Origin of the sequence: Collimonas humicola (genome assembly GCF_018304945.1) — a bacterium.
GTDB classification, from domain to species: Bacteria; Pseudomonadota; Gammaproteobacteria; order Burkholderiales; family Burkholderiaceae_D; genus Collimonas; species Collimonas humicola.
On sequence record NZ_JAGQEE010000013.1, the window covers coordinates 1 to 57,671 of the forward strand.

General features: G+C 52.5%; 44 protein-coding genes, 8 pseudogenes and 1 other annotated feature (1 of these 53 running past the window's edge). Of the genes and pseudogenes, 26 read left to right on the top strand and 26 right to left on the bottom strand.

Annotation, left to right across the window (positions count from 1 at the left end; translation table 11 throughout):
• Window positions 1–123: 123 nt before the first annotated feature.
• From KHU30_RS24475 to KHU30_RS24560, 18 genes and pseudogenes are all read left to right on the top strand, one after another.
• Window positions 124–537 (top strand): annotated as a pseudogene (locus KHU30_RS24475) (transposase); the annotation flags it as partial.
• A 523-nt stretch (window positions 538–1,060) separates the two neighbouring features.
• The gene (locus KHU30_RS24480) at window positions 1,061–1,810 is read left to right on the top strand and encodes a DUF7587 domain-containing protein (protein WP_211445209.1); all 750 of its coding nucleotides are present in this window, start codon (window positions 1,061–1,063) and stop codon (window positions 1,808–1,810) included.
• A gap of 98 nt (window positions 1,811–1,908) precedes the next feature.
• Window positions 1,909–3,141, top strand: a pseudogene (locus KHU30_RS24485) (IS3 family transposase).
• Window positions 2,193–2,311 (top strand) — a sequence feature (AL1L pseudoknot). It overlaps the preceding pseudogene by 119 nt.
• Before the next feature lie 178 nt (window positions 3,142–3,319).
• Window positions 3,320–3,748, top strand: coding sequence for a nuclear transport factor 2 family protein (locus tag KHU30_RS24490; protein WP_211445210.1), 429 nt, complete (start codon window positions 3,320–3,322; stop codon window positions 3,746–3,748).
• An 89-nt stretch (window positions 3,749–3,837) separates the two neighbouring features.
• Window positions 3,838–4,218 (top strand): annotated as a pseudogene (locus tag KHU30_RS25810) (COG4315 family predicted lipoprotein).
• Window positions 4,219–4,275: 57 nt separating this feature from the next.
• Window positions 4,276–4,782 (top strand): RNA polymerase sigma factor, encoded by a 507-nt coding sequence (locus tag KHU30_RS24500; RefSeq protein ID WP_211445211.1) that lies wholly within the window; start codon window positions 4,276–4,278, stop codon window positions 4,780–4,782.
• Window positions 4,779–5,573, top strand: coding sequence for an anti-sigma factor family protein (locus KHU30_RS24505; RefSeq protein ID WP_211445212.1), 795 nt, complete (start codon window positions 4,779–4,781; stop codon window positions 5,571–5,573). The genes KHU30_RS24500 and KHU30_RS24505 overlap by 4 nt, the downstream gene beginning before the upstream one ends.
• Window positions 5,574–5,686: 113 nt before the next feature.
• Window positions 5,687–6,034, top strand: coding sequence for a DUF305 domain-containing protein (locus tag KHU30_RS24510; RefSeq protein ID WP_230427566.1), 348 nt, complete (start codon window positions 5,687–5,689; stop codon window positions 6,032–6,034).
• Window positions 6,035–6,061: 27 nt separating this feature from the next.
• The gene (locus tag KHU30_RS24515; protein ID WP_211445214.1) at window positions 6,062–7,456 is read left to right on the top strand and encodes a YVTN family beta-propeller repeat protein; all 1,395 of its coding nucleotides are present in this window, start codon (window positions 6,062–6,064) and stop codon (window positions 7,454–7,456) included.
• A 17-nt stretch (window positions 7,457–7,473) separates the two neighbouring features.
• The gene (locus tag KHU30_RS24520) at window positions 7,474–7,731 is read left to right on the top strand and encodes a recombinase family protein (protein ID WP_211445215.1); all 258 of its coding nucleotides are present in this window, start codon (window positions 7,474–7,476) and stop codon (window positions 7,729–7,731) included.
• Window positions 7,732–8,124: 393 nt separating this feature from the next.
• Window positions 8,125–8,313 (top strand): hypothetical protein, encoded by a 189-nt coding sequence (locus KHU30_RS24525; RefSeq protein ID WP_211445216.1) that lies wholly within the window; start codon window positions 8,125–8,127, stop codon window positions 8,311–8,313.
• A gap of 166 nt (window positions 8,314–8,479) precedes the next feature.
• Window positions 8,480–9,793, top strand: a complete 1,314-nt coding sequence (locus KHU30_RS24530) for a YcaO-like family protein (RefSeq protein WP_211445217.1) — start codon at window positions 8,480–8,482, stop codon at window positions 9,791–9,793.
• A 121-nt stretch (window positions 9,794–9,914) separates the two neighbouring features.
• Window positions 9,915–10,901, top strand: coding sequence for a TauD/TfdA family dioxygenase (locus KHU30_RS24535; protein ID WP_211445218.1), 987 nt, complete (start codon window positions 9,915–9,917; stop codon window positions 10,899–10,901).
• 542 nt (window positions 10,902–11,443) lie between these two features.
• Window positions 11,444–12,139, top strand: a complete 696-nt coding sequence (locus KHU30_RS24540) for a fimbria/pilus chaperone family protein (protein WP_211445219.1) — start codon at window positions 11,444–11,446, stop codon at window positions 12,137–12,139.
• A gap of 86 nt (window positions 12,140–12,225) precedes the next feature.
• Window positions 12,226–12,918 carry a DUF1120 domain-containing protein gene (locus tag KHU30_RS24545; RefSeq protein WP_211445220.1) on the top strand — a complete coding sequence of 231 codons (693 nt, stop codon included), beginning with the start codon at window positions 12,226–12,228 and terminating at the stop codon, window positions 12,916–12,918.
• Window positions 12,919–12,961: 43 nt separating this feature from the next.
• The gene (locus KHU30_RS24550; protein WP_211445221.1) at window positions 12,962–13,678 is read left to right on the top strand and encodes a DUF1120 domain-containing protein; all 717 of its coding nucleotides are present in this window, start codon (window positions 12,962–12,964) and stop codon (window positions 13,676–13,678) included.
• 159 nt (window positions 13,679–13,837) lie between these two features.
• Window positions 13,838–16,261, top strand: a complete 2,424-nt coding sequence (locus KHU30_RS24555) for a fimbria/pilus outer membrane usher protein (RefSeq protein WP_211445222.1) — start codon at window positions 13,838–13,840, stop codon at window positions 16,259–16,261.
• Between the two features lie 50 nt (window positions 16,262–16,311).
• Window positions 16,312–16,896 carry a DUF1120 domain-containing protein gene (locus KHU30_RS24560; protein WP_211445223.1) on the top strand — a complete coding sequence of 195 codons (585 nt, stop codon included), beginning with the start codon at window positions 16,312–16,314 and terminating at the stop codon, window positions 16,894–16,896.
• A 226-nt stretch (window positions 16,897–17,122) separates the two neighbouring features.
• On the opposite strand, the gene KHU30_RS24565 is transcribed toward KHU30_RS24560, so the two are convergent.
• The gene (locus KHU30_RS24565) at window positions 17,123–18,280 is read right to left on the bottom strand and encodes an AAA family ATPase (protein WP_211445224.1); all 1,158 of its coding nucleotides are present in this window, start codon (window positions 18,278–18,280) and stop codon (window positions 17,123–17,125) included.
• Window positions 18,281–18,491: 211 nt separating this feature from the next.
• On the opposite strand from KHU30_RS24565, the pseudogene KHU30_RS24570 reads away from it, so the two are divergent.
• A pseudogene (locus tag KHU30_RS24570) lies at window positions 18,492–19,169 on the top strand (IS6 family transposase); the annotation flags it as partial.
• Between the two features lie 74 nt (window positions 19,170–19,243).
• On the opposite strand, the gene KHU30_RS24575 reads toward KHU30_RS24570, so the two are convergent.
• Entirely contained in the window at window positions 19,244–20,074 is an 831-nt protein-coding gene (locus KHU30_RS24575) for a hypothetical protein (RefSeq protein WP_211445225.1), read from the bottom strand.
• A 17-nt stretch (window positions 20,075–20,091) separates the two neighbouring features.
• Here KHU30_RS24575 and KHU30_RS24580 point away from each other — a divergent pair, with 17 nt between their 5' ends.
• Window positions 20,092–21,129 carry an IS110 family RNA-guided transposase gene (locus tag KHU30_RS24580; RefSeq protein WP_230427565.1) on the top strand — a complete coding sequence of 346 codons (1,038 nt, stop codon included), beginning with the start codon at window positions 20,092–20,094 and terminating at the stop codon, window positions 21,127–21,129.
• Window positions 21,130–21,222: 93 nt separating this feature from the next.
• Here the strand turns inward: KHU30_RS24580 and KHU30_RS24585 are convergent, their stop codons facing one another.
• The 19 genes from KHU30_RS24585 to KHU30_RS24675 form a co-directional block, all read right to left on the bottom strand.
• Window positions 21,223–23,025: a contractile injection system tape measure protein gene (locus KHU30_RS24585; RefSeq protein WP_211445226.1), complete on the bottom strand. Its 1,803-nt coding sequence runs from the start codon at window positions 23,023–23,025 to the stop codon at window positions 21,223–21,225.
• Between the two features lie 20 nt (window positions 23,026–23,045).
• Window positions 23,046–24,479: an autotransporter strand-loop-strand O-heptosyltransferase gene (locus KHU30_RS24590; protein WP_211445227.1), complete on the bottom strand. Its 1,434-nt coding sequence runs from the start codon at window positions 24,477–24,479 to the stop codon at window positions 23,046–23,048.
• 525 nt (window positions 24,480–25,004) lie between these two features.
• Entirely contained in the window at window positions 25,005–25,307 is a 303-nt protein-coding gene (locus KHU30_RS24595; RefSeq protein ID WP_211445228.1) for a hypothetical protein, read from the bottom strand.
• On the bottom strand, window positions 25,304–25,465 hold the full coding sequence (locus KHU30_RS24600; protein WP_211445229.1) for a hypothetical protein: 162 nt from the start codon (window positions 25,463–25,465) through the stop codon (window positions 25,304–25,306). Before KHU30_RS24600 ends, KHU30_RS24595 begins: the two co-directional genes overlap by 4 nt.
• A gap of 61 nt (window positions 25,466–25,526) precedes the next feature.
• On the bottom strand, window positions 25,527–25,862 hold the full coding sequence (locus tag KHU30_RS24605) for a tail fiber protein (RefSeq protein ID WP_211445230.1): 336 nt from the start codon (window positions 25,860–25,862) through the stop codon (window positions 25,527–25,529).
• A gap of 61 nt (window positions 25,863–25,923) precedes the next feature.
• The gene (locus KHU30_RS24610; protein WP_211445231.1) at window positions 25,924–26,634 is read right to left on the bottom strand and encodes a tail fiber protein; all 711 of its coding nucleotides are present in this window, start codon (window positions 26,632–26,634) and stop codon (window positions 25,924–25,926) included.
• 86 nt (window positions 26,635–26,720) lie between these two features.
• Window positions 26,721–29,531 (bottom strand): hypothetical protein, encoded by a 2,811-nt coding sequence (locus KHU30_RS24615; protein ID WP_211445232.1) that lies wholly within the window; start codon window positions 29,529–29,531, stop codon window positions 26,721–26,723.
• Window positions 29,528–34,678, bottom strand: coding sequence for a hypothetical protein (locus tag KHU30_RS24620; RefSeq protein WP_211445233.1), 5,151 nt, complete (start codon window positions 34,676–34,678; stop codon window positions 29,528–29,530). Before KHU30_RS24620 ends, KHU30_RS24615 begins: the two co-directional genes overlap by 4 nt.
• Window positions 34,679–34,680: 2 nt before the next feature.
• Entirely contained in the window at window positions 34,681–35,100 is a 420-nt protein-coding gene (locus KHU30_RS24625) for a hypothetical protein (protein ID WP_211445234.1), read from the bottom strand.
• Entirely contained in the window at window positions 35,097–35,513 is a 417-nt protein-coding gene (locus KHU30_RS24630) for a GPW/gp25 family protein (protein ID WP_211445235.1), read from the bottom strand. The genes KHU30_RS24625 and KHU30_RS24630 overlap by 4 nt, the downstream gene beginning before the upstream one ends.
• 9 nt (window positions 35,514–35,522) lie before the next feature.
• Window positions 35,523–38,153 (bottom strand): phage tail sheath family protein, encoded by a 2,631-nt coding sequence (locus tag KHU30_RS24635; protein ID WP_211445236.1) that lies wholly within the window; start codon window positions 38,151–38,153, stop codon window positions 35,523–35,525.
• Window positions 38,154–38,224: 71 nt separating this feature from the next.
• Window positions 38,225–39,856, bottom strand: coding sequence for a phage baseplate assembly protein V (locus KHU30_RS24640; RefSeq protein WP_211445237.1), 1,632 nt, complete (start codon window positions 39,854–39,856; stop codon window positions 38,225–38,227).
• A complete protein-coding gene (locus KHU30_RS24645) occupies window positions 39,853–40,602 on the bottom strand; it encodes a CIS tube protein (RefSeq protein WP_211445238.1) in 750 nt (249 codons plus the stop codon). The genes KHU30_RS24640 and KHU30_RS24645 overlap by 4 nt, the downstream gene beginning before the upstream one ends.
• Window positions 40,603–40,604: 2 nt before the next feature.
• Complete coding sequence (locus KHU30_RS24650) at window positions 40,605–40,778, bottom strand: DUF5908 family protein (protein ID WP_211445239.1); 174 nt, start codon at window positions 40,776–40,778, stop codon at window positions 40,605–40,607.
• Window positions 40,775–41,248: a phage tail protein gene (locus KHU30_RS24655; RefSeq protein ID WP_211445240.1), complete on the bottom strand. Its 474-nt coding sequence runs from the start codon at window positions 41,246–41,248 to the stop codon at window positions 40,775–40,777. Before KHU30_RS24655 ends, KHU30_RS24650 begins: the two co-directional genes overlap by 4 nt.
• Window positions 41,245–42,540, bottom strand: a complete 1,296-nt coding sequence (locus KHU30_RS24660) for a phage tail sheath family protein (protein WP_211445241.1) — start codon at window positions 42,538–42,540, stop codon at window positions 41,245–41,247. Before KHU30_RS24660 ends, KHU30_RS24655 begins: the two co-directional genes overlap by 4 nt.
• 127 nt (window positions 42,541–42,667) lie before the next feature.
• Window positions 42,668–44,041 carry a phage tail sheath family protein gene (locus tag KHU30_RS24665; protein ID WP_211445242.1) on the bottom strand — a complete coding sequence of 458 codons (1,374 nt, stop codon included), beginning with the start codon at window positions 44,039–44,041 and terminating at the stop codon, window positions 42,668–42,670.
• An 87-nt stretch (window positions 44,042–44,128) separates the two neighbouring features.
• On the bottom strand, window positions 44,129–45,211 hold the full coding sequence (locus KHU30_RS24670) for a phage tail sheath family protein (RefSeq protein WP_211445243.1): 1,083 nt from the start codon (window positions 45,209–45,211) through the stop codon (window positions 44,129–44,131).
• A gap of 88 nt (window positions 45,212–45,299) precedes the next feature.
• Window positions 45,300–45,749 (bottom strand): phage tail protein, encoded by a 450-nt coding sequence (locus KHU30_RS24675; protein ID WP_211445244.1) that lies wholly within the window; start codon window positions 45,747–45,749, stop codon window positions 45,300–45,302.
• A gap of 556 nt (window positions 45,750–46,305) precedes the next feature.
• Here KHU30_RS24675 and KHU30_RS24680 point away from each other — a divergent pair.
• Together KHU30_RS24680 and KHU30_RS24685 are read left to right on the top strand one after the other, a co-directional pair.
• Window positions 46,306–46,943 (top strand): annotated as a pseudogene (locus tag KHU30_RS24680) (transposase); the annotation flags it as partial.
• 6 nt (window positions 46,944–46,949) lie between these two features.
• A pseudogene (locus KHU30_RS24685) lies at window positions 46,950–47,284 on the top strand (Tn3 family transposase); the annotation flags it as partial.
• Window positions 47,285–47,585: 301 nt separating this feature from the next.
• On the opposite strand, the gene KHU30_RS24690 reads toward KHU30_RS24685, so the two are convergent.
• Window positions 47,586–48,047, bottom strand: a complete 462-nt coding sequence (locus KHU30_RS24690) for a hypothetical protein (protein WP_211445245.1) — start codon at window positions 48,045–48,047, stop codon at window positions 47,586–47,588.
• A 1,276-nt stretch (window positions 48,048–49,323) separates the two neighbouring features.
• Here KHU30_RS24690 and KHU30_RS24695 point away from each other — a divergent pair.
• Window positions 49,324–50,979 carry a glucan 1,4-alpha-maltotetraohydrolase domain-containing protein gene (locus KHU30_RS24695; protein WP_211445246.1) on the top strand — a complete coding sequence of 552 codons (1,656 nt, stop codon included), beginning with the start codon at window positions 49,324–49,326 and terminating at the stop codon, window positions 50,977–50,979.
• 335 nt (window positions 50,980–51,314) lie between these two features.
• On the opposite strand, the gene KHU30_RS24700 is transcribed toward KHU30_RS24695, so the two are convergent.
• Window positions 51,315–52,673 carry an anthrax toxin-like adenylyl cyclase domain-containing protein gene (locus tag KHU30_RS24700; RefSeq protein ID WP_211445247.1) on the bottom strand — a complete coding sequence of 453 codons (1,359 nt, stop codon included), beginning with the start codon at window positions 52,671–52,673 and terminating at the stop codon, window positions 51,315–51,317.
• An 877-nt stretch (window positions 52,674–53,550) separates the two neighbouring features.
• Here KHU30_RS24700 and KHU30_RS24705 point away from each other — a divergent pair.
• The gene (locus KHU30_RS24705; RefSeq protein WP_211445248.1) at window positions 53,551–53,841 is read left to right on the top strand and encodes a transposase; all 291 of its coding nucleotides are present in this window, start codon (window positions 53,551–53,553) and stop codon (window positions 53,839–53,841) included.
• Between the two features lie 62 nt (window positions 53,842–53,903).
• On the opposite strand, the gene KHU30_RS24710 is transcribed toward KHU30_RS24705, so the two are convergent.
• From KHU30_RS24710 to KHU30_RS24720, 3 genes and pseudogenes are all read right to left on the bottom strand, one after another.
• The gene (locus tag KHU30_RS24710; protein WP_211445249.1) at window positions 53,904–54,410 is read right to left on the bottom strand and encodes a GNAT family N-acetyltransferase; all 507 of its coding nucleotides are present in this window, start codon (window positions 54,408–54,410) and stop codon (window positions 53,904–53,906) included.
• Between the two features lie 37 nt (window positions 54,411–54,447).
• A pseudogene (locus KHU30_RS24715) lies at window positions 54,448–54,898 on the bottom strand (transposase); the annotation flags it as partial.
• A gap of 227 nt (window positions 54,899–55,125) precedes the next feature.
• Window positions 55,126–55,236 (bottom strand): annotated as a pseudogene (locus tag KHU30_RS24720) (IS3 family transposase); the annotation flags it as partial.
• Between the two features lie 558 nt (window positions 55,237–55,794).
• Between KHU30_RS24720 and KHU30_RS24725 the strand changes: the two are divergent.
• Window positions 55,795–57,063, top strand: a complete 1,269-nt coding sequence (locus KHU30_RS24725) for a YcaO-like family protein (protein WP_211445250.1) — start codon at window positions 55,795–55,797, stop codon at window positions 57,061–57,063.
• Window positions 57,064–57,271: 208 nt separating this feature from the next.
• On the top strand, window positions 57,272–57,671 hold the start of the coding sequence (locus KHU30_RS24730; RefSeq protein ID WP_211445251.1) for a trans-sulfuration enzyme family protein. Its footprint extends 821 nt past the window's final position; only the first 400 of its 1,221 coding nucleotides appear in the window; it begins with the start codon at window positions 57,272–57,274; its stop codon lies off the right edge, out of view.

Consider the following 57,671-nt stretch of genomic DNA (forward strand, 5'->3'; position numbering starts at 1 on the left):
AAACCCAGATGCATCGAATATAAGGGCGATTTCGAAAAAAATTAAAGAGTGTTTAGTTATGTTTTTATGAAATGAAATGATTTATCGAGTGTTCTTTATAAGTGCTTGTTGAAAATTTCATAAAACAGCTTGGTTATCAGTTGGTCCATCGGCACGCGTCCAGATGCCGATCTGGTGAACACGATGTTGGATGCAACCATCGAGACGGTCGCCAACGGCGGAGACCGGCCTGTCGTTCACTCTGATCGGGGCGCCCACTATCGCTGGCCTGGGTGGCTCTCAAGAATGCATAACGCAAAGCTGATTCGTTCGATGTCCCGCAAAGGATGCTCGCTCGACAATGCCGCGTGTGAGGGCTTCTTCGGGCGGCTGAAGACGGAGTTGTTCTACCCTCGTGACTGGCAGGCTACAACCATTGAGCAATTCATTCAGGTAGTTGATTCTTACATTTGCTGGTATAACGAAAAGCGCATCAAGATATCCCTTGGCTCACTCAGTCCCCTCGAATACCGAAAAAGCCTTGGATTTACGGCATAAACCAGTCCAAGTTTTACGCCGCCCCCCAAGCTGCCAATTGACAACCTTTCTTTCCATTGCTGCGAATTGACGGATTTGTTTTCTTTTTCGTGACGGTAAATTTGTCAACTCAAGCAAACACCCAGGGTCAAAGCCCGCTTTTTGCGGTGACAACTTTGCTTTCCACTACGAAAGTCAACGGTGCCTGGAAATACCTCTATCGTGCCATGGACAAGGAAAGTAAATCAGTCGACTTTCTGTTGACGGTAAAGGGGGCCCCAAGTATCGTTATTTTACGGTACCGATGGAAGACTAAATTTCAGGGGAAGGTCACTTTGCACATTCGCCTTGCCCCGCGTTCTGATGCATTACTATTTGCGATAGATGTTCTTTTAATTTGGTAAAAATTCAATACTGTCAAGTAAGTAATATTATGGAGACTATCATGTTTAAATATTAACCTGCAAATGATTTAATTAACCGTCGTCACAGGCCATCAGACGAGGATGACGATATATTGGAGACGAATAGACTCGCCCCAACAATGATGGCGACACCCGCTTTCAAAAACAGTACGAGTTTGGGTAAAATTGAGCGAGAAGCTGGCGAACATTCCACGCGACAGCAGACCGTGTTTGATCAAGAAAGGCCAATCGTGGGAGAAGCATCTCATGAGCCCCGCGAGCGCTCGCCCGGCAGTGCCAATGCCCCCAATACAAAAAGAGCGCGGACCAGGAAGCTCCATTACCTGTCCGAGGGTGACTCCGAAAGTGAAGATTCACAAGTTCTCTACCGCTCGGTACGTAAAAATGAGGACCCATATCGTGACGGTTTGCAGCCTCCGCCAGACTACAATCCTGATCTGAGTGCAGCAGCACATATTCGTGCTGGATCGAGCGCAAAAATTAAGTCGCCTTGGATATCAGCTACACGCAGTTTGAAAACCGCCGCTGCATGGGCCACTACCACCCCAGGTGGCGGCCGGGTAGTGCAGTTCCGCAACCCAAATCAGACGCGAGAAACGTATGACCTTACGAATTCGGATGACAGAAGGAAAGTATTTGGAGAAAGTGGCGGCGGTACCGCAGAAGGGTTCGCAAAGGGATCCCAAGAGGTGGTTATAAAAGGCGATGTTCCCGCTGATCATATAGTTAAGATGTACGATGCGAAGAAGGTGACGGTAAAAGACTACAAGAATGCCAAAATCAATCCTCCTGAAGGTATGAATAAACAAGTTAGGGGCCGAGTAAAAGTGACAGCATCGCCAGTTCCAGTCCAGCTTTATGAGATTTGACGGCCTCCAAAATTGACTGCTGCAAGTTTTCGGTTCTGATAATCATATTGAATCGCCCCGGGTTTTGAGGAGGCTCCATTATTTGAGAGAATGGGGCTATGGACAAACAGAAACCGATTAAATTTTCACCGGAAGTACGGGATCGCGCAGTGCGGATGGTCTTCCAATCCAAAGATGAGTACGAATCGCAATGGGCGGCGATCCTCTCCATTTCCGCCAAGATGGGCTGCGCCCCAGAAACTCTCCGGCGCTGGATCTGCCAGCACGAGCGTAACACTGGCCAACGCAAGGGTCTGAGCACGGCTGAGCAAGAACATGTCAAAGCACTTGAACGCGAAGTGCGTGAGTTGCGCAAGGCGAACGAGATTTTACGCCTGGCGAGTGCTTTTTTTGCCCAGGCGGAGCTCGACCGCCGCTTCAAGCCATGAGAGATTTCACCGATCAACATCGCGAGAGGTTCGGGGTTGAGTCGATCTGCAAGGTGTATTGCGGGTCGCCCCGTCTGGGTACTGGCGCCATGCTGCCAGACAGCGCAATCCGGCCTTGTGCAGTCAGCGCGCGCAGCGCGACACCGCCTTGATGCCACACATTGAGCGGGTGTGGCACGCCAACCTGCAAGTCTACGGCGCCGATAAGGTCTGGCGACAGCTGCGCCGGGAAGGCATGGTTGTGGCCCGTTGTACGATCGAACGCCTCATGCGGCGCCACGGCTTGCGCGGCGTACGCAGGGGCAAGGTGGTGCGCACGACGATAGGCAATCCGGCAGCCCCTTGTCCACTGGATCGGGTCCGTCGGCAATTCAGTGTCGAGCGGCCGAACCAGCTCTGGGTGAGCGATTTTACGTATGTTTCCACTTGGCAGGGATTCGTCTATGTCGCTTTCGTCATCGACGTGTTTGCCCGACGCATTGTCGGCTGGCGTGTCAGCAGCACGATGCACACGGACTTCGTGCTCGACGCCCTGGAGCAGGCACTGTATGCCCGGCGGCCGGAACGCAACGAAATCTTGATTCACTATAGCGACAGAGGGTCTCAATATGTGTCGATTCGGTACAGCGAACGTCAGGCCGAAGCCGGCATTGCCCTTCCGTGGGAAGCATCGGCGACAGCTATGATAATGCCCTGGCCGAGACCATCAACGGCTTGTACAAAGCGGAACTGCTACATCGTCGTGCTCCCTGGAAGACCCGCGAAGCCGTTGAATTGGCGACGCTGGAATGGGTAGCCTGGTTCAACCATCACCGGCTGCTCGAACCCCTCGGTTATATACCGCCGGCTGAAGCTGAGACAAAATACTATCAACAACTTTCCGAACAGGCCATGTCGGCCTGACTCACACCAAAGTCGGCCTGACTCACACCAAAGGGCCTCCACGATACCCGGGGCGATTCACTTGCGCAGGCGCGTTAAGTTGACAGTACCATAAAATTATTTTTAGAAACATGGAATACATCACCACGCAACGCGTTTACCTTCATGTAAGCACACTCCCCCCTTCGGAGCCAAGATCATGAAACAATTATTTATCGCTGCATCCCTTTTCGCACTTCCTATCGGCAGCGCCCTGGCCGGTCCAGCGGTTGACGCGGCGCAGACGCATTTCGCTGCAATCGGTGCCGGCAACATACCAATCATCATGCGCGGTTATGCTGATAGCGCCCAGCTCAACTGGGTCGGCGGCCCTCTCGATGGCACCTACGTTAGTCAGGACAACATTCGCGGCACCTGGGAGAAATTTGGCAAGGCAGTCGGCCCGCTGAAAGTGACGATCAACAATCTGGAAGAATCGGTCAATCCGAAAGGCGCAACGGTACTCGCGAATGTCCAGTTCGAAGGGAAAATGCCAATCAAGGTACGGTATGTGTTGACCTACCGCGACGGCAAGCTGGTTAGCGAAACATGGCAGATCGATCCCAAGCTGGCATTTGCTGCGTATTAACAACTCGTGATGGATGCGATGCCAATTGCTCGCATCCCGTCAAAGCCAACTGATGTTCAGCCCGTGTTTATATTGAACCGGCACCTCCGATGAAAATCTGTTACATACCGTTGCCAACCATTGCCGCATTTATGCCTTATGCGGATGCTGCATCCAGTCAAACCGCACCCGCCATGAAAGCGGATGGGATTCTGGTCAGCACCGCCGGCATGACGCTGTATATATTTGACCAGGATGTGCAAGACAGCGGATAAAGCGCCTGCATCGGACCTTGCGCAGCCATTTGGCCGCCTGTCCCTGTGGCTGCAGGATCGCAGGTAGCTTCACCGTATTCTGTCGTCACGCGTGACGACGACGCAAAACAGCTTGCTTACAACGGCAAACCGCTCTATCGGTATGTGGCCGACACCAAGCCAGGTGAGCGCGCCGGAGACAATTTCAAGAATGTATGGCATGTTGTCAAGGACTAAGGTCTAAACTTTCTTGGGATCGACATCGGTTTGTTTGATCAACGTGACGGAACATTCATGCAAGACGCAAGTACTCAGTTGGTAGCCTGTATTCCTCGCCTGCGCCGTTATGCACGGGCGCTGATTGGCAATCACACTGGCGCCGATGACCTGGTGCAGGATACGCTGGAACGTGGATGGCACAAGCTGGCCACGTTCCAGCACGATAGCAACATGCGCGCATGGCTCTTTGGGATCATGCACAACATGCATGTCGACCGGATCCGTAAGCCGTCTCTATTGACCGAGGAATTGGACGATCACACCCCGATGCCCCACGTCAAAGCGACGCAGACACACGGATTGGAAATACGCGATATGGAATATGCCTTGCGCCAGCTGCGGACCGAACAGCGTGAAATCCTGCTTCTGGTCGCGTTGGAAGAAATGACCTATGACGAAGTCGCAGCAAGCCTGGGGATCCCTGTGGGCACTGTCATGTCGCGCTTGTCCCGCGCCCGCGAAAAACTGCGCGCGGTGATGGAAGGTCGCACCGTCGCGTCGCTATTGAAAGTCGTGAAATGACTATTTTTCCTGTGACCGAAGCCGATTTGCACGCCTATGTCGATGGTTTGCTGCCTGCTGTGCGGCACGCAGAAATTGAAGCCTACCTCGCCTCACGTCCCGATGAGCTGGCGCGGGTACGGGTGTTTCGGGCGCAAAATGCGAGCTTGCGCGCGCTGTTCGATCCGGTACTGGACGAACCAGTTCCTGCGCGCCTGTCGGCACCGCCGCGCAACTATGGCTGGATGCTGCAGTGCCTGGCAGCCGGTCTGGTGATCGCCGTTGCCAGCGGCGGCGCCGGTTGGACGCTGCATGGGCAGCATGACGCCCAGCTTGCGCGCACTACTGTCGCGACGCCAGCTACGACGCAGCAGTTCGCCAGCTTTGCGCGTCAGGCTGCCATTGCGCATGTCGTTTTCAGTCCCGATGTAAAGCGTCCGGTTGAAATCGGCGCGAACCAGGAAGACCAGCTCGTGGCGTGGCTCTCGAAGCGTATCGGCACCCAGATTCGGCCACCCAAGCTCGGCAAGCTTGGCTATGAACTGATCGGCGGGCGCCTGTTGCCGGGCCAGAGCGGACCAGTGGCACAGTTCATGTATCACGATGCGACCGGTCAGCGCCTGACCTTGTATGTCTCGACCGAGCAGGCGCTAAACAAGAATAGCGGATTCAAGTTTGCGCAGGAAGGTCCGGTCAACGTGTTTTACTGGATCGATGGAAAATTCGGCTATGCACTGTCCGCAGGCATCAATAAAGGCGAGCTCGCGCGCATTGCCACGAACGTCTACGAACAACTGGAAAAACCATCATGAAATCACCCGAATTCAAATCAGCATCCCTGCTCTGGACCCGCCGGAGTCGATTGCTGGTTGTCAGCATTGCCTGCTCGCTAAGCCTTTCGTGGCTGCCGGCCGCTGCACAAGATATGCATCAGCATCCGGTACCAACACAAAAATCACCGCCACCGTTCGTGGCCAGTACTGCCAAGCCGTTTTCCACGCTGATGAACGATGCCATGGCGGTCATGGACGACGGCATGCGTCGCGCGCCGATGAGCGGCGTGGCCGAACATGATTTCGTCACGATGATGATTCCCCACCATCAGGGCGCGGTCGACATGGCCAAGGCGCTGCTGCTCTACAACAAGGACCCAGAGTTGCAAAATCTTGCGCAAGGCATCCTGACCGAACAACAGAACGAAATCAAGCTGATGCAGGCATGGCTGACACGCTACCAGTCGCTGCAACCGCGCGTGCCGGCCCCATCCAAATAATCTAATCAACTCTGGAAAAATTCACAAATGAAAAACTCGTCCCTTCTCTGCGCATTGACGGTCAGTGTCGCGCTCGCCCATTCTGCCAGCGCCGCCCCCGATGGTCGGGACCGCGTCTACACCGCGGACCAGAACAGCAATACGGTGTCGGTCATCAATCCTGTCACCAACACCTTGCTGGGTCAGATCAAACTCGGCAATCAGCGGCCCGACGTCTTGTCGCCACTTTACAAGGGCGAAATCAACGTCCACGGACTTGGCTTTTCACCGGATCACAAGACCTTGATCGCGATTGCCAATGGCTCCAATTCGGTCACCTTCATCGACACCGCGACCAACAAGGTCAAAGGCGTGACCTACATCGGCCGCTCGCCGCATGAAGGGTTCTTTACCGCCGACGGCAGGGAAGTCTGGGCGGTGGTGCGTGGCGAAAATTATATTTCGGTCATCGATCCGACAACCTTTAAAGAGAGGCAACGCATCGATACCACCGCCGGCCCCGGCATGGTGTTGTTCCACCCGAACGGCAAACTTGCATTCGTCGTATCGAGTTTCAATCCGGTGGTCGATATCATCGATGTCAAGTCGCACAAGATCATCAAGCAGATCAAGGTGGTCAGCCCGTTTTCGCCATTCCTGCAGTTTTCGCCGGACTTCAAGGAAGTGTGGATGACGCACAAGGACGTCGGCAAGGTCACGCGCATCGACACCGACAAGCTGGAGGTCAAGGGGGTATTGGACACCGGCATGATTACCAACCATCTGGCGTTCGCCAAGGTCGGCGGCAGCACGTATGCGTATATCACCATTGGTGGAGAAAACGCCGTGAAGGTCTACACCACTGACGACACGCCCAAGCTGATGGCGACGATCCCCACAGGCGCGCTACCACATGGCGTCTGGTCCTCGGATGATAATAGCCGGATCTATGTCGGACTGGAAAACGGCGATGCCGTTGACGTGATCGACACCGCCAGCAACAAGGTCATCGCCCGCGCGCCCGTAGGACAGGCGCCGCAGGCGTTGGTCTACGTATCGAAAGCCGTGCCCGAAGGTGATGGCATGGTCAACCTGACGGCGCGCGGCAACAGCGAACCGATCAATATCGCGCTCAAGGCTGTCGCCGGCGACGCCAAGGGATTTGTCGTGTCGCGTAACCTGGGCGTGGTCGACGCCCTGGAAGTGTCGCTCTTTAAGCTCAAGCCGCAAACGGTGTACAACGTCTATGTGACGGGTCAGAAAGCGGCAGTGGCCAGCTTCAAGACCAACCCGATGGGCGGCGCCAACGGCACGGCCATCGGACCACTGCGCGAAGTCACCACGACGTTGTCCGACAAGCAGGCCACACCGAGCAAGATCGTCGTGATGGAGGGCGACGCACCAGCCGATGCCGCCAAGGCCGTATTGGTAAGCGCAATGTAAGCTTGCTCGGGTAATGCATGATGGTGCAGATCGTGGGATCGTTTGCCGAGTTCGAGCGTGCCATGCTGCGCGAGCGAACCCGCGGCGGCTTGTTAGCCGCCCGCGGAGAAGGCCGAATCGGCGGTCGTCGCCCTAAGCTCACGTCACGGCAACAAAAGGAAATTGTCCAGCTAGTCGATTCCGGTCAGAAAACAGCCACCGATTCCGCGCGCCTATTCAATATTCATCCGTTCACGGTGGCGCGCCTGCTGGCTCGCAGCAAGCTCACAAAATAGCTGGGATTCCGGAGAAATCCCTAACGTACGCTTTTTCTCCTTCTACCCTGATTTAACTTAGCGCCCGATTTTTTCCGAATTCTGTGTGCTCCCCAGCTTGGCTTCGCGTTCCTGGGCGGCAAACAGACTAGTTTTTATCATGAGCAATACGTCAGAATCGGGGTGTCGACATCATGCCATGCTGAGGGAAGTTTTTCGAGGTGCCCCCCCTGATTTGCCAGCCATAAATTTGGGATATTTCCCATGCAGGCATCTCAATATTAATGCGAGCATAACTAGTCCAGCGAGAGGCTTGGGGCGTTGAATGACGTTGTTCAATTATCCAAGAACTGGATAAAGCAAAGCCATGTTCTATAAACGTGGTTCATTTACTCATATTACAAGGAATTTCAAATGGGATGTCCAAGCGATATTTATGTAATTGCAGTACTGTCCGCTAAAAGGGCTAAAACTGTTTTTTCAAAAAGTGAGGAATATTTTTTGAGTCAGATAAAGTTCGCGGAAAGCAATGAATTGCAGGCAGGTCAAGAAATTGGCAATTCCAATATTTCCGGTGATAAGCGGGCGGTTGAAAAAGCATAATACCTTCGTATTTTATCGACGGTAATCGGAATCCATTGCTTCGAATTCAACATGGCCTGGAACTTGGTTTCTGGGTCATGTTGATCACCCGCCCCCAATGGCCTGACCCCATCCAAAAATCTTTTCAGCCAACGTGCGCTTTTCAATAATTCTTTAGGTAAATTCTATGCAATACGAAAATATCTTATATGAAAGATCCGTTCCCTTAGATGTGGCTTTTAGAAAAGCAAATGATTTTTTGTTGGAAAATGAAATAACTTGTTCCTTGGAATCTTATGGGGACACGAAAAAATCATTTCTATGCAAATTATTCAAAAATGGTGTTGAAATCAGTAGCGGTGGTGGAAAAGGGGTTAGTACGCTCGAGGCGAAAGTTTCGGCGATCTATGAAGCGATTGAGCATTATAGTTTTCATGCGTGCTCTAAGAATGATTCCCTTAGTATAAAATCATCCCATGAAATATTGGGCGGCAGCTCCTGGTATCAGGATATTCCTTTTTCTATTTTGGGTGAACAAGAGAAAAAAATTCTATGCATCCCATATACAAAAATATATAGCGATGAGCAGGTATATTTGCCGCTTGGTTTAATTAATCCTGCCTATATAGAAGCCGAAGATGGTTTCCCAGCAGCGGGAAATTTCCCAAGTGAAAAAAGGAAAGACGATGATTTTTGTTACGATCAATTTATTAAATATTGTAATGGAAACGGCATCGCCAGTGGTTCCAGCGTGGAAGAATGCCTGATACATGGCACATCTGAAATTATTGAGCGTTATTCTGTAGGAGAATTTTTGACTAAGGTTATTGTATGCAAAAAATTGCAATATTGCAATATCGTTAATCATGAAAGCTTGCCGCCTGATTTAAAAGAGTTATATGAGATTGCCTCTTCCGAATTATTCGGGGGAAAAATATATATTCTTGATATTACATCAACCAGGTGGAAAATTCCTACCTTTCTTATTTACTTGGAGCATCCGAATCCGGCATTCAGAACATTCTCTGCGGGAACATCTATAAATAAGAGATACGCCATGCAAAGAGCGTTGACTGAAATGCTGCAGCGAAGAGTGCATCCTCACTCTCTTCTGAATGCAGATGATGTAACCATCAGAAAGTTGATGGAAGACTGGCACAATAGAACATATGGAGAAATGAACAATCACCCCGTATACAACAGATTTACTTTCCAAAATTTAAGTAAAGTAATAGAGAATATCGAAGTTGTCGCTTACCTGAATAATGATTCCGAAAAAATAAACTCAGTGCCACTTGAGAGTTATCTGAACACTTTGATTGAAAAAATCTCCGAGGCGGAAGGAAAGATATATTTCACAAAAATGATTGACCATGAACATGTCAAAGTGGTTGGTAGTTTTATATATCCATATAACCCTAATTACATCATGATGAGCGGAGGGCTGGTAGGCATTACGAGAGAAACAGCGGAATTCATCAACGCCTCGGAAAATCAATAAGAAAAAACGTGTTCATCAAACATCAGCTTATGTTCAGGTACTTGTCTGCTTGCAGTCCGGAACTGAACTAAGCGTAGAGATAAGAGCATTATTTTGGGTGATTTTTTTGAGGATTTTAGTGATGCTGACGGTAGATTTCGCTCATTTCAATTTGGAGAAATTGACAGACGGAATTGTTTATGAGGATTTTATTGGTTTTTATAAAAACGTGTGTTTGTCAGATCAATTGATCGGAGAGTGCATGAAAATCAATCAGGAATTGGAGGAGGGGCTAGGTTATGTTTTGTTGCGAAATTGCTATAACGGGGATGATCTGAAGAAAGCCAGGAAGATTTTAATCTATATTTGCAAATATTTTGGATGGCCTGTTTCGCAAACAAGAAATTTGAAATTTATGGAAGAAGTAACGCATGAAGAAAACAACAATAATATCACCGCAAAAATAGGCTATAAATCAAGATCAAGCATGCCCTTTCACACTGATCGATGCGATCGGAATATTTTATTTTGTTTCAACAAATCGTTAACGGGAGGAGTAACGCATGTCGTTAATTCGGTTCAGTTGTACAACAAATTATTAAATGCTTTGGATGGAAGATTAATACAGATATTGGGCGAAAAATTTCCTTTTGACCGACATGGCGAAATTTATCACAATGAATTGCCCTGGTATGATGCAAAAATATTTTATCCAACGGATACTGCGGCGACGTTTGTTGCTCATTTCATAAGATATTTTATCGATAGCATATTGGATAGCCGAGAATATAAAAATGATGAGTTAATTATGGAAAAAATTAAATTATTGGATGCGATAGATTCGGCGTTTATGGATAAAGATATCGGTGCGGATGTTCAGCTTGAAAAAGGGGATATGTTAATTATGAACAGCCATCTGAGCCATCACGCTCGACAACACTATGCAGATGATTCGATTGACTCTAAAAGGCTTTTGCTGAGAGTCTGGCTGGCGCATAAAGAGAGTAGAAAACTCCCGGAGGATTTTTCTCATATTTTCCATGATGTCAACGCCGGAGCTTATAGAGGTGGAATATGGCCGGATTCTTCTTCCAGGAATTTTCATATGAAGGAGTTTGCGGGTAAGTAGGTGTTGGCGCATGCATGACGCCATTGGTTTGATTTCTGCCGCCCTCACTCCTCATTCCCCACTCCCATGCGCGGCGACTCTTGAAAGAGATCCTTATTGTGGCCAAACCTTCATCTTCCAGGGACGCCGGGGAGCTGCATGCGCAGAGTCAATTATCCAGACGATACATTCGAGCGATGCGTCTCCTATTACCCAAACTTCATTCTTTCGTTTGAGCTGACAGGTTTTGGTCAACGTCATGGCCAGTGGCATTGATGCCGACACGCCAACTTCCTAACCGTGATGTGCATCTCGTCATCATGAACAAGTATGTTTGATTTAACACTCAATAACCAAAAATAATAATCAGACACTTCATCGGTATTTTACGAATTTTTCCTACATACGCTAAAGGCGGATATTACTAGAATATTGCTTGTTGTAACCCGCATTTTCCCAGCGGTTTTCACGAGAGGGCTACATCAAGAATATAAGAAATGGCCAAGTTTCAGGGTGCCATATCGAAAGTATGTTATCCAATTTAATCATATGAAAGAGAAACTATGAAACGGTCATTTTCCCATTTTAAGAAATGCTTTGCTTTGCTGATGGTCTTCTCGGCGCCGATTGTCCATGCTTCCTTGCAACTGGAGTCTTCAGTTGTGATTATTCAACAAAGCGATGGCGAGGGCGTGCTTTCTTTGCGAAATAACTCGAGTGGACCAGTGCTGTTGCATTCCGAAATACTCGATATTGAAGAGGATAAAAGCGATCTGTTGCTGGTGACCCCGCCTATTACAAGGGTCGAACCTGGGGACAAGCAGACCGTGCGTTTTATTCTTAAAGAGTCGCAACAATTTACGACCGAGCGTCTCAAACGGGCGACGTTTGAAGGAATTCCTCAGACCGCCCCAAACAAAGTGAGGGTTACTGTGCGGCAGAATATCCCCGTGATTATCCGGCCGGTAGGATTGGCGCCGAATAAAGAACCTTGGAAGTTGCTGCAATGGCAGCACACTGCGACCGGTATTGCAGTAAAAAATCCCAGTCCCTATGTAATTCGCATGTCACCAGACTTGTTAGCGCAGCCCGCGGGCCGCAACATAACTCTGCCAAAAAATTACATATTACCTGGCGAAACACTGAGGGTGGCAGATGGGCCAGTTGCTGCCGAAAAAATTCGTTATACACCGGCATCGGTGAACGGATATCTACTGGATGCCCTTGAGGCACCGGTGGAGGAAATGGCCAAATTGTAAATGGCTAATTGTTGATGTAGGAAATTTGTCCGTTGTGCATCGCATTGAGACGTGACGGATTTTTTGAAAACTAAATGAGGAATTGTATGAAATTATCTAAACAAGCATTTGTGGCGTCGGTCATGAGCGTTGCCGCTGGTTCTTCCTGGTCGCAGACAACGGATCAATTGCAGGTGGTTGGCACCATCATGTCTCCTGCCTGCGATGTTGTATTGAGCAATGGCGGGATCGTCGACTTTGGCGATATAGCGCGCTCCACCTTAAGCCCGACAGCAACCACCGGCATTGGCTCAAAGCAATTGGACATCGACGTTCAATGTAATGGCAAAACCAATATTGCCATCAAGACTACCGACACGCTGACAGCGGCCGATAAGCCAGCTGGCCAGATGAGTTTTAGGTTTGAACAAATCACACCAGGCACGGTGAATTTGGCGACCGATAATATTTTCGGTCTGGGAACATCGAGCAACGGTATGCCTATCGGCGGTTATGCCATGCGCTTAGGCAACGTCAAAGTCGATACGGCAACGGTTACTGTCCTGGGATACAACGCCGCAGGCCCGGGTACTGCTTTTACGACGGGCGGTGCAACCTTCAATCTGTCGCAGACTAACAAATACTTTACGGCGCTGACGCCAGCTGCAGCGTTTTTCAGCGGCGAGAACTTCAAGTTTCCACTGGATATTGCTGTGTCTCTCGATATGTCAAGCAAGATCCCGGGCCAGGACGATGTCAGGTTCAATGGCAAATCAACAATAGAAGTGGTCTACCTGTAAGTCAGGACATTTGTCTACCAACCTTTTAAAGAAAACTCATCTCATGAAACTGAAAAAACAAGGCATCGCAGCAATCTTCACGCTAAGTGCAATTGCTGCCGCACATGCCCACACCTCAGAGGATTTAAATGTCACCGGCACGATCAAGGCGCCTGGATGCAAAGTTGAGTTGTCAGACGGCGGCATAGCGAATTTTGGCGATATAGGAAGAAATATTCTCAGTGCCACTACTTCGACGGCGATCGGTAACAAGCAGATTGACGTGATAGTTGCGTGCACTGAAACGACCTACGTAGCAATCAAGATTTCAGATAACAAGTCTGCTGAAAAGCCTGCAACGGCCATGACAGTTGATTTTTCTGGCAGCGTTGCTTCGGCTTTGGCGACGTCGTATAGCGGTAATAATTTGCTGGGACTGGGTAATTCATCAGAGGGCAAGCCGGTTGGTGCGTATGCTCTTGGCCTGGCTATGCCTACGGTTGACGGCACTCCGGCAACGCGTGTTGCCGTCAATCTGAGGCCGGACGCGAGCACTGGCTGGACGAACTATGTCACGCCATCGGCGAAAGCGCTGGCCTATAGCAGCCTGTATCCATATGTCGGCGCAACGCAAGGCGCTTCCGCTTCGCTCAACTTGCCTGGGAAAATACATGTTTTTCCGCTGGTGATCGCGGCGTCCATCAGCAAGAGCGCGGATATCCCAAGCTCTGAAAATGTCTCCCTCCAAGGCAGCGCTACGGTGGAAGTCATGTTTTTGTAAATCGTTTGTCAAATCTGCTGATGCGGCAAAGCCGGATCAGCCTTCCCTTTATTTCCCGCGAATTTCTATAGCCGCCAGCTCACGACGTGTGTTGGTGCGGGACCTGCTGTCTTAAACGTCGAGCGACAAACCCTTCATTCAACCGATCTGGTATCTGCCATGCGACTCAAACTGATGACCGGCCTGATTTCTGCCTTGTTGCACCAAGGCGTCTATGCTGATGCGACGGCCGGGTCGCAAGGCTTCGATCTGGACACGTTGAGGGCGCGTGGTCTTGCCGTAGAGGTTGCAGAACTTTTCAGTGAAGGGAAACGGTTTTTGCCAGGACCGCAGCAAATAAAGCTGATGGTGAATGGCGTCAGGCTTGGACGTGCCCAGGCAGAATTTAGTCGGTCCGGCGCCTTATGCATGGATCGGCAATTTCTGGCGCGTGCGCATATCGCGATTCCGGAGAAGGTTGATGCCAACGCCTGCATCGATTTAGAAGCTGCATTTCCACAAACGATTATCCATCTCCGGCCCAGTCAGGAAGAAGTAGAATTGATTGTGCCGCAGGAAGCGTTGCGTCCCGCCGCAGCGGCGGACAGCGCTGGCACCCATACTAGCGGCGGTAAAGCTGCTTTGTTGAATTATGATCTGCTGTATATGACCAACCGTTATGGCGGCAGTAGCAACAATACGCTGCAAGTCAGTACTGAAGCTGGCGTCAATGTCAATGATTGGATTTTGCGCAGTAGGCAGAACTACTCGTATTCGAATGGTGTTGCGGAGTTCAATCACCTGGATGCCTACGTGCAAAAGACGCTGATTGAAAGAAAATCCGTGTTTCAGATAGGGCAGATCAATGTCAATGGCAGCTTGTTCGCCACCCCGAACTTATTGGGGGTTCAGCTATTTCCAGAGGGAGCGTTGTTACGTCAAGCTGCTACCCGTGTCAAGGTTGAAGGCATTGCACAAACCCAGGCACGGGTTGAAGTGAAGCAACATAATGTCCTGCTGTATTCGACCATTGTTCCTCCTGGCCCGTTTTCGCTATCCGATATCGCGCTCAATAATGCGAATATAGATTTGCAGGTGACGGTATTTGAGGCAAACGGCGGCGAGCATGGCTTTACCGTGCCGGCTAGTTCATTTGCGATAGGCTTTACTCCAAAAGAAAAAGGTTATTCGCTTGCCTTTGGCAAGCCTTGGAACTACGGCGACGACAGCGAGCAAGGCAGCAACAACTGGCTGTTGACGGCGATGGCGGATTTTCCCATGGGTAGCAGACTCAACGTCAGCGGTGCTGGCCTGTTGGCGAACGGTTTCTACGCGGCTGGAACTCAATTGACGGGAATGCCGGTGCGCGGTCTTGAACTGGGTATTAGCACCTTGTTTTCACATTCCGCCGAGGAGAATACAAACGGGATGCAGATGATGCTCAGTACCGGCACCCAAATGACCGAGGTACTGACGCTGAATGCTTCGTATGCTATACAAACGCAAGGATTTCGTAATTTTTCAGATATCGGGAAGCGCTATGCAACGACCACATATCCACAGGACGAAGCTATTTTGCCTGCTCGTGCTCAGCAGCAAGCGTCTTTTAATCTAAGTTACAACCATCGCCTGTTTGGCGGCATCAGCATGGGCTACAGTCAGTTTCAGGGCTTTGCTGGCGACAACTCGCGCCGCGTCAATTTGCGCTGGGCCAAAGCAATAAAAAATGCCCATGTCTCGTTAAACGTGGAGCGCGCTGGCGGGAGTTCTCGCGATACTGCTGTATACGCCGCGCTCAGCATGCCTTTTGGTTCAAAATCAGTAAGCGCTTCAGTGAGCAGCAATAATCGGCGTCAACGCGCGGGCATGACAATGAATGAACGTGTTAGCGATTTCCTGGGATATAGCTTAGCCACCGAAACGGATGATCAGAGTCGTCAAGTCGCGACCAGCGCTAATCTCAGCCTTTTACCGAAGTATCTGCAGAGCAGCGTTGGATGGTCACGTTACGGTGCTAACAGCACTTCCATGTCTGCCCGCGTCACCGGTGGTGCGGTGCTTCATGATAAGGGGTTCACTTTGTCGCCTTATCCAGTACGCGACACTTTCACAGTTCTTTCCGTGGCTAATATCGGCGACGTAAAAATTCAAACTCCGCAAGGCCCGGTCTGGACCGATGCTGCAGGATATGCCATCGCGCCGGCGATGCCTGCCTATGCCGACGGGCGCCTGGAGCTGATATCGAAGAGTTTGCCGAAGAATGCAGACATTAAAAACGGTTTGTACGTGTTGGGAATGGGGCGTGGTGCGGTCGGGAAAGTGGATTTTGATGTGATCCAGACGCGGCGAGTGTTATTGAAGTTGCGTGACCAACAGGGACAGCCTTTGACCAAATCGAATGCTGTCTTTAACCAGCAAGACCAATGGATTAGTTCAGTCGGTAACCATGGCGACGTCTTTTTGTCGTGGCAGCAAGTGCAAGGGCCGCTAAAAGTAACGAATGGCCAGGGGCAGAGTTGCATAGTGAATGTAATCTTGCCCGAGCAGGTGCCTAAAAACGCATTTTATGAGAATGCTGAGGCAGTTTGTCGCAACGATATATAGCCCAATTGTTTTATATTGTTCAATCAGATAAGGAAGGTATGGATACAAGAATGAATACCGGGGAATTGAAAAAAAATATAGGCCGACGCAAATTGCTATGCCTGCTGGTCATCTTCATATTGAACCTGACGGTAGCGTTGCCGTCGTTTGCCGCAGCACAGCCTTGCACAATTAGCCTGAGTCAAACACAAATTGATTATGGGCGTGTCAGCCCGGCCGATGTCAGCAGACAGCGTCATACCCATGACGGATTTTCGCTGGGAAAACAAATGATCGTATTGAATGTGGTTTGTGCTGAGCCTACTCGCTTTGGAATTGTTTTCAGAGGGACCGTAGAAAACAAAGGTTTTGCTACAGAAAATGGACAAGGTACTTTCTCCCTGGTATTAACTCAGGCGCAGGCAGACGGCCAGGCAGTGAGCTGGAATCGGACGGATGATATAGGCAGGAATAACCAGCGCATCCTTCTTGCTCCAGATGTTGAAGCCCGGCCATTGCTTGCCGGCCAGAGCGTGCCAATCTCGCGTCTAACCGTATTAGTTGAAATTGAAACAAAATTTCCTGCCGCGCAGGCCAGAGTCGTTTCAGATCTGACGTTCAGCGGACGCGGACAATTTCAGATCGTGCCGCTATAAATATGACTGCTTGATGATCTTCCGCTCCGTCATGACGTTCATTTCACTCTCCTTCATTCCTAGTGTCTAAATTTAACCAGAAATGTCAGATTAAGTCATGATTAGGTCACGTTAATCCAGACCATTTGGGTAACTTGCAGCGAACCTAGATGGAAATTGTCTGTTTTGCGCATCAATTTATTCAAGTTATCCAGTCTACTGGATACATCGCAGTTGATCAGAAATGTCACCCTTTGAACTTAATTTTCTCGCGCCAGATTTCTTGTACGAACGGATCTGTGATTCCGTATAGTCCATGACCGCGCCGCATGATAATGTTTGCTGCCATTAACTCATTTACAACCGGTTGTATTTCCTCGACGCGGACTTCTCGACCAACAGCCTTAGAATAATCAGCCGCGGCATCTGCTGAAAATATACCTTTGGCATCGCCGTCGGAAGCAGCGATGCGTTCAAAAATGGTTACCGCCAGGCCGCCAAGTTGTTCGACTTTCGACAGTTCAATATCCGCAGCAGTCGATCGTAGCGTTGCCGCGATCACCGGCAGATAGTCATCTGGGTTGCTCCCATTTGGCAAATGCAACTGCAGCTGTCGGATCGCTTTTATTATCTCTTCTGGGCGACTTCCGAGCGATCTGAACGCCTCGATGGCCACCTCCGGCGACGGCAATATTGCTACGCCGTCATTATCTAATCTATTGATCAGTTGCCGTACATATCCTTCGTCTAGTACGGGAAATGGAATAGAGGTAGCGCCGGCAAACGCCTGGCTTCGCCTGGCGGTAAGCTCGCTCACTAATGCCCGATGTGATCCCGTCCCGATAAAAATAAAGTGACCTGGTGTCAATGGACGCGGATTGATTGCATCGCGTGCTGCTTTGAGCCCGAGTAACATCTGATTACCGTCGTCTGTAGTAATCGCGTGTTGAACTTCATCGACTATCAGCACAACATCTGTTTTGGCCTGGTCGACTAAATCGGTAAACGCCTGTGCGAGCGTAGTTCCGCCTGGCTTTCCAACGCTTTCAAGCTTAAAGCCAAATTTGAAACTAAGAATGCCTATATCTACGCCGGACACCCGTGTGAGCTTCGATAGCAAGATGGAACCAGGAGCTTGCAATTCCTCCATCGTTTTGCGGATTGCAGCAAGGACCAAATCAGCAGGGCTCGCCTGTGTGTCGCTCCAAAGGTCAACATAGATCACCAATGCCCCTTCCCTTTCCAAGGCTGGGATGAGATCGTTTAACAAGAACGTTGTCTTGCCGGTTCTACGGAGGCCGGATAAGAACAAACCTGAGCGAAGACCTTCATCCAGGACTCCCGGATGAATTAGTTGCTTCGCCATCTGGGTGGCCAGCTCGGTACGCGGATATATGTTGCTCATATGGATTATTTTTAATTATTTTGTACAGATAATTATTTTGTACAAATAATTATTTTACGCAGATAATTATATTGTATCAATAATTCTAAATAAAACAGGGTGATTTCTAGGATATTGACAAGTTAAGTTGCTGAAATCGCATTGACAACTTAACTGTGCAAGCGTGGTCTGATAGGATGTAGGCATGGATTCCGACCTTTAATTTCGCCACCGCTTCCCAGCCGAAATCATCAGCCACGCCGTTTGGCTCTACTACCGTTTTGGCCTCAGCTTTCGTGACATCGAGGAGTTGCTGGCCGCACGTGGTGCGATCGTCAGTAACGAAACCATCCGGCAATGGTGCCTGAAATTTGGCCAGAAATTCGCCAATACCCTGCGACGTAGCTGCCCCAAGCGAGGCGATAAGTGGCATCTCGATGAAGTCTATCTCACCATGAACGGCAAGCTTCACTACTTGTGGCGCGCCGTCGATCAGAACGGCGACGTTCTGGACATCCTGGCGCAAAGCCGCCGAAACAGGAACGCCGCCAAACGGTTCTTTCGCAAGCTGCTCAAAGGTTTGCTTTACGTTCCTCGCGTGATCGTCACCGATAAACTCAAGAGCTACGCCGCGGCGAAAAAGGACATCATGCCCGGCGTCGAACACCGGCAACATAAGGGGCTGAACAACCGGGCGGAAGTTTCGCATCAGCCTACCCGGCAAAAGGAGAGGCAGATGCGGCGCTTCAAATCCGCCGGTCTGGCGCAACGCTTCTTATCTGTTCATGGTCCCATCAACAATCTGTTCCATTGCCATCGTCATTTGCTCACCCTCATCGACTACCGCGCTGCGCGCGAAAAGACTTTGCTCGCTTGGCAAAGCGTCACCCAAGCCCAAGTTGCGTCCTGAGCCTGGGAGGCGCCTTTATTTCGACCAATCTTCAACCTCAACGTACAACAAAAATATTTCAACAACTTAACTTGTCAATACCTTGGCCGCCTAGCGCGCTCTAAAAAATCATCAAACGATATCGTCTCGACTGGCGTGTTTTGTCCATTAGGAGAATATCTTAACGCCTGTGTAATCGGTGATTTTTCCTTGCCGTTATTTTGCTGCCAATTATAGTCAACAGAGGGGAAAGTCATTTCCCCCAGCTTTTGAGGAGCACTCAGTTGATGCTCACTTAGAGCCCAGACATCGCTCATGGTTGCTTTGGACAAGTCCTGAGCAAAATATTTTGGTGTCGATTGTGTTCCATAATTAGCCCCTGCGTAACAGCTAAGTATCACAATAGGTCGGGTTTCAGATTTGAGATCGAGCCCCAGCTCTCCGCGTAAATTAGGTAACAGAGCACTCGCGGTCGCAGAGATTGACTTGGCGGCTGGGGTATGCGTTTCCAAGCCCGTCTTAGCAGCGTTGAGCATTAATTTTTTTTCACCAAACTCAAGTTTTACTTTTCCCCCGCCACTCCCATGAAGTTTCAGCGCACGCATATGTCCGCCAAGAAAATTATGAACATAGCCGAGTTCTTTATAGGCTAGCGCTTTGAGAGTGGTCCGATCAATGGCAGTTTCACTCGAAAAAAGAATCGTTGGCGGTTGAGATGAGGCAGATGTTGCTCCCGCAGTTATTCCTTTACCATTGGAGCTGGCGATAGTACTAACTGGCGAACGAGGGGCATATTCGATATCATCTTCATCGAAGTTTTCTACATCTCCGTGCCCGTTTGTCGCTTGGTTGGTTTCTTTTGCCCAACTATACCTGTCACACCCCCTTATTTTTCTCTGGAGTCGCCATAGTTGGTAAGGGTGCAACCGGTAGCTTACCAACTATGACGACTTCAGAGCTGCGATGGTTCCTAAAATACGAGAGTCAATTTTCGTGGTGCTTTATCGCGAAACTTGACTCTCGTATTGGACTGAACCCCTCGGGCTGGACCAAGGCCAAGGTGGTGGATAATTCTGCCGAGGGATACAAATTACTCCTGGAGTGGCTAAGCAAGTCGAAGGTGACGAAAGAAATGTTGCATGTCTGTATGGAGGCCACCGGAATTTACTATGAACCGGTGGCATTGGCGCTGCATGACGCAGGAGTGGTTGTGAGCGTGATCAATCCGGCCTGCATCAAAGGCTTCGGTCATAGTGAAAATATCCGCAACAAGAACGATACCGCCGATGCCGGCCTCATTGCGCGCTATTGCGCCGCCATGAAGCCTGCACCTTGGGCGCCGCCACCGCTGGAACAGCGCCAGTTGCGGGCTTGGTCGATGCGAGTACAAGCATTAAAGGATATTCGCCAACAGGAAGAAAATCGGCTTGAAGCCAATACCTTCACCGGCATGACCGACGTCGCCGAACATGTGAAGCAGCACATCGCCTGGCTCAGCGCTGAAATCAAAAAGTTGGAGGGTGACATCGATGATCACATCGATCGACACCCCGGCCTCAAGCGTGATGCCGAACTCATCACCAGCATCCCAGGTATCGGCACCACCACGGTGGCGAGAATCTTAGGCCAGTTGGGCGACATCCGGCGATTTGACAGCGCCAAGGCATTTGCCGCATTTCTCGGCGTAACCCCGAAACAACGCAGCTCCGGCACCTCCATCAAAGGCCGAACCATGATTAGCCGAGTTGGAAGCATGTCTATGCGGGCAGCGCTTTATATGCCTAGCTTGGTAGCATGTCGACACAACCCGCTACTACGTCGTTTTGCTGAGCGACTATTGGCCACCGGCATGGCGAAAAAAGCTGTAATTGGAGCTGTGATGCACAAAATGACACATCTGATTTACGGAGTGCTTCGCACTGGCAAGCCCTTCGATCCAAATTATTTAACCAACGGGCTTGCTATTCAAGACGGTATCTGACCCCAGATGACTCTGCCCATTTTCTGCGACTATGTCGTGAATTCTGAAACTCCAAATAATAAGTACATTTGGCGATGTCTGAATGCTATGGAGTCAGAGGCCAATACCTAACCAGTCTAACGGCCAGTCGATCAGCAATACATTCTCCATCCAGGGCAGCAGCGCTTGGTCCATGGGCCAGGGAATGTCTTGCAACAGAACGTCACTGGCATCTTCGTCGACATGCAACAGCCAACCGGAAGACTTTTTTTCCAGCTGTCCCGGGCGATGGAAAAACCAGTTACGCAGATCTTGCACGTCGCAGCGTTCCAGCCGACCGAGTTGGGACGGTAAATTCGCAAGCCAATCATCCATCATCGCGACTGCCTGCGCGTCTGGCTCAGCCCAGGGAAACAGAGCGACGTCAAGCGGCAGATTGCACAGCAGGTTGGTCAGTGAAGGGAGTTCCTGCAGCGGCGCATCGCCACCCCAGACCAGCCAGTTGAGACAGCAGGCAGCCCGCATTTGCGACTCGGCGGTCTCAAATTCCTGCTCCGCAATAAGGCCAAGACGAGCGAACAGTCCAGGCAGAAGCGGCCACAACAGGATGACGCCGGCATTACACACGACGACTGGAGCAAGAGCAGATGTCATGGCGGCGCGGCCGGCGCCCAATACGCCAGAGACTGCATTGCCAGCTTCCTGCGGCAAGCGCATCTCCCTCAATGGCGGTGACATTTCTGCTGTTTGCTTTGCTTCTGCTGTTTGCTTTGCTTCTGCTGTTTGCTTTGCTTCTGCTGTCTGCTTTGCTTCTGCCGTCTGCTTTGCTTCTGCCGTCTGCTTTGCTTCTGCCGTCTGCTTTGCTTCTGCTGTCTGCTTTGCTTCTGCTGTCTGCTTTGCTTCTGCTGTTTGCTTTGCTTCTGCTGTCTGCTTTGCTTCTGCCGTCTGCTTTGCTTCTGCCGTCTGCTTTGCTTCTGCCGTCTGCTTTGCTTCTGCTGTCTGCTTTGCTTCTGCTGTCTGCTTTGCTTCTGCTGTCTGCTTTGCTTCTGCTGTCTGCTTTGCTTCTGCTTGGCGCACATTGGTAATTTGCGATAGCACTGTTGCAATCATGTGCGTCAACCGATTCGCACTTGGCGCCGGCATGCCCTGGCGCGGATGGCGTTGAAAAAATAGTAGGCCACTGGCGTGCAGATAAAGCACCCAGTCCAATGTGCTGACGTTGTCCGGAGGACGCAACTGCTGTTCGTCCTGCAGCAACAGCGCCACCACGCGGCGCAGGATCTGGACGCCAACTGTGTCAGACAAGCGACGACGCGCCTCCTCAAACAAGACGCTACGGGCTAGCGCCACATGCCATCGTTCCGGGTTTTCCTGCATGCGTCTCGTGAGCCAGCTATCGGCGCTCCGCTTACCTGCCCACAAGCGGGGCGAGATCTCGCCGATGCGCAGAAATGTCAGGAAAGCTGCAATATCCTGCCCGCAGACATCCACTTCGGGCGCATTCCCGCTTGCGGGTAGCACCGCCTGCGCATCCTTGTGTTCAGTAGGTGCAGGCGACCAGGCAGGTTGGCTATCATGACCCGATGAAGTCGTTGCGGCAGTCGGCGCCTCCTCCGCCAACACTACGCGCGTTGAAGCAACATCGAGCAACAGCGCCAGCTGCTGCGCCAAACGCGGCAGCAGGCGTTCGTCCAACTGCTGCTCAAAATGCGCCATCGACATCTCCCCCAGGTCGAGCACCAGACGGTCGATGACGAGATCCGCCCTGCCGGCGCCGGCCAACTGGTCAAACAACGAAGCAATTTGCGCCGGCAAGCGTTCGTGATAATAGCGGCTGCAGCGATGCTGCACGCTGGTGGCGTGACGCCTGGCGACTGTCATGGAAAATTTCAGGCGCAAGATACGATGTGAATTCATCAAACCGGCCTCTCAGAAATTTATCCATCGCTAGTCGAGCAATCAACAGCAAGTGCACCGATCATCCCCTCCGCATCGATCTGTGTGGCAGCCAAGGCGGCCTTGTCGATCAGGATAGGTGGCAAGCTGATGTTGCCAGGCTCAGTACGGCGGCGCGGCCTCTGCTGCCGAGGCTTCTTTAGCGGCGGCGGAACGGTGCAATTCTCAGCAATCGCAGCAGCAACTTCGGACTGTTTCATGCCTTGCGGCGGCGACAATCTCGCGGCCAATGCCGGTATCCGATGCAAGGTCATGATCACCTGTTGCGGCGTGATGGATTGCGTACATTCAAACTGGCGTGGCGTATTCTGATGGCGAGGACACCACAAAAAATCGTTCAGGCCGGGCGGATGCCTGGCATCGTTCCAACAACTGTTGCAGCTATGAAAATTGATCACGCGATACGGTGTCGCAAACTCTGTCAGCGGATGGCTGAATCCGCTAATCATAACCACAGGCGTCCCCGCAGCCCATGCCAGCCATGACAAGCCACTGGCCAAACAAATAAAAAAATCGGCATGATGTAACCAACGCGCTCGCTCTTGCAAGGGGCGGTCACCGGTCAGATCTTCCGCGCCATGTGGCATGTGATTCCATACGATGCCAGCACCACCAATGGGAGAGCGGTCAATACAGATCACCCGATAGCCTTGCGCTTTCAGAAAACCGATCACTTCGTGCCAGCCCGCCGGATGGTTCCAATACATGCGTTGTGCAGTACTTTGTGTGGCGATGCACACATACAGCTCGGCGATAGGGCGGCTGGCATCGCCCAGACCCAGCAGCGGCGGACATTCTGCCCGATCGACGCCCAACATATAGCCGATTGTGCGATGAGTCCCCACCAAACGATAGTCGCACGGCTGCATAATGCCGTCGGGATCATTTGAGCTGATACATAGCCGATAAGTCGCGTAAAAATCTTCCGCAGGTACATCCTCCAGCGCAATCAGCACTATATGGGGATAGCGCTGGGCAAATAACGGTATCGTCGCGGCTGGCATCGCGCAGGTGAGTTTGCATTGGTGCTTCTCCTGAAACCTCACAATATAGGAGAACCAACCGATGGCGTCTCCCAAACCACAATTGCTGTCGGGGTAACGGATAAGTACCGACTGTTCTTGGCAGTTGTATTCGTGGCTAAACACGCACTGGCCTTGCCGCCACACTTCACAGGCAATACGCACATAATATTTCTTGGTGCTGGAAACTTCACGTCCGGTCACCTCTCCGTCAAATACCGGATAACCGGTATCGAAATCCATCAGGCGGATATACCATGGTCCCTCATCTGGCAGCACGAGATGAAAACCGTTATTGAAGTCAAAGCGTATGCCGTGCGGCCCTTGTTGGGTCGGGGAAGGGGTATGCACCTCAGGGGTCGCTGCGGCCGATGGTAACGTTAGATTATCCATACACTCTTTCCATTTCGCGCATCATGTGCAGCCGATGACGCGTTATCAGCAACGATTCTTGAGTTTCCGACTGCAGTATCTACGTGCTGTGCATCCAGTTCGCCGCCTTCGTATGCCAAGGTTCGGTAAAGATCGCCTGACAGCCATTTGGGGGCAAAGTAGGCTACGTCCTCAAGCTTGACGAGCTCAATATCAGTCACCTTCCCCCTGAAACAGATTGTCGGACTTCACGATACACGACCGCCGTGGCGACCATCGCCACTTTCCAGTGACGTGCTCTTGCCTTAAATAATCGACATTGGAACAGTAAAAAACCACGTTCGTAGAACGTGGTTTTGCCTAAAACTCCCCATAGGGGAGCAAAGACTCGCGACGTTCAACGTAAGACTCGACTGTTTCCGAAGCAAATACCGTTGTAACTAACGAATATCAGATGCGTTTGCAAACTCACTCATTTTTGTCTACTTATTCTTTTGCCCAGGGGACAACAGAAAGTGGTCGAACCTCCTTGAGCGAACAGGTGTGTCACTCTAACAGGCAAAGCCTATTAGGCGATGACCACGTCCGTAGGAAGTGGTTTTTTAAGGTGTTAATAAAACACATATTGGCATCGAGCATGCCGATTTCCTTGATCATGCTGCTGCACAGCAGCATGCAGCAGCCGTTAGCCCAGAAAATCTCCTGGTTTTTTTGAAAATCACTTCTCTTACCACCCATATGCTGTCCGCAAGGAAAAGTCAGCAACGACCCGCCCCAGATAACGACATTCAGATCGGTGACTTTGACCTGAAGTGGTGCAGCAATTCCTACATCCCGATTCTGTTTCATGAAGTTCCGCAATTGTTGATGATGGAACCGATGGGAAGAATACGTCGCGCTATTTCCTCCACATCTACCATGAGGCCTGCAATACCAAGAAAGGTAAGTTCAGAGGTCGACGTGCCTTGTCCTTCTACGACAGCATTACCAATTGTTTTGGTGAACATGATAGCTCCTTAAAAATTCATGGTTTCGATGAAAATCTACAATTCGAAAAATCAGAGGCTACTATCTAACCTTGATGATGAGGCAGACAAATACTGCTTGGAGACCTGCTTCAATCTCACCGGTAGGTATCATCGTGGGATTGCCAGTTTGTTCGGGGTTTATAGCTCCCATCAAAAGCGAGAATCGAAAATTTGGCGTGTCATTCTTACCGTCACATGGAAGCCATCCATCGGGAATACTACTTCCAGAAAACATGATGATGGAACCGATGGGAAGAATACGTCGCGCTATTTCCTCCACATCTACCATGAGGCCTGCAATACCAAGAAAGGTAGGTTCAGAGGTCGACGTGCCTTGTCCTTCTACGACAGCATTACCAATTGTTTTGGTGAACATGATAGCTCCTTAAAAATTCATGGTTTCGATGAAAATCTACAATTCGAAAAATCAGAGGCTACTATCTAACCTTGATGATGAGGCAGACAAATACTGCTTGGAGACCTGCTTCAATCTCACCGGTAGGTATCATCGTGGGATTGCCAGTTTGTTCGGGGTCTATAGCTCCCATCAAAAGCGAGAATCGAAAATTTGGCGTGTCATTCTCACCGTCACATGGATGCCATCCATCGGGAATACTACTTCCAGAAAACATGATGATGGAACCGATAGGAAGAATCTTATGCATATCCACACTGACACCATTCTCGTCCACCGTGATGCCGGCGCCTGCCTTCACCTTCAACGTGCCAGCATCACCAGTTCCGTCGAATATAAGCCCACTAGCATTTCCCAACGCAGCCACACTCACCTTGCGATCAGTACCGACCGTAATGCCAGGTCCGCCAGTGACAGCAATGGCAGTCGGAGTAACACTGACACCATCCGCGTCCACTGTGATGCCGGCGCCTGCCTTCACCTTCAACGTGCCAGCATCACCAATTCCGTCGAGCTCAAGTCCGTTTCCCGTAGTATCTTGCCCTGGGCTTAGGCCCACCGCCCGGCGTCCGATTTCGGCGATATCGATCAAATTCCCAAAATCCGTTGATATCGGGACTGACTGGGGAGCGAAGCGGTCCTTAAGCTCATCAGCAGAAGGCAGCGCACCCTTCACAACAGGAGCCGTCGAGCGGGACAATGTACGGGTTGGTTTTTTCGACTTTGTGGCCATGATTTCTCCTTAAACATGGATATTTTTAGTGATGTCTTTAATTCAAAAACAACAAAAAAATCTTGCCCCTGTCATGCACATGTGTCCTACGTGGGGGGGACATAAAACAATTCATTTTCGGCGATATACTCTGGGTCCCACGGGTACTCAGCCTGAGCATCGGTAGCAATACGCATCACGCCAATCCCATCTCCCATTGATGGCCTTTTCCCAATCGTCAACGCCTCTAGTAACTCGTAGGCGCGGTCTCCCCACGCTTTGCCGTCACCATGCCATGCAGCGTAATTTGCGGCAAACGCTGCGAAGGCCTCGTTATTCAGAGTAAGTACATAAGCCCTGACATGCATGGGAAGCTCCTCCCGCACAACCTCTGCGAACCACGCGAGTTTTACCTCGGGTTCGGCGACGTCAAATTCCTCACGTTTAAATACCACACTCACCGAGAATGAAAACTGGTCAACCGCCGCTTCTACTTTCTGGTACCAGATGTATTTTTCAGTATCAAGATCAGGAAATTCACCCGATACATTTTCTACAACAATGGTACCCTCCAGTGCTTCCATCGCAGTAACGACAGCCTCGTTATCGACCACGGTCGGTAATTTATTCGTTTCCTCGGCACCGCCCGCTGATATCACCTTCTCAAAAATAATGTGATCTCCTGCTTTCAGGCTTGCTGGAAACGGCACCACCTGAAGCCGCCCCTGGTTAGTCGGCAATTCTGTGCCGCTGTCATCTTTTTGATTCTCCGACCATGCAGCGCGATAAGACATAAACTGCAACCAGGCTTGCGCATTTTGCCAGCGCACCTTGCCATCTCCAAACAACTCCTCCAGGTCAGCCAGATTGCGGGTCAGTTGTTGACTGTCTGCCGCATGGAACACCACCACCTTATCACTGCCGTTGCAAGGTGTGGCTGAGCGTACCATTAACGCCGCAATCGTAGTCTTCACCTCATTTAGCGCTGCACCAACTTCATCCTTCAGGATGACCAAATCGATCAATTGCCCTACCTCCAGATCCGCTGCGACGGTGATGGTCAGCGTTCCTGCGTCGATGTTCACGACCAGCGCTATCGGCGTTTGATTCGTGTAGTCGTCATAGTCGTGATTTGGCTCCACCGGCAGCAAGGCGCGATGTTCGACGATATAAAACGGCAGGTTGTCAACGTTTTCCGGATACGCGAACATTTCCGCGCCGATGCCGAGCCGGGCCGCTATGCGGCGCTGGACCGCGGAAACCTGGTCGACGCGTATGCTGGCGCGGCCATACGCCAGCGCCGGATTTTGCTGCAGATAGCGCTGCTGCACTTCGAGAAATTCGGATCCGGCTGCGATATCGTCTTTCACCCACAACGTGCGCGACGCGCGCCCGCTGCCAAAATAACCGAGCAGGTAATCGACAATGGCTAACTCTTTCTTGGCGTCTATCATCGCTGCAAAGACATAACGCTCCAGATCGTCGGCGTAGGCCGCGTGCACATGCGCCGCAGGGCTGTCTTCCGGCAGCAGCGGCCATTTTCCGCCCCAGACCACCGGGTCTCCGATGCCGCGGATAAAAGAAAGCAATTCCGGCAGCAGTCTCAACTGATCGCAACCATTGGCGATCTGCTGTTCAAACGGCAGCAGAAACTGGTGCAGCTGGATCTGCTGTGGGTCCGGCGTCGGCTCCAACAAGCCATAACAAGGCGGCAAGCGCTGGGCAGCGTAGTAGTAACGGTCCGGATTACGATACCGTCCGTAGGGCATGATGACTTGCGGCTCCTGCAGCCACTCCGGGAGCGGTACTGCGTCCTCAATGTCCTCCTCGCTCACAGACAGTGCCTGGCCGCGCTTGAGCAATTTAACCTGCTGCAGCATGGTTGTATAAGGATCTCCGCCCCAGAGCAGGAGATATTTTTCTGCTGCGACCGTTTTTGTCCACACCGGATCGGCCGACGATTCCTGAGTGAAACCGAGATGGCGAATGCTTTTGACAGCCTCAATGGAAAGCAGCGCATTGGCCAGCAGGCTGATGTTGAGCACCCTTGGCGCGCTATAGTCGGTGTCTGGCGGCAGCGTGGGTATCCGGCCATAATCCATCTGCGGGCCGTTATAAATCTCTTCGTTTGGCAAACCTTGTTGCGCCAGCTCCGTAGCGGTAAAGCGCGCGGGCGCCGACGATAGTGTGGCTTCGGTCAACACGAATATCTGCGCCATTACTGCTGCTGGATCGATGCAGTCGTCGTCGACCTCAACAGTGATGTAGACGTTGACATCTTCCGATTCCAGCCAGGTTATGTTGCGCACGGCTTCGCACAGATTGCGGTTATTTTCCAGGAATGTGGCCAGAGCAGCTTCTGCTTGGGGGCGCGCAATGTTGCGGTTTGGCTCGAGATACAGATGATAGGTACCGGCCACCCTGAGTTCCTCGATAATGGCCGCATCCTCTCCCTGCATGGGGGTGTCCCGAAACACGAACTCCCGCCGTTCAAGATCGCAGTAGTAGGTGTATTGTTGTGCTCCGCGCTCTGGTTGTAGTTGTGCGTTCCTGAAATAGAAGTTGTGGCTGCCGCGAAGATCGAGCAATTTACGCCGGTAATCGTCGGCTGTGATGGGGCCGCTGGTGAGTGCCTTGCCGGGGCCGAAGCTGGCAGGGAAAACACCTTCCTGTGCGGCGTACTGGTCAGAGTCCGTGGCTGGCGTGAGCAAGTCCACCAGCGGCAGCAGGTGACGATAGGCCAGATCGGAAGTGTTGTAGCACAAGGCCTGCAGCAGCGTGATGCCGGGGTCGTGCTCGGCGGTATCGGTCCAGGTGCTGCGGGCGTAAGTGGCCAGCACCTGCTCGGCCTGCGTCAGCAAGGTTTCGAAATGAATGCGTTCGCGGACTTCGGCGGTGACCGGCGGATTGGTGGTCATTGATGATCTCCCCGGTTGACGATGTTGGCGGCACTGCTAAGGGTGAGGACAGATTCGCCGGGCCAGACGAGCACCAATACGTCGGTCGGCGCGCCCTCCACCGAGCCGGCGCGTGAGGCTTGCGGCGTCAGGCTGAGCTGGTTGACCCGCAGTACGCCGGGCAATTGCTGGATAAAGGCCAGCATGCGGTAATAATCGATACCCTGTTCGAGCTGAACCACGCTGGCGCTGTCCCACGCCCAGGACATGTACTCCAACTCCAGGGCGCGCCGCACCTGGGCGTAACCGTAGCTGACATTGAGGCCAGAATCGAAATCGATCTGGTATTCCACCAGCACGTCGCGGTAGGTGGGGTTGACCAGTTGGAGGGTGAGCCAAGGCGAAGCCCGTTGCAGGATGTATTGCGCCATTTCCGCCAGACGCGCCGCATTGAACATTGGGCGCAGCGGATCGGCATTGTCTTGCCAGCCGCTGGCCGGCACCACTACCATTTTTTGTTCGTCGCTACGGTCGTCTAATTCGGGCGAAATCGCCATCACACCGTGCAGTTCGGGGTAGCGGTCAAGCAGCAAGGCTTTGATGTCGCGCACGGTCAGGGCGCGGTCACGATGATCCAGGCGCTGCGCCACGCGTTGGAAAAACGCGTTCTCGGTTTCAGCAGCCCGCCCACCGATAGAGGGCCATGGCTGCAGCACGCCGGCCAAGCCGGTGAGCGGCTGCACCGATTGGGTGATGGCGCCGGCAGGCAACGGGCCATCGAACACTTGCAATGGCTGATCCGGATCGGTGACGCGCAACGCCATGCCGCTGTTGGTATACAGCCCGTACAGCCATGGATAATCGGAGACGTCTTCTATTGTTCCCGTGTTGATTTGATCGGGGCTGAGCAAGGCGCGCAACCAGACACGCCCGGCCGGCATCATGGTGGCGGCAGCAGTAGTTGCGTCCGCGGCGTCGGCCGGCAAGGTCGCCCGCCACAGGCCTGAGTGGAACAGGGCGTCGGTCTGGTCTGCTACCTGCGCGTCCAGGCTGGCCCAATAATTGTCGCGATGCAGGTATTGCCATGCAACTTGCAGCGGCCCAGGGCTTTGCAATTGCCAGTGCAGCGCTAGATCCTGTTGCGGCGCTATGTTGCGAAAACCCACATACAGTGCATCGCTTGGTTGCAGTATGGACACCATGCCAACGGCAGTATCAGTCTTTGCCGGTGCGCCGATGGCGCATATGGTGCCGTCGCCGGAGAGGCTGACTGACGTGCCCAGGTAATTAACGGGCGTGCCGTCGTTGTGGGCGATTTTCTTTTTTTCTATCCACTCATCGCCTTCTCTATGGAACAGGTAGGCACTGGACGTTGTTGCAGACGATTGATCATGGGGCGAGGCTCCCACTGCCATCCATAGGCCGTCATCGCTGAGGCTGACTGAGGTGCCACATACTTCAACTGGAACCGTAGGAGGTATAGTTGGTTCAGATTCGAAATCGTAGAGCGAGCCGGAGGTGTTCGAGTTACGTCTAAATATCCGCGCCTTACCACCATTGCTATTCTTTGATCCTATCGCTAACCATCTGCCATCGGCATTCAGACTGACCGAGCTGCCGAAGGTGCTGACTCCGATAAGGTGAACTGTATTGTGCTCGCTCCAACCTGTTCCGTTATAAAAAGAAGCCGTCGCTCTCCCCGTAGAGAGATGCGGCATACCCGCAGCCAATGTCCTCCCATCGGCGCTGAGACAAACGCTTAAAACAAGTGAATCCTGACTACCAGGATAATTGTCAAAGGTACTTTCAATGTCCCAACCATCACTGTCCGTATACTGGTATAAATAAATACCATGGGATTTAACACTGTTGTTACCAGACCTGCTCACCGCAAGCCTGCGGCCATCACCGGACAAACTGACGGCGTAACCGAATAAGGCGCCATCCGGCAAATCTGTGTCTGGAACCGTGATCAGAAGCTGCACAGGGTCGCCCCAGAGATCATCGATGCATTGAGAGACGTACACGCGGCCCTTATTCCCGTCTGCCTCAGGCGCTCCAATCGCCAGCACGCTGCCATCTGCATTCAGGCTGAGCGACGCGCCAAACTGAATGTTTGTTGGTGAGCCAGAAGTAAAGGATTTCCATCCTTGCCATTGCCCGTCTACTGCCCTATAGACATCAACGACACCAACGCCCCCCGCTTCACCGTTGGTAGTTGCCAGTGGCGATCCCACTGCCAGCACCTTGCCGTCGCGACTAACCGCAGTTGCCACACCAAAGCGACTAGGATTACCACCCACATTGGCTGGCGCCAGATATTGCTGGCGCCAGCCAATGTCTTCCACGCCGCCGCTCTTCTTATAGCCAAACGGTGTCAACACATACTGCGGGCGCGCTGCCATTTCTTCGTCGTGGCACGTATAGCTCACCAGGATACGATTCAATTGCGGTGTATAAGGCGGGTTGGGCAGATCTGACAAGGTGCCTTCAGCGTTTGGTTGTCGGTTGGCCAACAGGCGGAGGTATTCGGCATGCAGAAAATCTTTTCCCGCCAGTTCCAGCCGCAACCATACAGGCCAGTCACGTGGGTTGGCGTTGTCGGGGGCAACAGCCTGCAGGGATGGCAGTGGCAATTGGAGAGTGTCTCCTTCCGGCTCGCCAGTGCCGGGCGACTTAAAAATGGAGAGCGGCGTGGTGGTTAACGGACTGGGAGCCTGTCCACGCGCGACAATGGCCGGCTGAATCTTGAAAACGGTGTTATTGGTTATCTCACTGTCGTAACCTTCATACCAATCTTTAAAAGGCTCGCTCGGCAAATCAATCCATTCCGGAGTCAAGGTGACTGTTAACGTGTCGCCTTTGCCATACCAGTCTGGGCTCACCATGTTGAAACCCGCGCCGAGGATAGGTTTTATGCCAAAGGGAAGGCTGCGGCCCGCAATGTTGGCTACGCCGTCATCAGTGCTGAAGAGGACGTCGGGCAGGTCGTTCACCGTCACACTCAGACGTTGGACGGGAGGCATGCTCAAACCGTCGCTGCGACTGAGCTTCAACAGCGGCCAAGCTTCATGGAAACCATCCAATCCAGGCGCCGGCGCTATCGGGCCAGCGTCAGCGGGTACTGTGAGGGTAAATTCGCTAACAACATCGACCGCAAGGTCAGAGCGGCCTGGCAATGTGGTGCCCGTTGCGATCGGCAGCCATTTGCCATCGCAGCTCACTTCACCCAACAATTCGGTCGGGCCGCCGCTCGCAAATTCCACCGTAATCGTGCGCGTGCCGCCCGCCATGGCCAGCAACGGCGAGCTCACCACGCGCGCGTCGGGCACCAGGGTTTCCTGTTCATTGTTGCTCTCGAGCAGGCGCACCCCTTGCTCCGGCCACGGCAGGCCCTTATCCCGGTCATACACAACGCGCGACCAGGTGACGCCAGCCGAGGCCGAATGGCGGCACCAGCGCAGATCTGTCCATTGCCCCGGATTGGCCAATAGCGATTGCTGCAGGGCATACTGGCGCGGGTTACCCTCGCTGTCTTGACCGCCATCGAAGACCGTGCCGGCGGGGATCATCAGTTCCGACAGCGGCGAGTCGACCACCATCGACAGCGCCACCTGGTCTGGCAAGACGGGGCGCTCCTTGAGCCCCAGCAGGCCGCGGTAATACAGCTGGCGATGCGCGCGCGGCAAGGCATTGAGCAGATCGCGCGGGGTTTCCATCATGCGCTGGAAGGCCAGGATAAAGGCCTGGTGTGGCAACATGGCGCCATCGGCTTGATCGGGCTGGCGATACAGCTGGGCGAAGGTTGCTACGTCAAATTTCTGTGATGCAGGGTTTGTTGCCGGCTCTGGCGTGGGGCTGAAGAGGATTTTGCCCATTGAAATCGCATGGTTATCATACATCTTTACCAAACCATTGTTTTCGCCTACTCCCGGAGCGCCGATGGCCAGCATCGCGCCGTCACCGGAGAGACTAACCGAGCAACCCAGAAGATAAGCGTTGACTATGCCGTCGTGGGTGATTTTCTGTTTTTCTACCCAGATTCCGTCTTTTTCGTGACACAAGTAGGCGGCTGATGTACCCGGATTGTTCGACAGATATATGGAGCCTATCGCCAGCCATTGACCGTCATCGCTGATATGGATGCTGTAGCCATATAATTCTCCAACGGTTGGCGAGGATTGTACACGTTTCCGGTTATTCGTGGGAAAGCTAAGTCCGCTGCCTGTGCATACGTATGCTTCGTTTTGTCCATAGGCGCAGATGGCCAGCACTGTGCCATCAACATTGAAACTGACCGAATTGCCAAAGTAAGCGTTGTTTACGTCACCCCCTGGTCGGTCAATGTGGCCAGACAGTTCCCATGTGGTGCCATCGCGGTATAAAACTTTGACATCCCCCTTAGTGCCTCCCCATCGGGGGATGCCAATCGCAACCGACCTGCCGTTTCCACTAACGCTGACCGCTGCTCCCCATCTTTTCCATTCGTCATCTTCAGGTGTATCCGGAGTGGTTTCATCATATATATATTCGTCGCCTGTTTCTCTGAACAGCTCAACCCTGCCGGCGCCATTGCTAGCTGTATTAGCGATAACTCCCGGCGCGCCCACCGCCAGCAAAGTGCCATCTGCGGAAAGGCTGACTGCGTAACCGAATTCATCGTTCAACAAGCGGGTATTGGATAGGATCGGCGTACCATCGCTCCAGCTGTTCTCGGCGTATTTAAACAGGTAGGCGGCACCAAGATTGCTTTCACGCCCCGGTGCACCCACCGCCAGCACGCTGCCATCTGCATTCAGGCTGAGCGACGCACCAAACTTGGAAGTGGCCGTCATGTCGGCTATCGTAAGGGAAGCCGATTGTCGCCATTGACCGCCTTCAAAGCGAAATATATGCACCACACCAACATGACCCTCAGCGTCGATCTCGCCCAGCGAGCTCACTGCCAGTATCCTGCCGTCGCGGCTGAGCGCCGTTGCCCGTCCGAAACTTCGCAGCACATCGTCTGTAGACGGGGCGACGACGTCGCGCATGCCTTGATAGGGCGTCTCCTCAACAGGGATCCCGTTCGCATACTCCCGCATATAACGCAACCGCTCCAACATACTGCGGTCGTCCAGCACAAAAGGTTCCTGAGAAGGCGCGTCGTTAGGTGTGATATCAGCCATGGTTATCCTGCCTGCGCAAATACTTGCGTGGTAATGAAACGCCCTTTGCCCATGCTGGGCGCGGTGGGATCGGGCGTGGCGGAAGGGTTGGACATGATGGCCGGCTGGGTCGGCGTAAAACGGGCGATGAACTGATTACCCTTGAGTATGATTGCCGCGCCTGCGGTGCAGCGCGGCGCCTGCTGGCCGGGGTCGAGCTGGGAGATGGTGAGCGTGCCGCTACCGGGGCTGTAGCCGGGAATGACGTACATGGCCGGCACCTGCACCTTTTTTTCGTCGCCGAGAATGCAGATGCGTTTGCCGCCTACCGTGCCCTTGCCGCTACCGCGAATGGTGGCCGGGCCTGTGGGCGTGACCTGGCGGTTGCCGAACATGGGGTCGAACACCAGGGCGTCGCCGTCGATGACAATGAGGCGACTCATACGAAGCGCGTCCCGAAGCCGTCGGCAGTGTCCAGCTTGCCTTCGAGTTGGCCGCCGGCGTCGCTGCCGCGGACGTGGTAGGCAACGCGCACGTTGAGCTGGCTTGGCTGCCGCGCATCGCGTGTGACGTCCACTTCATCGAGTTTTACGCGCGGCTCGTCACGCTCGACGCTGTCCTTGATCTTGACGGAAATATCGGCCAGTAAGTCGGGACGAATGTTTTCAAATACGGTCGACTGCAGATCGCAGCCGTAGGCTGGCCGCATGATGCGCTCGCCAGGCTGGGTGCTGAACAGAATGCGCAGGCTTTGGCGAATGTCTACCAGATCCACCGCCATCACGGCGCCCTCGCCCGTAAAGCTGGGGGGAAACGCCCAGCCGCGGCCATATGCTCCCGGTACATAATTGCTCATTGCGATTCCTCAAAAATTGACACTGTCTACTGTTTCCGCCGTCACCCCGGTTGCACGTCTTGCATAAATTCCAACAGGATGAATTCCGCCGGGCGCATCGCCGCCATGCCTATCTTCGCGATCATGCAACCCTCGGCGATGTTGGCAGAGGTCATGGTCACGCCGAGGCCGATCTGGACGAAATAGGCCTCTTCTTCCGTAGCGCCGGAGGGCGCCATCACGCCAGAGACGGTAGAGATAATTGTCTATGGCTGCACGCACTGCCTCCCATGTCGGCGGGCTGGCGGGCTTGAAAATGGCGAAACGCATGGCCGCCTTGATATCGCGTTCGGCGGCATCGAACAGGCGACGCACCGGCACGTACAGCCAGGGGGGCGTTTCCGGCGGCGCCATGGTCCGAGCCCCCATGATCACCGCGCCGCGCTCGCTGGAATAGCGGATCTGGTTGACGCCGCTCTTTGCCTCGAACTGCACCATCGGGTTGCCATTGCGCACATACAGATTTCTGACGCCGGCGAGCGCGACATTGGCCGGCGCTTTCCAGACGCCGCGTTCGCGGTCGGTCTTGCAATAGGCGCCGGCTACTGCGGGCGTGGCGCGCAGGTAGACGGCGGTCTTCCCTGCCTGAGAAAAATAATGATCTACCGCTTCACTGACGGCGGCATAAGTGGGCGTGGTGGTGGCGTCGAGATCTGCCAGTGTGAGGCGTTCCTGGTCTGTGTCCGGTCCCATGAAAATGGATGTATCGGCAGGCCGCAGGCTGTACGACGTTTCCAGCCCGGGATAATACAACGCCGTATGTTGCGCCGGGGTAGCGGGCCGCGCGATCGCTTCGGGATCGGCGTCGGGGCCGGCATCGACGTCGGCCAGCAGGAAATAGCCGAGGTTGCGATTCAGTAGGCTGCTCAGCGCGTCATACAGGGCCAGGTCAGTTTCGGGTTCGGTCACCTCGCACAGGCAGATGAGGGAAATATCCTGGCAGCGCGCAATTTTTGCGGCCATTGCCGCGCGTTCATTTGGATCCCTACGATCGTGGAGAGAAAGGATATAGCAGCGGCCGCCGCCATTTTCGAAGTAGTGGCGTAGCGAGAGTGAGCTCAGGTACTTAGTATGAGCGACGTCGATAGTCTCTTGCAGTGTGCCTCCACCCTTGCGGCCCTGACGCAAACCGGCAGACGTTACGATGACGGTGACGGGCGCTGAATCGCCGTATCTGCGGGTAAAGTCAAGCCAGCTCTTGACCGGCAGGCAATCATCATTGGGCACAGGATCATCCCCTGGCGTGCGGAAGCGGCCGATAAACACGGGGATGGCGGTTGCGCCGGTGGGAATCGAGAGCAGCGGACTGTTGACTTCTTCCACGTAGACGCCGGGTACCTTAGAAAAACCGCCGGAGCCCGGTTCGGGATTGGGTTCGGTGAGAGGACGAGATAGCACGATCACCATGCCATCGTCATCATTAGTCTTTGCCGGTGCGCCGATGGCGCATATTGTGCCGTCGCCGGAAAGGCCGACCGACGTGCCCAGAACATTTATCGGTGCGTCGTCGTCGTGGGCGATTTTCTTTTGTTCTCTCCACTCGTCGCCTTCTCCATGGTACAGAGAGGCGCTGGGATAATCTGCTGGAGACGAGCGCTCATCAGTCGGAGCGCCCACTGCCAGCCACAGGCCGTCATTGCTGAGACTGACGGGGCCGCCGAGGGCAAGCGGCACTTGTTGTGAAATGGTGACCTCATCATCTTCATACGATGAACCAGCATATTTAAAGAAGGACAGCGCCCCAATGACCGGCACCGTGTTGCCTGGATTTTCGCGAGAGCCGACCACCAGAACGCTGCCATCCTGATTCAGACTGACCGAGCTGCCGAATTGACTGTGATCTACGTTGCCGTCACCACCTCGGGCGCGCATCGTGATGCTTTCAGGCCAACTAGAATTAAATCTACCTATAAAAGCGCATCCATAGCGCCTACTGTTTCGTTCTGGTTCGCCTACCACCAGTACATTTCCGTCGGCGCTAATGCTAACAGAATCCCCAAACCTTGCATCCGCTCTATCAGTCCCGGCCCACGATTGATCCATGATCCACGAACCGTCCTGCGTCAACCTGAACGCCATGACTCGACCATGCGACGCCCCCGTATTAGGAGCGCCTACAACTAGTCTAGATCCATTTCCAGACAAACTAAGCGCGGAACCGAATTTAGCGTTATCCAATAGTTCATTGTGATTGGCTGGAAGCTCCTCAGGATCACTCCACTCATTACCGATGTATTGAAAGACGTACACGCTGCCTTTCCCATCCTTGTCCACCGGCGCTCCGATCGCCAGAACGCTGCCATCTGCACTCAGGCTGAGCGCCGCGCCAAACTGGGTATCCGAATCGGAACCGGAGGGAAAGTACATCCATAATTCCCACTGTCCGTCCACCATCCTGTACACATAAACGACACCAACGCTCCCCGCTTCACCATTAGTAGTTGCCAGTGGCGATCCCACTGCCAGCAACTTGCCGTCACGGCTGAGCGCTGTGGCCACACCAAAACGACTAAGATTGTCGACATCCTCGGGTAAAGGAACAAGTTGTTCCCCCCATTCCTGCCCCGTGCTGGAGGATGTATTTAGTGTAGGGTTAAGCATTTTCGCGGCCTCATATAACACGCTCGATCGTTCAGCTGCACAGTTCCTCAGTTTCTCAGTTTCTCAGTTTCTCAGTTCGTCAAATCTATTTTGGCGCCCTTGATATTGACGGTGTTCTTGCCCTTCAAATCCAGTTTATTGGCCGACAAGGTCATGTCCTTGGCTGCGGTCATGGTCACCTTTTCGGCTGAATCAAACGCCATGCCCTTCTTGAGTTCAAGTGTCTCTTTGCCGCTCTGCAGCAAGGCCGATACTTCTTCGACGTTGAAAACGAGCTGCTGTTTCTGCTCACCCCTGGTATAGACAAATCCCTTTTCCTTGTTCTCGTGGCTGGGCGCAAAAGGGGCTTGGTTTTTAGGGTTGTGCATGGCGCCCAGGATGACCGGGAAGCGCGGGTCTTCGGCAAAGAAGCCCAGCACTACTTCGTCACCGGCTTCCGGATACAGACAGAGGCCGCTATCCTTGCTAGCGTAGGGTGCTGCAAAGCGCGCCCAGAGCGGTTTGTTATCGAACTTGAGCGCCGGCACCTTCACCTGCAGCCGGTTCAGGCTGTCGGGATCGCTCTTGAACTTCTCTACAACACCTATGTACAGCCCGGCGGCGGTCGGCAGCGGGCTGGCGCCTACATCGCGCAGAACACGCTGACCGAGGGAGAGTGTGCTCAGCCATTTCTGGGATCCGGTCTGGTCGAAGCTGTGCTGGACTTCGTTGATCAAGCCTGTGCCGTCAAGTTTACCAAAACCGGAAATTTCCAGCGTCTCGCCGATCTTGTAATCGGCGCCGCCCTGTACCGTGAAACTGGCCTGCACGCCGCTGTTTTGCTGCTCCAGCAGGCGCCCCTTAGCGAGCGCTTCGTATTCGGCGGGTGACATGGTCGTTGTGCAAGCCAGCTCCCATTTGGTCTTGTTCAGGGGTACCACATCCTTCGAATTGAAAATGTCTTTTCCCAGCCCGACCGCTACCGCTTTCGATTCTTTCGTCATTTCTTGTTTAGCGACGTCCCAGCTTGTCATCGTCAGCTCGGCGGGCATTTCCGCATTAACGAAAGTCCATTCGGCAGTTCCCAAGGCGACGTCACTCTTCTTTGCGCGTTTCCGCAGCACTGTGTGATTTGCTTTGGCGGTGAGCGTTGGTTTGATGATAGATACACCCTCTGTCGATGGCGCCAGCCAGACACCATTCGCAGCCAGACGGCTGCGAATGAATTGCCAGTCCGACGCCATGAATTGAATCATTTGCAGATGCTTGACATCAAGGCCTTCGCATTTTTCCACCTTGATATTTTGTGACTGCAAGATCTCCTTGATGATCTCAGCATCGGTCTTATCGGCAAATATCTGGCTGCGATGGGTGGCGCGCAGACTTTGCAGCGGATGCCTGACGATCAGGGTCAAACCTTCATCTTCCCCAACGTTGATTTCCGGACTGCCGATCTTGAGCCTTTGCTCCACCACTATGCCCTTGAACAACAACAGTTTTCTGTCGGGGCTATGAATCGTCACGTTGCTACCAGGAGCGCACAGCTTGAGATCCTGATCGACTACCTGCGGGTTCTTGACAAAATCGGAGCTGTTTGCATTCAGTCCGAATCGCAGCGTGGCAGATGGAATGTCGTTGACGGCATGCGTTATGTCATATTTCAGTGGATAGAAAAACTTCAGTGCAGCGCCTTCAAACAGTATCGAGCCGGTATTTGTCATCATGCCCCCCCGGTCGATGGAGCCTCAGTGACCGCACGCAACACGTCGCCCGGTTCGAAATCATCCAGGCAATCGAGTGCATTGTCGAAGGCCAGAGTCAGGTAATCGATAGCACCTGCGGCCCCCAAAACGGCGCTGGCCGCTAGCATCGCAGCCAATGCCAGGTTCGATGCGGATGGAAGCGTAATGGTGGTCCCGGGAATCTCACGACCAGCTGTCGGCACGCCGGTCGAATTGCGGTTCGAGGTCGCCTTCAGTGCAATCCTGGCGGTGGCGCGCAATGGCGTACCATCACGGTCAAAGAGGGTGTAACTCACCGCCAGCGAAGCAAGGCGTCCAGCAAAATATTTGTCATCGTACCATTGCATGTTGCCCCATAACACCTTCAAATAGGGCGTTCCTTCAGCATCGGCCGCATTGTTTGCCACCACGCTGCTGTTTAGGGTAAGGGGCGTGGTCAATTGCCGCAATTTGGCCAGTTGCTTGTCGATGGGGGCGCTATTGCCCGGCATCGTGGCGTCCAGAATCAATTCGAGGTTGAGGTCGCCCGGAATGACGCGGTTAAAGCCGCTTGTAATTTCCGTGTCGTTGATCCACGCCGTTTCGCTGTATTGCACTGAATAGCTCAAATCAAGGGCGGCCGGGTTGTACATGGCCTCGAACCGACCCAGATATTGGGCTTTGGTCATTTTCTCGTCCTTATAGGACTCGATAGTGAGTTTCGACAGGGAGCTTTCAAACAGGGACATGGCTATCGCTCCATCTGTTCGCGTACCCGGCTCATCACACGCCGCACGATTATTTCGATCAGACGTTCATCGTCTGCCCGCTGGCGGACTGGCGCTCCTCCGATGTCAGCGCGTTTGGCTGGCAGATCGTCGGTGACGCGGGCCTCAATCACCAGTTCACGGATTTCAATGGTCATGCCACGATCCCCAAACGTGTTATGTCGCGATATCTCAGCTTGAATGTGTTGATCAGCACCTTGTCGTCATTGGCGTCGAGAGCGCCGGTGTCCCAGCCGCTAGGCACGGCATCTGAAATGCTCCAGCATGCCTTGGGAAGCAAACGCGCATTGAGCAGCATGATGACGACGTCGATTCTGCGTACCTTGAAATCACTGAGCATTTCTCCGAATACCATGGTCAACGGCGATAACAACATGACGCCGCGTGTAAAAACCAATTCGTTATGCACTATTTGCTCCGGCAGATGATGAGCGCCGACATTTTCGCCACCTTCGTAGACGCTGCGCACATTGGTCGTTCTGCCAAGACCGGAAATGCTCTGGAACCGCATATCGATCATGCTGGGTATCTTAGGCGTGCCGGCAGTCACTTCAAAAAAGAAAGTTGCCAGAAAGTGCCGCGAAACTTCAGGCTGAAAGATACTCATATGATGACGCTCCGGCCTAAGGATAGTGGTTGCTCGCCTTCTACATCGATGCCATCGTTGATGTTGAAGTGCACTTGCAAATGAATGAATTCCGCTGGGTACAGCAATGCCACGGCGATATCCATGATCAGCCTGCCTGATGCGATGTCGTCATCGGTCATGCTTTCGCCGCGGCCAACGTAGAGCGCGAAGGCATCTTGCTCTGCGACGCCGAACAGACCTCCGCTCTGCCAGAGCTTGCGTAGCCAGGCGTGGCAGATGCCCTTCATCTTCAACCAGGTAATTTCGTTATTGGGTTCGAATACGGCAAAGCGCGCGCGTTCGGCCAAGCTGGTTTCGATATAGGTGGCCAGGCGCCGCACCTGGACGTAACGCCACGGCGTCGCCGGTTCCCGCTCCAGCGTACGACAACCCCAGACCCTGACGCCGCGTATCGGAAAACTGCGAATCAGGTTGATGGAAACGCGGTTATTATCAAACAGCTGGTCGCCCTCCAGAGAGGAATGCATCGGCTTGATGATATGTTGCAGCACCTCGTTGGCGGGAGCCTTCCAGATACCGCGTGCTCGGTCAGTGCGCTGGATCACGGCGGCAACCGCGGCTGACGGCGGCAGCACCTTAGCCTTACGAACGCCAGTGACGTTATCGATTTCAAACGCTGTCGACAGATGCGGCCAGTAGGCCGCGCTGCGGCCGGCGCCAGGAAGTTCAGCGGTGTTGAGCCAGGCCAAACACTGTTTTGCGCCCTCCAATGTTTCCGGCGGATCCAGCAAGGCAAACAGGTGGGGATAGTGTTCACACGCAGCCATCGTTGCAGCCCATACTTGCAGCAATTTTGCGACTTCGCCTTCGTCATTTTCGTCAAACAGCACCAGATCAGGAAGCGCCACCAGGGAAATCAATGGTTCATGCGCAATGGCGGCAAACAAGCTCGTCGACGTCAACGCGGTAGCGATGTCTTCCGAGCTCGCGTCCGCCAACGACGCATACGTCCCGACGGAAGCAACAAAACAGGGTCCGCATTCGTTGTCAAAATAATGCCTAACAGCGGCATGAAGAATACAGCGACTCGCTTTGCCCGTCTCATCGGCCGAAACCGGCCCGCCGAATGCTGCCTCATACTCAGTGAATACGTCTATGCGTTGCACGACCGGTGCTATTTTGTCACCTGTTTTGCCCTCTATTTCTTCCGGTACTTTCCAGCTATAGCCAACAAATACCGGAATGGCCGTTTGTGCGTCGACCACTGCTCGCTCGGACACCGATTCCACATAGGTTACGCCTGGTTTCATCTTCGTCTCGCTAATGGATTGTTTGGCGTCGGGACGCTGTCGCCTGCATTTCATTTAATTGCATGCAGCAATTAGCGCCCGCCCACACGTGACCACATACGACCTTACGCGAACTCCGATGCGGCGATCAGGCCACCATCACATCCTGTGTAAATTCCAGGATGATGAATTCCGCCGGGCGCACCGCCGCCATGCCAATCTTCACGATCATTTTTCCTTCGGCAATATCGGCGTCGGTCATGGTGATGTCTTTGCCGATGGCGACGAAATAAGCTTCTTCCTGGGTCGCACCGGCCAGTGCGCCATCGCGCCAGATGCCATAAAGATAGTTGTCGACGGCTGCACGCACGGCTTCCCAGGTCGACTGGCTGTTCGGCTCGAAAATAGCAAAGCGCATTGCGGCCTTGATATCGCGTTCGGCGGCATTGAATAGGCGTCGGACCGGAATATACAGCCAAGTGGGCGTTTCTTGCGGCACCATGGTGCGTGCCCCCCAGATTACGGCGCCACGGTCACTGAAATAACGGATCTGGTTGATGCCCTTGCTAACATCAATCGGTGTGGTCGATCCGCCTCTTTCAGAATGATCGTAAAGTCCTCTCACCCCGCTGAGGGTGATATTCGCGGGCGCCTTCCAGACGCCGCGCTCGCGGTCAGTCTTGCAATAGGCGCCGGCCACGGCGGGGGTAGCGCGCAAATAAACCGGTCCAGCTTCATTCTTAACAAATGCATCAATTGCGGCGCTGACGGCAGCGTACTCCGCCTTTTCCTCTTCTGACGGGTCACTTTCAATCAAACTGAATAAGGTCTTGTTTTGACCTTCTCCTATATAGATGTACTTATCATCCGGGCGTGGGCTGTAAGCGGTTTGCAAGGCAGGAAAATAAACCGCGGTGTGTTGCTCGGGAGTGCTTGGACGGGTCTCGCCATCAATACTATCGGCCAGCAGGAAATAGCCTTCGCCACGATTCAGAAGTCCGCTGAGTGCGTTATACATAGCTTCATCGCTACTGGTCGCCTCGCACAGACAGATCAGGGAAATGTCCGGGCAGCGAGCGATCTTGGTCTCCATCGCCAGATGCTCTGTGTCGTCTCCACGATTATGCACCGACAGTATGTAGCATGGGCCGCCACCATTCTCAAAATAGTGACGCACCGACAGGGAGCCAAGGTGCGCCGTATACGTGACGGTATATTCATCCGGCGCTAAAACGCGCGTTACCGCATTCGCGCCACCTTTCTTCTTAGATTTTACGTCCTGCTCAAGGTCTCCGCCTTTCAGCACCGCTCTCATATTCGCCGAATCGCCGTACTTCTTGGTGAAGTCAAGCCAGTTTTCGACGCGAAGACATGCCGCATTATCCACCACACTGCCGTTCAGTGTGCGAAACTGCCCAATAAATACCGGAATGGCGGTCGCGCCTGCAGGTATGGAAAGCAGCAGGCTATTCACTTCTTCGACATAGACGCCGGGACTGAGATTCGAGGTTGAAATTGGCATGATAGGCTCTTTCAGAAATAAATAGGGTGCGCGATCGGACGATACTTCTACACCGGGCCAGCTGCGGGGCGGTAGGCCTGCATCACGTCAGACGGTCACCATATCCTGGGTAAATTGCAAGATGATGTATTCAGCAGGTCGAATTGCCGCCAAGCCGATCTTGACGATCATTCGGCCATTGGTGATGTCGTCATCGGTCATGGTGACACCCTTGCCGATCTGCACAAAATAAGCTTGCTCCGGCCTGTCGCCAAACAGGCCGCCTTGCCTCCACAATGCATAAAGATAATTGGAGATGGCCGACCTTACGCGCTCCCAGGTCGGCTGGGTGTTGGGCTCGAACAGGGAAAAGGCAACGGCGCGCTTGACGTCTTTTTCCACGGCATTGAACAGGCGCCGCACCGGCACGTAAGTCCATTCGCCGCCCGGCACAGCATCGAGCGTACGCGCGCCCCATATCGTCGGCCCGCGGCCAAAATCGCGAATCATATTGACAGCCTTGCCGTTCATGTACTGGCCCTGTTCGTCGTCACTGACCTTGTACTTCGGGGTGAGGCCACCTGACAGCACTACGTTTGCAGGGGCTTTCCAGGCGCCGATCTGACGGTCGACGCTGCAGATCATGCCTGCGACAGCGGCACTGGGGGGGATTTCTGTTTCTGCCCAGGAGGCCTCTAACCATGGGTAATAAGCGGCAGCGAACGAATTTGTGTCAAGTCCGTCTGTCAAATCGCTAGATTTGTCTGTAAGCGCCTCGTCAGGAGCGTCCAGCACTGCGAACAGGGTGTTCCCGGATTGACAAAGAATGACTACGTCGCCTTTGATATCTTGTCCGGCCGCAACCAGCATCGTTACGTCATCCAAAGCAGGTACATCGTCCTGTAGCCGATCTGTCGGCGTGAGGTAGCAATAACCGCCGCCATTGTCGAAATACGTTTTCATTGAAAGATGAAGCACGTTCTCAGCGTCGAACTCGAACTCCTCTGTTGCTGCGACCGCAGCTTTGGTAAAAGAGAGCCAATCGGCAATCCTGGTAGTTTTTTTTATCAGTGGAGCGTTGGCAGTGTTAAGCGCAAACACCGGGACCGCAGTCGCACCACTAGCAACCGTGGAAAATTGGCTCTTTATCTCTCTGATGTAAACACCAGGATATTTCGTCTCAACTGCCATTGCAGCCTCCGTTCGTGTAGATAACCTAGCGTCATCACAGCATGAGCCGAAGCTGCACGCCGGAACCAAGAATCAGCGACTCTTTCTTTTAGTGCCATTCCAGAGAAAATCCATCTGCCGAGAGAGTCACTTCTTCAATCGCGATTTCATTGCTGCTGGCATCTAAATTAGGTGCGGAAATTGCCGTCGGAAAGCAATTGCGCACGTTCCACGTCATGAAAAGGACGGTGCCGGCTTCATTGGTCAAACTGATCGAGATATCTTTTTTGTCGATCAGGTTGCCGGAGCCCCCTGTCAGCCATTTCCACAGCTGGCTTTGCGCGGGTACGATCCCTCGGGTGAGGGTGAGATCGACGTCGCCCAATTTTCCCGGCATGAGGAAACGCCCCCCCATGCCATCACGATAATCGATTTTGTCGCGGGAATGCTTCAGGCCGCTGACTTTGCTGAAAGCCATCATCTCTTCGCCGACGGCCACTCGAAAGGAATAGGTAGGGATTGGATAGTGCTTGGCAATTTCATCACTCGTCACAGCCATTTTATTACTCCTTAACAGGTGGCCGAGCTATCAAGCAGGCCGTTTCAGGAAAATCGACACTGCAGGAATCAGAGAATCGTTGCAACCAGATTTCCGGTTCACCAGCCATCGATTAGGGAGCTGCTACAACAAACACCTATATCATTAAAAAAATCAGAAAATTTCTTAAAGGATGATTTCGTCGCTACCAGTGTTCCGCGACATTAAAGTTAGATTTAACAACGAAGCATCGCATCCTTGCGACATAAATATTTGCCTCGGTTAAGCATAACTTTAAAGATGATTTTGAAAAAAATTAAAGATTTTTTAAATATCTTTATATGAAATCAAATGACTTTTTTGGTGTTCTTTATAAGTGCTTCATAAGTGCTTCATAAGTGATGCTGTCTTGAGATAGCGAGATAGCCCTCGTTAATATACATACCTCGATTCTCGGGGGTGTTGGCCAGCCAGGGCCGGCATGATTGCTGCCCCCAGTCGTCCATGATCCGGGAGGGTGTTGTCACTAGACCTGGTGGGTGGCTGATGATCGCTGATAGGGACGTGGTCCGGAGAATACCCGTCACCGCCCAGGCTCGCCTCGGTTAGCGAGGCGAGCCTGACAAACCGACTCAGCAAGCTTGCACCGCGCATCGGAAAAACTTTGGCGCGTGAAGTATTCCAAGCACTTTCAGAGCAAACGGTCGTGGTACAAAGAACCAACGCCGCCACAGTTGTGTTGCCACGCTTGGCGCATCAGCTTGCCGGACTGCGTGGTCAACGTGAGGAAGTCGCCATCGCGGTTGAAGGCTTGGTTCAAGCTCACCCTCTTTACTCGGTCCTGACCAGCATACCAGGAGTCGGCGTCAGGACGGCAACGAGACTCCTGACTGAAGTCGCCACCAGGCATTTGCGTCACACGCACACCTCGCGGCTTATGCAGGGTTGGCGCCCGTCACGCGCCGATCCGGCTCGTCGATTCGCGGCGAGCACCCATCCCGCTGTGAAAATAAAGTGCTCAAACGCACGCTGCTCTTCTCGGCCTTCGCCGCGCTTCGCGATTCGGTCTCACGTACCGACTACGCCCGAAAGATCAGCCAAGGAAAACGACACAATCAAGTCCTGATCGCTCTTGCCCGCCGGCGTTGTGATGTGCTTTACGCAATGATGCGCGACGGGACACATTATTTCCCCGCACAGCTTGCAAGCGCTTGACGAACCCGATACCGGACCTATGTGCTCGATAGCTTGCTCTACCACGAGTCAGATTTACGCATTGAATAGCACTACACCGATACTGCCGGTTTCACCGACCACGTTTTGCTCTGATGCGCCTACTGGGATTCCGCTTCGCTCCGCGCATCCGCGACCTGGGCGACACAAAGTTGTATATTCCGGGCGTTATAGCGGACTATCCTGGCTTGAAAGCCATGATCGGCGGTACCCTGAATATCAAGCACCTGCGCGCGCACTGGGACGAGATCCTTCGCCCGGCGGCATCAATTAAGCACGCACCGTCACCGTCACCGTCGCTCATGCTGCGCAAACTGGGCAGTTAAGCGCCCACAGATATTGCACATGCTTTCTGAAGTTCGGTAATTTGATGTCGGCGTTCATAGCACTGGGCTGCAAGCGCATTTGTGTGATTGTGCGGCGGGACGATAACGCGTCTTAAGATTCCGGGAGTAGACCTTGGGTGCACAGTAGTGATCGGGAGGAGAAAAACCTTCGCATTTCCTCGCTGGCGATAGTGACCTGCCTGGTGATTTTCGGACCATCACTAATGCTTGATTCGACATGAATGATCTGCTTGGTCGATAAAAAAGGAGCCGGTGTATCACTACCCCGGCCCGGCCGTTACTTGGCTTTAGCGTTACTGACCAAACGTTGATTCGTTGAATCGTACCTCACCGATGCATCATTGGGAGATTTAAGCACTTGAAACCTGGCATTCACGATGACATCCATCAGTTGTTCAATGATGTCGCCGAACGTTGTATCCTGCTGCCTTGCCAGTCGTCGTAGTTTTTTGTGATGCTTTTCGCTGATGACAGCAATGATCTTCACGTCGCCCGCCAGTACAAGTTCATCTTTTGCAATGCATAACCAGTAGATAGCGACGCAAGCGATAGCGCCAAGCACGAAAACCTGAAACTCTGCTGCCGACCGCCGAGTATCGCGCCATAGCTCTGCTCCGGCTATCAGGCTTGCTAGAAGTATACCAAACCAAATAATCGCGATTAATCGCTGAATGTTTCTTGGTCTCCCAGCATCGTCATACAAGAAACGCCTTCGGATTAGTTGTCGGAATTCTTTCATATCACTCCCCTTTCACAGATCAGGGGACCATAGCGCCCAAAGAACGACTCGAACAGATTGCAAAAGAATTATCTAACGTGCGTCGCATCCCCCGCGTAACCAACCTAGTACATTTCCGTATGAAAACAATGGTGTATTTTCTATGTTATGTCTATGACCATGAAAAGCGGAATGTATCCAAGCAGATCATATGACGCAATTTAGGCGCTAGCCTGTGTCCGGCTATGTAGGGGCAAGATCAATTGGTGGGGCGATCCATGTGAGTGCCGTTTCCCACCGACGCGTACGGGCATTCTTCGTCGTAGCGTGATGTCCGACACGGTGAATCACCGCCTGCCCTACCTCGGCTCGGCAACTGGTGTCCGCCTAGCCTATTCGATGCGCTCAAACGTCGCCATGTTGGTGGCGGCCGCGTCGGATATTACAGAGTGTCACCGCCCGCTACATGACCGTTCTGCATCGCTCCCTTCCTGTGCCATATCGTCACGTACCAACAACTCGGCCAGATAGTCATGTTCGGACGACTCTGGATGCGAGGCACTAGGCAGGTCTAGCTTGCCCCAGGTAGTCCGTGGCTCCGGATCCAGCGCCGTGCCGCTCTGGTGTTGCGCGCGGTAGAACGATGTGAAACGGCCTACCATGAACTGCCTCTTCGACCAACGCAAGCACAGCACCTGATGCAGATCACCTTGATTCACCTGTCCGCCAGCGAAAGGCGTTCCGGAATCGTCCCAGCGCACTCACACGCTGTCGCCGATGGGCACAACGCCTACGATACCTCGAAAAACACCGTCAAGCCGCCGTAGATCGCACTCAGGTCCACCCCGTAGAATGTCGCATTGTGATCGTTTCATGGAATACGCACCGTCTCCTGAATCGATCGCGAGGCCAGTTTTTCCAGATATGCCGCGGGGGCATAACATGTCAACACGCGGCTATTGAGTAGTGTGTCTTGATCTTGATCGGGACAGTCGCGAAAGGCGTCGCGTTGCTCCTTAGCGGGTTGTACGCGCAATCGATTTCATATCGCGCAGCAGAATCCGCAATGCCAGCTCGACCGCAGGAGGTATTCACAGCCTATGATAGTAATATTAAAGAAAAATCTTGTAACCTGTTAAAAATGACAGGAGAAATCCGTTGTCCAATAGCCTATCTTGAGCGAGATACTATGCGTGGTTCGGTGCAGGCACAGAGGGGGCGTCGACATGTGGCTTCCGCAGCTGGCAGCTATGGATATGCAGAATCAATATCTATTTGGATAATAAGGAGGTGTCACATGGTTTCACGCCACTTATTGATCAACGGCGCGTTTTTTTTTCTGATCGCGTCGTTCGCGCTGATAATCGCGCCACGGACTGCCTACGCAGAGAAAAGTCCTGGAGGTGTCCGATATGGCGACGGGAATGAAATTATTTTGCAGGGATTTCATTGGAATTCCGCGCGAGCTTCACCACCATGGTATGACACCTTGAAACAGATGGCGCCAACCGTGGCCGCAGATGGATTTACCGCAATATGGATGCCACCGCCATGGCGTGACGACTCCTACTGGAAAGATGACAAGACCGGCGCCTCCGGCGGCGGTGAAGGTTATTTCTGGCGTGATTTCGACAAAAATAGCCACTACGGCACGGATTTCCAACTGCAACAAGCGGCGCAAGCATTGACGGCGGCGCGTATCAAAATCATTTATGACATTGTTCCCAATCACCGCGATCGTCAATACCCCATGGATGCGCTACCCAAGGATGGTAAGGTCTGGCGCAGCGATTGCGCTCCCGTTGCGAATGGAGCGAACGATTGCGATGACGGTGATCCCTTCATGAGCGGGGATGCTGACTTGAATATTGCCAACCCGTTGATCGCCAATCTGTTCAAGGATGAACTAATTCGACTGCGTGATCGCTACGGTGCAGGCGGGTTTCGATTTGACTACGTGCGCGGCTATGCACCGGAGCATGTGCAGAGCTGGATGACCGACACACTGGATAGCGGCTTCTGTGTCGGCGAGCTCTGGAAAGCCCCCAATGAATACCCCACAAGCGATCCGCGCAGCAAAGCCAGTTGGCAAGATGTGCTGAAAGATTGGTCGGACCACTCCGGCTGCGGCATCTTCGACTTTGCGCTTAAGGAGCGCATGCAAAATGGTTCCATCAGCGATTGGCGTCAGGGCCTGAACGGTAATCCTGAAATTCGTTGGCGCGAAGTGGCAGTCACGTTCGTCGATAACCACGATACAGGCTATTCGCCGGCGCCGCCTAGTAACGGCCAACATCATTGGGTCTTGCCTGACAAGCTGGTCAAGCAGGCCTATACCTACATTTTGTTAAGCCCCGGCACACCGACGGTTTATTGGCCCCACATGTATAACGGGACACAACACGACTACCTGCGCCTACTGATCCAGGCGCGTCGTCAAGCGGGGATTCGGTCCGACTCGGAAATCCAGTTCAGCAATGGCTACGGCGGTCTAGTGGCAATCGTCAAGGGAAGTCAACAACAGCTCGTCATTGCTCTGGATTCAACGCTCGCAGATCCGAGCCAGGTTGCTAACGGGGTAACGACGCCAGCAGTCACGTTCGATAGTAGCGACGGCAGCCACATCCGCGTTTGGCGTAGTGGTCCGGCCAACGCCAAGACCACGATTCAGTTCCAATGCGATAAGGGTATCACCCAGCAAGGAGATAGCGTTTATGTGGTGGGAAGTGCCAGCGAATTGGGAAATTGGGATCCGGCCAAAGCTGTACGCCTGACGGACGTCAGCGCTTATCCTACCTGGAAAGGTAGCGTCGAGCTTCCCACCATGCAAGATGTCGCGTGGAAATGTATCGTGCGCAACGAAAATGACCCAACCCAAGTCAAGCTCTGGCAGGCGGGAACCAATAACGAGCTGATCGTCGTTACAGGAACGCCGGCCAAGGGTAGCTTTTAGCATACCTGGCGATGGTGTCGCCCGACAAGGCTGCACGGCGATAACGCGCATCCTCCGCACCTTAGGCGAGCTGTTTAAGCACCTCTGTCAAACCGGGTAACCCCACCCTTTGGCAAGGCCTTACTGTCCGATCAAGTCGGAACTACTACAAGTTATTCTTGGATGAAAAAACCCTCAAATGCAAGTCGGACCAGTTTGAAATTCAGGTCACGACACCTAGACTATAAAAAATTCTATGTCAACAGACGATGTTGCATCCGCTACCACAATTGATGTCCGAAAGCGGATAGTTAATGTTTTCATTTAGGGCCGCCCTATTTTGATACGGGTAACTATTACAATTTATATTTATCTCGAATTGACATGCCCCAAGTCCAGTTTTTCGGCACATAATACCCGGCTTCATGAAGTAGTGATACGTAGGCTTCAAATTCGCTGAATGTTTCAAAGGTACTCACATCCAGATATTTTTGTGTCGGTGAACCAGCAATCTGAAGGGATGAAGGCTGAAATACGGTAATAGGAAGCCCCTCCCCTTTCTCCAATTCCATCTTGGTGAGTGCGCCGAATATGTGATTGCGATGCGACTCCGCATTGTGATGAACTCGCCTAAACGGTGCGTTTTCATCGACAGCACCCATCGCCCTATTTAATTCGTTAATGCAGCGTAAAATTCGAGGAGTGATATTCCCCATATCATTATGTTCTTGAAGCTTACCCGCGTCTTTTTTGGTCAATCCTTGATATGTCGCGTCGGTAACTCCCCCTCCTGGGCGTGCGCCTGTGTTGGTTCTCATGTCGAGTACCTTATCCAGCCCTACACCTGCCTCAAACACTTGCCCGGGCTGGGCTCCCCTCGTACCGGAAAATACGAGGCCTTGCTTTGAAATTTCTTGTGTGGACTGGCTGCCGTAATTTCCCCATTTTGGGCAAATCGACATCAGATCGTAGTCACCGGTCATCGGTTGATTATTCGCACCAACTTCCGACGAAGTCATCACTTTCAAGGGTATTGCTTTATCATGCGCTTGCATTAGCATCTTCGTATCTGTACCCAGTTCTTCTGGATAAACCCATATCTGATATGCGACCCCTTTCTGAACGGCGCGAAAACAAAGTTCTTTGCCATCGCCGCTGCGCCGAGCGAACAAAAAATAATCGGGGCTGCCAGGAATAGCTTTCATCTTGTGAATGGCTTGTCGCGCAGGCTGTCCTGCTCGATCATTCAGCTGTCGCTGCAAATCTTCGTATGACAGAGTCAATTGCGTTGTAGAAGCATAGTTATCGTTAATCCCATCTTGATTAGCTTTGGTACCGTTTGCAGCTTGCTGTGGGTTGTGGCCGACTTTGCTATATATGCCGTCGTAGGGTACCAAGCCAGCTTGAGGCCCCCAATCCGAGCTTTTTCCCTTAACATGGAAATTCTTAGTCCGAAATCCCTTTTCAATCCAGCGTAGAGACCATGGACCTGTTGAACGAAACATAATCACTTCATCCAAGGTGTCTGCAACTGCGAGTACAGCCTGCATGTCACAGCCCTGCATACCGTTTTCTGGGTGACGGAGGGATGCTGTCAACCCCCAATTTCTATTTGCGCTTATCTCATCCTCTGAGTCGGTATCGCCCTCCTCAGTTAGTAAGCTTGGGTTACTTGGTTTCTTTGCTAGTTGATTCTTGCTGGCCGCTTTATACATGATATATTTGCTCCTGGTTATCAAGGTTCGGTGACGCGCGGATTCCTCTCTCTATAAGGCATATGATCCTGCAAAGCCTGAATTGCCCATCCCTAAATACAAGACAATCCGATCTTGCTCACATCGTGCTGATAGGAGCGCAGAGGTAGGACGTTGGCGAAGAATTGTTGGGTAAACATTGACGGAAAATTACTGCGGGTATCTCAATGCAAGAGAGTGCGGATGCCGGGAAGTCGAACTCCTTGAACTATTTTTTCTTGGACACCGCTTGATTTGTCGATGGCTTGTGCCCCAATTTATTATTAAAACAAATCCTGATGACTAGCAAGATATTCTGCTCCGATATATCCATATAACAATCGCAATATGCCGGGCTATCGTTGCCCCTGACGACAACCTGCTCTAACCCATTCCACAACGGCTTCTGGCGACCACATCGATGAGCTCTCGCGGCGTGAACTTTACGCCAAGTGGTGGCATCAATGAGTGGCGATTTCGATATCTACCCTATCACTATCACGATCGATCGTGTGTTGCAACATATCGATCTACTAACTGTCTTGTAATCGGTGCAAACGCTCCATATTTGTGTATGGATAATAATAGAATGAGCTTATTGTGAGCGGATTTTAAGCGTACCCGCGTCCGATTGAAGGTCATCATATCGATGTCGGTTACGATATGTTGGCCGCCCATGCAGCAATGCTCCCGCAGCCGCGAGCCAATGATTGCCTGATATCTCCCCATTGCGTTTTCGGCGATGGAACAATATTCATACCTGGTGTGAACACGTTGTTGATTGACAGAGTAAGGACTGGCCTTCCCCCAGCGTGACGGACACTTTCGATAAATATGATGACACTATCGGAGATATTACATGGCACGTGAAAGACGGTTATTTTCTGAAGAGTTTAAACGCGAAGCACTCAAATTGGCACATCAACCCGGCGCCAGCAAGGTAGCAATCGCGCGCGACCTAGGTGTCGGTGCCAATTTGCTCGGTCGCTGGTGCAGAGAGTCCAGCGGCGAGAGCCAGGCAGACTGTGGCGGGATTGAGAAGGTTTCAAGCCAAGAATACGAGCGCATGCGGCGCGAGCTAGCGAAGGATAAGACGGAGCGTGACATCTTAAAAAAGGCGCTCGGCTACTTCGCAACCGACCTCAAGTGAAGTACGGCTTTATCGCCAAATATAGAAACACCTGAGGTTACGTGGGACCTAGAGATCGCGCATCATGACGACGGACGTTTGCTGAAAACCGGCGCGTGCAAAAAGCCATGAGCGCCGGCGTTGGCCAAGCCGCTTGCGAGAAACAGGCGCTTGACGCCGTAATGCTTGACGCGCTGAGCGATCCATTCGATGAGTTGCTGATCGACACCCAAACTGCGGACGGTCGACGCCACAATCAGGTCATCCAACATCGCAAACTGCCCGGCATGGGCGATCGCACGAAAGCTGACAAACGCAATCCCGACCAGCTTGCCCTCCAGCCAAGCACAAGCAATGCCATCGGTGGTGCCATCATGTGTCGCCTGTTTCAAAATCCGCTGTGCTTGTGCATGGATTATTTTCCGAATATCCGGATGCCAACATCCTGGTGCCAGTGCGCGGCCACCTTGCAGTTCTGCATGGGAGATGTAATAGGGGCCTGCATGGGCGTAAAAAAAATCGGCAACGTGGGCTGCCAACGCCGGTTTCTCGGCCCAACGGATAGATAACGCGTTATCGTCATGCGACATTTATTTCCTCATTAAGGGGGGGTCCCTATCTGGTTTGTCAAGCGTTTGCGAGCGGTGCGGGGCAATAAAGTGTCCCGTCACGCATCATTGCGTAAAGCACGTCAGAGCGTCGACGGGCGAGTGCGATGAGGGCTTGGTTATGTCTTTTCCCCTGCTTAATTTTTCGTGTGTAATAAGTTCGAAAGATTGGATCGCGTAACGCGGCGAAGGCAGAGAGGAATAGTGCTCGTTTCAGGATCTTGTTTCCTCGCCTGGAAGGATGCTCTCCACGGATAGACGAGCCGGATCGGCGGGTGATTGGCGCCAGTCCGGCATAGGCGGCTAAGTGATGCCGAAGCGAAGGTTTTGCAGGCGACTTCTGTGAGGAGTCTGGCCGCTGTCCTGACGCCGACTTCAGGCATGCTGCTCAGGACCGGGTAAAGAGGGTGAGCTTGTACGAGCCGCTCAATTTCCTGTGAGACCTCGTCACGTTGGCCTCGTATCAGTACTCGAGAAGGTGCGCGAAAGGTGGAAAATATCATGACGTAATTATGCAAGGATTCATCTCAATTTGTTTTGGGAGTATTCCCAAAAATTCCTTAATTTCTCCAGCACTATCAGAGCGGCATCGTTGTCCACATAATCGAGTATACGGGAGGGGAGTAATCCGCTAGGTAATCCCCCTGACCTGCTCCCCTCAATTTGAGATGCACTGTCAATAACGGACACTTCCGTCTCAAGCAGTCAGTTCAGTTTCTCTGAAATTCTCAACGAACTGTGCTGGTGAAATGTAGCCAAGGCGCGAATGACGCCGCTGGCGGTTGTAGAAAATTTCGATGTACTCCTTTTAATCGCTGATTCGGCATCGGCACGGGTGGCATACTGTTGGTGCTGATTGATCTTGACCCAGAGTAAATTTTCGGTCAGCCGCAACATCTACTACGTTATGAGGCTAATGTCGGGGGCAGGTCACGTGGCAAACCTCCTGCATCAAGAAAATAGTTTGCCGAAAAACTCACTCTCCCGTTGGTCAGAATCTCCTAAACCAGATCAATAATTTGGACGATCAACGGCGCGAATTCCAAGTCGTTCTGATTTCGAAGGAAAAGTCTTTTTGGGAATATTCCCAAATCAACTATTGCTTCCTATGGACATAATTCTTACCTGAATCTATGTGGATTCGGTAAGTGTCGATGGGAGGTGTATGTGTCATCGACTTTATTTCGATACTGAGTTTGTTTTCAATAATTCAAGGAGATTTTCATGGGAATGTGGTGCTGCATGTACATCAACGAATTTCATCAAAACGATCAATCCACGCATGATGAAATGGAGACCGTTCAGCCAGGAAAAGACCTTACTCCGGAAGAGCTGGCTCTACTGACCGAGTAAAGACGAAAGTGTAATGAGGTGGTTTTTCCGCCTCATTTTTATTTTTTTCGTGAAAGTGATTTTGCCTGTGAAAACGATTGCTCCAGAACGATCGCTCTCGTTGCAAGACGCAGAGGTCGCCATTGATAAACATTTTTTTAACGAAGCAATAGGACTGACCGTCGATCGTTACGGTAGTCCCCTGTCCAGTACGGTCGCGACGCTTCATTTTCCCTGCGGCAGTATGGAAGATTGCGTAGGTTGCGGTAAAGGGTACGAACTGGAAGCGCGCGTCGGTGCAAAATACGAGGCTTACGAGCATTATATGGGACCGATCTGTCTTCACGCATCCAGTTCATTGCAGCTGTTTGATGCCGTCGCTTCGCAACCAGCGTTGAGCGGTATACTCCCGATGCGATTGCTTGGTCGTTCGCAACCGTCGCAGATATCTGCACTCACCTTCGATGCAGATGCGGTGTCCGGAGACGTTGGGCTCCTCTACCCGTCGTTTCTGATTAACCATCAATATGCTGACAATTGCCTTCCCGGAGACGATGCCGACTATAGCGCCGCCCGGCGATACTCGTGTGGCACCGGCATTGCTGCGGGATTCGGCTTCACCGAGGCGGCGATACATGCGGCGAGCGAGGTGGTAGAACGCCACAGTGTTGGGCGCTTCATCGCACAGCATTTCTTTTATGATGTAGAAGAACCCATGAGAAGCATTATTCCTGATTCAATGCCTGCTCCGCTATTGCAAATTTTGCGCGATGCTGAAGACGCCATCGGCGCTTCCATTCAGGTATATAACGTCACCAGCCAGATAGATTACCCAGTCTTTATCGCTTATTGCCAAGACAAAAGGATTTCTGATGTACATGTGATTGGCGGAGGCTGTTCGCTTTATCCCAGTCATGCCGCAGCAAGAGCGATCAAGGAATTGGTGCAACAATATAAAGTCGCGGAAGGAGTTGACCATGTATCACATGAATGGTCAAGGTCAATTGAAAATCTCACCAAGTATCAACGTCTGCTACGTTGCCTGCGCTTGCAGTTTGATGCAAGACAACGCGCTAAAATAAGTCTTTGCTTGATGCCTAAAGATCCAGAAGAAATGTTCCTGGACCAGCACTTGTCCCACTTGAAAAGAGAATGCCTCAAAGCGGATTTTCCTATCTGGCTGAAGGAACTTCATTCAAGCGACAGTCAAGTCAGCTTGGCATGCGCAGTCATGCCAAAAATGGAAAGATTCTCCATTGTTTCGCTCGGAGGAAGGGTTGTCCCATCTTATCAATATAGTTGAATAATCAATGAAGGAACTGCTCAGCCTAACTTCTGTATCGGCTAGTTTCGTTGGGGCTCGCCTTGACGCATACGGTGTGGCCTTGCTCGGTGGTAGAAATGAGCAATAACATTTTCCAATATGCCTGAACGTATTTGGATAATTAATATTTGAATCAATCAGGTCATTTATGAGTTCATCGGGAAAAGATTTTTCGAGGCAAGAGGGGATGTCGCGTAGAGAATTTTTACTTTCCTCGCCATTGGGACCGGCAACAAAGGCAATCCATCTGGGACAGCATGAGGTAGGATTGGATCAATTTCCGGTCCCGCCGTTAGTCAGCAATTCTGCTATGCTGCTCAATTCTGCGGAGGAAGGTCTGGAAATGCTGAGTAACGTTGATGTGGAAAATTTCGCATATCAACGTTACGCCAATCCTACGGTCTCCATTTTGGAGACGAAATTTCGCTCAATTGAGCAATGCGCACATAGCATGGCGGTCAATAGCGGGATGACAGCCTGCCTGCTTGTTTTTCGAACCCTCTTGAAGGCAGGCGATCACATCATCGTACCGCACAGTATATTTTATGAAATCGTTGACCAGCTTGACTATGAAGTAAAAAATCGCG

Excerpts from the sequence above, each read along its gene's own strand:
- KHU30_RS24480 (WP_211445209.1), top strand. The coding sequence starts at position 1,061 with ATGATGGCGACACCCGCTTTCAAAAACAGTACGAGTTTGGGTAAAATT.
- KHU30_RS24490 (WP_211445210.1), top strand. The coding sequence starts at position 3,320 with ATGAAACAATTATTTATCGCTGCATCCCTTTTCGCACTTCCTATCGGC.
- KHU30_RS24500 (WP_211445211.1), top strand. The coding sequence starts at position 4,276 with ATGCAAGACGCAAGTACTCAGTTGGTAGCCTGTATTCCTCGCCTGCGC.
- KHU30_RS24505 (WP_211445212.1), top strand. The coding sequence starts at position 4,779 with ATGACTATTTTTCCTGTGACCGAAGCCGATTTGCACGCCTATGTCGAT.
- KHU30_RS24510 (WP_230427566.1), top strand. The coding sequence starts at position 5,687 with ATGCATCAGCATCCGGTACCAACACAAAAATCACCGCCACCGTTCGTG.
- KHU30_RS24515 (WP_211445214.1), top strand. The coding sequence starts at position 6,062 with ATGAAAAACTCGTCCCTTCTCTGCGCATTGACGGTCAGTGTCGCGCTC.
- KHU30_RS24520 (WP_211445215.1), top strand. The coding sequence starts at position 7,474 with ATGATGGTGCAGATCGTGGGATCGTTTGCCGAGTTCGAGCGTGCCATG.
- KHU30_RS24525 (WP_211445216.1), top strand. The coding sequence starts at position 8,125 with ATGGGATGTCCAAGCGATATTTATGTAATTGCAGTACTGTCCGCTAAA.
- KHU30_RS24530 (WP_211445217.1), top strand. The coding sequence starts at position 8,480 with ATGCAATACGAAAATATCTTATATGAAAGATCCGTTCCCTTAGATGTG.
- KHU30_RS24535 (WP_211445218.1), top strand. The coding sequence starts at position 9,915 with ATGCTGACGGTAGATTTCGCTCATTTCAATTTGGAGAAATTGACAGAC.
- KHU30_RS24540 (WP_211445219.1), top strand. The coding sequence starts at position 11,444 with ATGAAACGGTCATTTTCCCATTTTAAGAAATGCTTTGCTTTGCTGATG.
- KHU30_RS24545 (WP_211445220.1), top strand. The coding sequence starts at position 12,226 with ATGAAATTATCTAAACAAGCATTTGTGGCGTCGGTCATGAGCGTTGCC.
- KHU30_RS24550 (WP_211445221.1), top strand. The coding sequence starts at position 12,962 with ATGAAACTGAAAAAACAAGGCATCGCAGCAATCTTCACGCTAAGTGCA.
- KHU30_RS24555 (WP_211445222.1), top strand. The coding sequence starts at position 13,838 with ATGCGACTCAAACTGATGACCGGCCTGATTTCTGCCTTGTTGCACCAA.
- KHU30_RS24560 (WP_211445223.1), top strand. The coding sequence starts at position 16,312 with ATGAATACCGGGGAATTGAAAAAAAATATAGGCCGACGCAAATTGCTA.
- KHU30_RS24565 (WP_211445224.1), bottom strand. The coding sequence starts at position 18,280 with ATGAGCAACATATATCCGCGTACCGAGCTGGCCACCCAGATGGCGAAG.
- KHU30_RS24580 (WP_230427565.1), top strand. The coding sequence starts at position 20,092 with ATGACGACTTCAGAGCTGCGATGGTTCCTAAAATACGAGAGTCAATTT.
- KHU30_RS24585 (WP_211445226.1), bottom strand. The coding sequence starts at position 23,025 with ATGAATTCACATCGTATCTTGCGCCTGAAATTTTCCATGACAGTCGCC.
- KHU30_RS24590 (WP_211445227.1), bottom strand. The coding sequence starts at position 24,479 with ATGGATAATCTAACGTTACCATCGGCCGCAGCGACCCCTGAGGTGCAT.
- KHU30_RS24595 (WP_211445228.1), bottom strand. The coding sequence starts at position 25,307 with ATGAAACAGAATCGGGATGTAGGAATTGCTGCACCACTTCAGGTCAAA.
- KHU30_RS24600 (WP_211445229.1), bottom strand. The coding sequence starts at position 25,465 with ATGTTCACCAAAACAATTGGTAATGCTGTCGTAGAAGGACAAGGCACG.
- KHU30_RS24605 (WP_211445230.1), bottom strand. The coding sequence starts at position 25,862 with ATGTTCACCAAAACAATTGGTAATGCTGTCGTAGAAGGACAAGGCACG.
- KHU30_RS24610 (WP_211445231.1), bottom strand. The coding sequence starts at position 26,634 with ATGGCCACAAAGTCGAAAAAACCAACCCGTACATTGTCCCGCTCGACG.
- KHU30_RS24615 (WP_211445232.1), bottom strand. The coding sequence starts at position 29,531 with ATGACCACCAATCCGCCGGTCACCGCCGAAGTCCGCGAACGCATTCAT.
- KHU30_RS24620 (WP_211445233.1), bottom strand. The coding sequence starts at position 34,678 with ATGGCTGATATCACACCTAACGACGCGCCTTCTCAGGAACCTTTTGTG.
- KHU30_RS24625 (WP_211445234.1), bottom strand. The coding sequence starts at position 35,100 with ATGAGTCGCCTCATTGTCATCGACGGCGACGCCCTGGTGTTCGACCCC.
- KHU30_RS24630 (WP_211445235.1), bottom strand. The coding sequence starts at position 35,513 with ATGAGCAATTATGTACCGGGAGCATATGGCCGCGGCTGGGCGTTTCCC.
- KHU30_RS24635 (WP_211445236.1), bottom strand. The coding sequence starts at position 38,153 with ATGCTTAACCCTACACTAAATACATCCTCCAGCACGGGGCAGGAATGG.
- KHU30_RS24640 (WP_211445237.1), bottom strand. The coding sequence starts at position 39,856 with ATGATGACAAATACCGGCTCGATACTGTTTGAAGGCGCTGCACTGAAG.
- KHU30_RS24645 (WP_211445238.1), bottom strand. The coding sequence starts at position 40,602 with ATGTCCCTGTTTGAAAGCTCCCTGTCGAAACTCACTATCGAGTCCTAT.
- KHU30_RS24650 (WP_211445239.1), bottom strand. The coding sequence starts at position 40,778 with ATGACCATTGAAATCCGTGAACTGGTGATTGAGGCCCGCGTCACCGAC.
- KHU30_RS24655 (WP_211445240.1), bottom strand. The coding sequence starts at position 41,248 with ATGAGTATCTTTCAGCCTGAAGTTTCGCGGCACTTTCTGGCAACTTTC.
- KHU30_RS24660 (WP_211445241.1), bottom strand. The coding sequence starts at position 42,540 with ATGAAACCAGGCGTAACCTATGTGGAATCGGTGTCCGAGCGAGCAGTG.
- KHU30_RS24665 (WP_211445242.1), bottom strand. The coding sequence starts at position 44,041 with ATGCCAATTTCAACCTCGAATCTCAGTCCCGGCGTCTATGTCGAAGAA.
- KHU30_RS24670 (WP_211445243.1), bottom strand. The coding sequence starts at position 45,211 with ATGGCAGTTGAGACGAAATATCCTGGTGTTTACATCAGAGAGATAAAG.
- KHU30_RS24675 (WP_211445244.1), bottom strand. The coding sequence starts at position 45,749 with ATGGCTGTGACGAGTGATGAAATTGCCAAGCACTATCCAATCCCTACC.
- KHU30_RS24690 (WP_211445245.1), bottom strand. The coding sequence starts at position 48,047 with ATGAAAGAATTCCGACAACTAATCCGAAGGCGTTTCTTGTATGACGAT.
- KHU30_RS24695 (WP_211445246.1), top strand. The coding sequence starts at position 49,324 with ATGGTTTCACGCCACTTATTGATCAACGGCGCGTTTTTTTTTCTGATC.
- KHU30_RS24700 (WP_211445247.1), bottom strand. The coding sequence starts at position 52,673 with ATGTATAAAGCGGCCAGCAAGAATCAACTAGCAAAGAAACCAAGTAAC.
- KHU30_RS24705 (WP_211445248.1), top strand. The coding sequence starts at position 53,551 with ATGGCACGTGAAAGACGGTTATTTTCTGAAGAGTTTAAACGCGAAGCA.
- KHU30_RS24710 (WP_211445249.1), bottom strand. The coding sequence starts at position 54,410 with ATGTCGCATGACGATAACGCGTTATCTATCCGTTGGGCCGAGAAACCG.
- KHU30_RS24725 (WP_211445250.1), top strand. The coding sequence starts at position 55,795 with ATGAGGTGGTTTTTCCGCCTCATTTTTATTTTTTTCGTGAAAGTGATT.